Source organism: Arthrobacter luteolus NBRC 107841, from assembly GCF_001552075.1.
Classification (GTDB): domain Bacteria; phylum Actinomycetota; class Actinomycetes; order Actinomycetales; family Micrococcaceae; genus Arthrobacter_B; species Arthrobacter_B luteolus.
Window position 1 is genome coordinate 1 of sequence record NZ_BCQM01000002.1, and the last position, 56,971, is coordinate 56,971.

At 65.3% G+C, this 56,971-nt stretch carries 50 protein-coding genes, 3 tRNA genes and 1 pseudogene (1 of these 54 cut by a window edge); 32 read left to right on the top strand and 22 right to left on the bottom strand.

The window, feature by feature from the left end; genetic code table 11:
* Positions 1–203: 203 nt before the first annotated feature.
* A complete protein-coding gene (gene orn / locus AL3_RS04035) occupies positions 204–812 on the bottom strand; it encodes an oligoribonuclease (RefSeq protein ID WP_083521428.1) in 609 nt (202 codons plus the stop codon).
* A 52-nt stretch (positions 813–864) separates the two neighbouring features.
* A complete protein-coding gene (locus AL3_RS04040; RefSeq protein WP_151723953.1) occupies positions 865–1,353 on the bottom strand; it encodes a hypothetical protein in 489 nt (162 codons plus the stop codon).
* A gap of 414 nt (positions 1,354–1,767) precedes the next feature.
* Here AL3_RS04040 and mptB point away from each other — a divergent pair, with 414 nt between their 5' ends.
* Positions 1,768–3,306, top strand: a complete 1,539-nt coding sequence (mptB, locus tag AL3_RS04045) for a polyprenol phosphomannose-dependent alpha 1,6 mannosyltransferase MptB (protein ID WP_066297142.1) — start codon at positions 1,768–1,770, stop codon at positions 3,304–3,306.
* Here the strand turns inward: mptB and AL3_RS04050 are convergent.
* The gene (locus AL3_RS04050; RefSeq protein ID WP_066297144.1) at positions 3,269–4,531 is read right to left on the bottom strand and encodes a glycosyltransferase 87 family protein; all 1,263 of its coding nucleotides are present in this window, start codon (positions 4,529–4,531) and stop codon (positions 3,269–3,271) included. The two genes, mptB and AL3_RS04050, sit on opposite strands and share 38 nt — an antisense overlap.
* A 120-nt stretch (positions 4,532–4,651) precedes the next feature.
* Here AL3_RS04050 and AL3_RS04055 point away from each other — a divergent pair, with 120 nt between their 5' ends.
* Complete coding sequence (locus AL3_RS04055; protein WP_083521430.1) at positions 4,652–5,140, top strand: DUF3224 domain-containing protein; 489 nt, start codon at positions 4,652–4,654, stop codon at positions 5,138–5,140.
* 12 nt (positions 5,141–5,152) lie between these two features.
* Here AL3_RS04055 and AL3_RS04060 read toward each other — a convergent pair whose 3' ends face one another.
* The 5 genes from AL3_RS04060 to AL3_RS04080 all read right to left on the bottom strand — a co-directional run bounded on the left by AL3_RS04060 (position 5,153) and on the right by AL3_RS04080 (position 9,067).
* On the bottom strand, positions 5,153–5,932 hold the full coding sequence (locus AL3_RS04060; protein ID WP_246168602.1) for a M50 family metallopeptidase: 780 nt from the start codon (positions 5,930–5,932) through the stop codon (positions 5,153–5,155).
* Between the two features lie 45 nt (positions 5,933–5,977).
* Positions 5,978–6,688: an anti-sigma factor gene (locus AL3_RS04065; protein ID WP_066297146.1), complete on the bottom strand. Its 711-nt coding sequence runs from the start codon at positions 6,686–6,688 to the stop codon at positions 5,978–5,980.
* Positions 6,672–7,238, bottom strand: a complete 567-nt coding sequence (locus tag AL3_RS04070) for an RNA polymerase sigma factor (protein ID WP_066297148.1) — start codon at positions 7,236–7,238, stop codon at positions 6,672–6,674. Before AL3_RS04070 ends, AL3_RS04065 begins: the two co-directional genes overlap by 17 nt.
* 71 nt (positions 7,239–7,309) lie before the next feature.
* The gene (locus AL3_RS04075) at positions 7,310–8,020 is read right to left on the bottom strand and encodes a class F sortase (RefSeq protein ID WP_066297151.1); all 711 of its coding nucleotides are present in this window, start codon (positions 8,018–8,020) and stop codon (positions 7,310–7,312) included.
* A gap of 207 nt (positions 8,021–8,227) precedes the next feature.
* On the bottom strand, positions 8,228–9,067 hold the full coding sequence (locus AL3_RS04080) for a DUF4397 domain-containing protein (protein WP_066297154.1): 840 nt from the start codon (positions 9,065–9,067) through the stop codon (positions 8,228–8,230).
* Positions 9,068–9,360: 293 nt separating this feature from the next.
* On the opposite strand from AL3_RS04080, the gene AL3_RS04085 reads away from it, so the two are divergent.
* From AL3_RS04085 to ettA, 4 genes are all read left to right on the top strand, one after another.
* Positions 9,361–9,433 (top strand) — tRNA-Arg (locus AL3_RS04085).
* 277 nt (positions 9,434–9,710) lie between these two features.
* Positions 9,711–10,256 (top strand): single-stranded DNA-binding protein, encoded by a 546-nt coding sequence (locus AL3_RS04090; RefSeq protein WP_083521431.1) that lies wholly within the window; start codon positions 9,711–9,713, stop codon positions 10,254–10,256.
* Positions 10,257–10,590: 334 nt separating this feature from the next.
* Positions 10,591–11,007, top strand: coding sequence for a DUF6993 domain-containing protein (locus AL3_RS04095; RefSeq protein ID WP_246168601.1), 417 nt, complete (start codon positions 10,591–10,593; stop codon positions 11,005–11,007).
* Positions 11,008–11,260: 253 nt separating this feature from the next.
* A complete protein-coding gene (gene ettA / locus AL3_RS04100; RefSeq protein WP_066297162.1) occupies positions 11,261–12,943 on the top strand; it encodes an energy-dependent translational throttle protein EttA in 1,683 nt (560 codons plus the stop codon).
* Between the two features lie 97 nt (positions 12,944–13,040).
* Here the strand turns inward: ettA and AL3_RS04105 are convergent, their stop codons facing one another.
* Positions 13,041–13,937, bottom strand: a complete 897-nt coding sequence (locus tag AL3_RS04105) for an acyl-CoA thioesterase (protein ID WP_066297166.1) — start codon at positions 13,935–13,937, stop codon at positions 13,041–13,043.
* A gap of 188 nt (positions 13,938–14,125) precedes the next feature.
* Here AL3_RS04105 and AL3_RS04110 point away from each other — a divergent pair, with 188 nt between their 5' ends.
* Positions 14,126–14,617 carry an acyl-CoA thioesterase gene (locus AL3_RS04110; protein ID WP_066298353.1) on the top strand — a complete coding sequence of 164 codons (492 nt, stop codon included), beginning with the start codon at positions 14,126–14,128 and terminating at the stop codon, positions 14,615–14,617.
* Positions 14,617–15,312, top strand: coding sequence for a DUF8185 domain-containing protein (locus AL3_RS04115; RefSeq protein WP_066297169.1), 696 nt, complete (start codon positions 14,617–14,619; stop codon positions 15,310–15,312). The genes AL3_RS04110 and AL3_RS04115 overlap by 1 nt, the downstream gene beginning before the upstream one ends.
* Here the strand turns inward: AL3_RS04115 and AL3_RS04120 are convergent.
* The 5 genes from AL3_RS04120 to AL3_RS04140 all read right to left on the bottom strand — a co-directional run bounded on the left by AL3_RS04120 (position 15,299) and on the right by AL3_RS04140 (position 21,870).
* The gene (locus AL3_RS04120) at positions 15,299–15,745 is read right to left on the bottom strand and encodes a globin (RefSeq protein ID WP_083521432.1); all 447 of its coding nucleotides are present in this window, start codon (positions 15,743–15,745) and stop codon (positions 15,299–15,301) included. The genes AL3_RS04115 and AL3_RS04120 overlap by 14 nt on opposite strands.
* Positions 15,745–16,377: a mechanosensitive ion channel family protein gene (locus AL3_RS04125; RefSeq protein ID WP_066298356.1), complete on the bottom strand. Its 633-nt coding sequence runs from the start codon at positions 16,375–16,377 to the stop codon at positions 15,745–15,747. Before AL3_RS04125 ends, AL3_RS04120 begins: the two co-directional genes overlap by 1 nt.
* A 97-nt stretch (positions 16,378–16,474) precedes the next feature.
* Positions 16,475–16,942, bottom strand: coding sequence for an OsmC family protein (locus tag AL3_RS04130; protein WP_066297172.1), 468 nt, complete (start codon positions 16,940–16,942; stop codon positions 16,475–16,477).
* 71 nt (positions 16,943–17,013) lie between these two features.
* Positions 17,014–19,566 carry an aminopeptidase N gene (gene pepN, locus AL3_RS04135; RefSeq protein ID WP_066297174.1) on the bottom strand — a complete coding sequence of 851 codons (2,553 nt, stop codon included), beginning with the start codon at positions 19,564–19,566 and terminating at the stop codon, positions 17,014–17,016.
* A 135-nt stretch (positions 19,567–19,701) separates the two neighbouring features.
* A complete protein-coding gene (locus AL3_RS04140; RefSeq protein ID WP_066297176.1) occupies positions 19,702–21,870 on the bottom strand; it encodes a zinc metalloprotease in 2,169 nt (722 codons plus the stop codon).
* Positions 21,871–22,091: 221 nt separating this feature from the next.
* Between AL3_RS04140 and AL3_RS04145 the strand changes: the two genes are divergently transcribed.
* Both AL3_RS04145 and AL3_RS04150 read left to right on the top strand, forming a co-directional pair.
* Positions 22,092–22,568 carry a ribose-5-phosphate isomerase gene (locus tag AL3_RS04145; RefSeq protein ID WP_066297177.1) on the top strand — a complete coding sequence of 159 codons (477 nt, stop codon included), beginning with the start codon at positions 22,092–22,094 and terminating at the stop codon, positions 22,566–22,568.
* On the top strand, positions 22,568–23,461 hold the full coding sequence (locus AL3_RS04150; protein WP_066297180.1) for an Fpg/Nei family DNA glycosylase: 894 nt from the start codon (positions 22,568–22,570) through the stop codon (positions 23,459–23,461). Before AL3_RS04145 ends, AL3_RS04150 begins: the two co-directional genes overlap by 1 nt.
* A gap of 102 nt (positions 23,462–23,563) precedes the next feature.
* Here AL3_RS04150 and AL3_RS04155 read toward each other — a convergent pair.
* Positions 23,564–23,637 (bottom strand) — tRNA-Gly (locus AL3_RS04155).
* A 150-nt stretch (positions 23,638–23,787) separates the two neighbouring features.
* On the opposite strand from AL3_RS04155, the gene AL3_RS04160 reads away from it, so the two are divergent.
* The 7 genes and pseudogenes from AL3_RS04160 to AL3_RS19035 all read left to right on the top strand — a co-directional run.
* A tRNA-Pro gene (locus AL3_RS04160) sits at positions 23,788–23,861 on the top strand.
* A 55-nt stretch (positions 23,862–23,916) separates the two neighbouring features.
* Positions 23,917–25,275: a trigger factor gene (gene tig, locus AL3_RS04165; RefSeq protein ID WP_066297182.1), complete on the top strand. Its 1,359-nt coding sequence runs from the start codon at positions 23,917–23,919 to the stop codon at positions 25,273–25,275.
* Positions 25,276–25,595: 320 nt separating this feature from the next.
* The gene (locus AL3_RS04170) at positions 25,596–26,210 is read left to right on the top strand and encodes an ATP-dependent Clp protease proteolytic subunit (RefSeq protein ID WP_066297185.1); all 615 of its coding nucleotides are present in this window, start codon (positions 25,596–25,598) and stop codon (positions 26,208–26,210) included.
* A 45-nt stretch (positions 26,211–26,255) separates the two neighbouring features.
* Positions 26,256–26,927, top strand: coding sequence for an ATP-dependent Clp protease proteolytic subunit (locus tag AL3_RS04175; protein WP_066297192.1), 672 nt, complete (start codon positions 26,256–26,258; stop codon positions 26,925–26,927).
* A gap of 233 nt (positions 26,928–27,160) precedes the next feature.
* Positions 27,161–28,453, top strand: a complete 1,293-nt coding sequence (gene clpX / locus AL3_RS04180; RefSeq protein ID WP_066297194.1) for an ATP-dependent Clp protease ATP-binding subunit ClpX — start codon at positions 27,161–27,163, stop codon at positions 28,451–28,453.
* Positions 28,454–28,481: 28 nt separating this feature from the next.
* Positions 28,482–29,111 carry a mycothiol-dependent nitroreductase Rv2466c family protein gene (locus tag AL3_RS04185; protein ID WP_066297197.1) on the top strand — a complete coding sequence of 210 codons (630 nt, stop codon included), beginning with the start codon at positions 28,482–28,484 and terminating at the stop codon, positions 29,109–29,111.
* A gap of 414 nt (positions 29,112–29,525) precedes the next feature.
* Positions 29,526–29,727: pseudogene (locus tag AL3_RS19035) on the top strand (LuxR C-terminal-related transcriptional regulator); the annotation flags it as partial.
* Positions 29,728–29,768: 41 nt separating this feature from the next.
* On the opposite strand, the gene AL3_RS04195 reads toward AL3_RS19035, so the two are convergent.
* The 4 genes from AL3_RS04195 to valS all read right to left on the bottom strand — a co-directional run bounded on the left by AL3_RS04195 (position 29,769) and on the right by valS (position 36,132).
* On the bottom strand, positions 29,769–30,683 hold the full coding sequence (locus AL3_RS04195; protein WP_066297202.1) for a ribokinase: 915 nt from the start codon (positions 30,681–30,683) through the stop codon (positions 29,769–29,771).
* A 25-nt stretch (positions 30,684–30,708) separates the two neighbouring features.
* Complete coding sequence (gene uriT / locus AL3_RS04200) at positions 30,709–32,139, bottom strand: uridine transporter UriT (RefSeq protein ID WP_246168598.1); 1,431 nt, start codon at positions 32,137–32,139, stop codon at positions 30,709–30,711.
* Positions 32,136–33,083: a uridine-preferring nucleoside hydrolase UriH gene (gene uriH, locus AL3_RS04205; RefSeq protein ID WP_066297206.1), complete on the bottom strand. Its 948-nt coding sequence runs from the start codon at positions 33,081–33,083 to the stop codon at positions 32,136–32,138. The genes uriT and uriH overlap by 4 nt, the downstream gene beginning before the upstream one ends.
* Before the next feature lie 430 nt (positions 33,084–33,513).
* Complete coding sequence (gene valS / locus AL3_RS04210; RefSeq protein ID WP_066297208.1) at positions 33,514–36,132, bottom strand: valine--tRNA ligase; 2,619 nt, start codon at positions 36,130–36,132, stop codon at positions 33,514–33,516.
* Positions 36,133–36,240: 108 nt separating this feature from the next.
* On the opposite strand from valS, the gene AL3_RS04215 reads away from it, so the two are divergent.
* Positions 36,241–36,606, top strand: coding sequence for a DUF488 domain-containing protein (locus AL3_RS04215; RefSeq protein WP_066297210.1), 366 nt, complete (start codon positions 36,241–36,243; stop codon positions 36,604–36,606).
* A gap of 468 nt (positions 36,607–37,074) precedes the next feature.
* Here the strand turns inward: AL3_RS04215 and AL3_RS04220 are convergent, their stop codons facing one another.
* Entirely contained in the window at positions 37,075–37,884 is an 810-nt protein-coding gene (locus AL3_RS04220) for an endonuclease domain-containing protein (RefSeq protein ID WP_066297213.1), read from the bottom strand.
* A gap of 296 nt (positions 37,885–38,180) precedes the next feature.
* Positions 38,181–38,963: a phosphotransferase family protein gene (locus tag AL3_RS17965; protein ID WP_205054114.1), complete on the bottom strand. Its 783-nt coding sequence runs from the start codon at positions 38,961–38,963 to the stop codon at positions 38,181–38,183.
* A 250-nt stretch (positions 38,964–39,213) separates the two neighbouring features.
* Here AL3_RS17965 and AL3_RS04225 point away from each other — a divergent pair, with 250 nt between their 5' ends.
* From AL3_RS04225 to AL3_RS04250, 6 genes are all read left to right on the top strand, one after another.
* Positions 39,214–39,957, top strand: coding sequence for an SDR family oxidoreductase (locus AL3_RS04225; RefSeq protein ID WP_066297214.1), 744 nt, complete (start codon positions 39,214–39,216; stop codon positions 39,955–39,957).
* A 342-nt stretch (positions 39,958–40,299) separates the two neighbouring features.
* On the top strand, positions 40,300–43,608 hold the full coding sequence (gene ileS / locus AL3_RS04230; protein ID WP_066297215.1) for an isoleucine--tRNA ligase: 3,309 nt from the start codon (positions 40,300–40,302) through the stop codon (positions 43,606–43,608).
* Positions 43,608–44,987, top strand: a complete 1,380-nt coding sequence (locus AL3_RS04235; protein ID WP_066297222.1) for a bifunctional folylpolyglutamate synthase/dihydrofolate synthase — start codon at positions 43,608–43,610, stop codon at positions 44,985–44,987. Before ileS ends, AL3_RS04235 begins: the two co-directional genes overlap by 1 nt.
* A gap of 4 nt (positions 44,988–44,991) precedes the next feature.
* Positions 44,992–45,459, top strand: a complete 468-nt coding sequence (locus AL3_RS04240) for a DUF4233 domain-containing protein (RefSeq protein WP_066297224.1) — start codon at positions 44,992–44,994, stop codon at positions 45,457–45,459.
* 51 nt (positions 45,460–45,510) lie between these two features.
* Positions 45,511–45,930, top strand: coding sequence for a nucleoside-diphosphate kinase (gene ndk, locus AL3_RS04245; protein ID WP_066297233.1), 420 nt, complete (start codon positions 45,511–45,513; stop codon positions 45,928–45,930).
* Between the two features lie 92 nt (positions 45,931–46,022).
* Positions 46,023–46,658: a CG0192-related protein gene (locus AL3_RS04250; protein ID WP_066297240.1), complete on the top strand. Its 636-nt coding sequence runs from the start codon at positions 46,023–46,025 to the stop codon at positions 46,656–46,658.
* Positions 46,659–46,694: 36 nt separating this feature from the next.
* Here the strand turns inward: AL3_RS04250 and AL3_RS04255 are convergent, their stop codons facing one another.
* A complete protein-coding gene (locus tag AL3_RS04255) occupies positions 46,695–47,345 on the bottom strand; it encodes a vitamin K epoxide reductase family protein (RefSeq protein ID WP_370664995.1) in 651 nt (216 codons plus the stop codon).
* A gap of 424 nt (positions 47,346–47,769) precedes the next feature.
* On the opposite strand from AL3_RS04255, the gene AL3_RS04260 reads away from it, so the two are divergent.
* From AL3_RS04260 to nadD, 8 genes are all read left to right on the top strand, one after another.
* Positions 47,770–51,147, top strand: coding sequence for an Rne/Rng family ribonuclease (locus tag AL3_RS04260; protein ID WP_066297242.1), 3,378 nt, complete (start codon positions 47,770–47,772; stop codon positions 51,145–51,147).
* Positions 51,148–51,535: 388 nt separating this feature from the next.
* The gene (gene rplU / locus AL3_RS04265; protein ID WP_066297243.1) at positions 51,536–51,847 is read left to right on the top strand and encodes a 50S ribosomal protein L21; all 312 of its coding nucleotides are present in this window, start codon (positions 51,536–51,538) and stop codon (positions 51,845–51,847) included.
* Between the two features lie 94 nt (positions 51,848–51,941).
* Entirely contained in the window at positions 51,942–52,199 is a 258-nt protein-coding gene (rpmA, locus tag AL3_RS04270; RefSeq protein WP_066297244.1) for a 50S ribosomal protein L27, read from the top strand.
* Between the two features lie 109 nt (positions 52,200–52,308).
* Positions 52,309–53,880 carry a GTPase ObgE gene (gene obgE / locus AL3_RS04275; protein ID WP_066297248.1) on the top strand — a complete coding sequence of 524 codons (1,572 nt, stop codon included), beginning with the start codon at positions 52,309–52,311 and terminating at the stop codon, positions 53,878–53,880.
* 52 nt (positions 53,881–53,932) lie between these two features.
* Complete coding sequence (gene proB, locus AL3_RS04280) at positions 53,933–55,177, top strand: glutamate 5-kinase (protein ID WP_083521433.1); 1,245 nt, start codon at positions 53,933–53,935, stop codon at positions 55,175–55,177.
* Complete coding sequence (locus AL3_RS04285; protein WP_066297251.1) at positions 55,174–56,511, top strand: glutamate-5-semialdehyde dehydrogenase; 1,338 nt, start codon at positions 55,174–55,176, stop codon at positions 56,509–56,511. The genes proB and AL3_RS04285 overlap by 4 nt, the downstream gene beginning before the upstream one ends.
* A gap of 108 nt (positions 56,512–56,619) precedes the next feature.
* A complete protein-coding gene (locus tag AL3_RS04290) occupies positions 56,620–56,856 on the top strand; it encodes a hypothetical protein (RefSeq protein WP_066297253.1) in 237 nt (78 codons plus the stop codon).
* Between the two features lie 102 nt (positions 56,857–56,958).
* A protein-coding gene (nadD, locus tag AL3_RS04295) for a nicotinate-nucleotide adenylyltransferase (protein ID WP_066298358.1) crosses the window boundary here: on the top strand, positions 56,959–56,971 show its 5' end (the start). 587 nt of this gene lie beyond the right edge of the window; 13 of the gene's 600 nt are visible here — the first part of the coding sequence; it begins with the start codon at positions 56,959–56,961; the stop codon falls past the right edge of the window.

Below are 56,971 nucleotides of genomic sequence, written 5' to 3' on the forward strand. Positions count from 1 at the left end.
CCCGCGACCTCCTGGACCACAACCAGGCGCTCTGCCAACTGAGCTATACCCACCATGTGCACTCAGATATCATTCACAAATTCCAGGCGAGTGGAGTTTGCGAACTCATTTATCTGAGGCAGCGGATACAAGCTTACACGGTTTTTTGGGTGCTCCTGACACAAGTGCCCCTCTGCGCCGCAAATGTGACGCACCTAACCCTTTTAAGCAGTTCGGGTCACTTCCGCGGCAATCTTTTTCGCGGCGGCCGAGTCCGGACCGGGGGCCGGCACAAACACTGCGGCGCGGTAGTAGCGCAGCTCGTTGATGGAATCCTTGATGTCGCCCAGTGCGCGGTGGCCTCCGTTTTTCGCCGGGGCCTGGAAATAGGCGCGTGGATACCAGCGCCGGGCCAGTTCCTTGATGGTGGAGACATCGATGATCCGGTAATGCAGGTAGTCGATGACTTCGGGCATATCGCGGGCCAGGAACATCCGGTCCGTGCCCACCGAGTTCCCGGCCAGCTGAGCCTTCTTCGGCTCCGGCACCCACTTAGTGATGTACTCGATGACCTCTGCCTCAGCTTCCGCGAGCGTCATCCCGTGGGGGAGCTCATCGAGAAGCTTGGACGTGGTGTGCATCTGGCGGACAAAGTCACCCATCTGCTCCAGCGCCGCCTCGTCGGGCTTGATGACGACGTCCACGCCGTCGCCGAGGACATTCAGTTCGGAGTCGGTCACCAGGACTGCGACCTCGATAAGGGCATCGGCGCTGATGTCCAGGCCGGTCATCTCACAGTCGATCCACACAATACGTTCATTAGTTATTGGCACGAGACAAATGTACCCCTGCCCTGCCGGGCGTCCAGTGGGCCAGGCCGGCGGACTAGTGACTGGAGTGGCTCCGCTGGCGGCGGTCCTGCCCCTCAGGGTCCGCTGTCTGGATAGTGGAACGGCGGGCGGGAACGTACGGCTGCAGGGGCAGGGAACCGGTTTCCGGCGGCCCGAACGTGCGCGTCCAGCGGCTGGTGCCCTCTGCTGCGGCAGGGACCGGCCGGGCATGGGGGATTCGCAGGAATTCCTGCACCGCTTCGGGGGCCAGGGGAATGGCCGGCGCGGCAGCGGCGGTTCTGGCATCTGCCCGGGACACGGGAGAGGGCACGGCCGGCAGGTCTGCGGACTCCCGCTTCGGGACAGGCTGAGCGGCCCCGGGAGTGGCAGTGCTGGGGGGAGTGGCAGCGCTGAGGGGGCCGGCCGTGGTCCCAGCGGCGCCGGCAGCGGCGGGTGCCGCCGTCGTGCTGCTGCCCGCGGAGAGATACCAGGCGGCAACGAAGACAGCCAGGAGCAGGACAGTTAATCCGGCCGCCAGGGCCACCGGCACCTCGGCCCACAGCAGGCAGACAGCGCTCGTTCCGGTGAGAAACAGGCCCCAGCCCAGCAGTTCAGGATTGCGGCGGGGTCTGGAACGGCCGCCCGGCGGTTTCGGGGCGCGGTGATCCCTACGCTTCCCTACAGGTTCTGCCCGGTGGCGCCCCACAGCCTTTACCGCCTTGTCTCGTCCGACTCAACGTCCCCAGTGTATGTGAGCCGCGCCCCACTACCGGCCAAGCACGCCGCAGCGTCCCAGGAGCGGCTGGGACTCGATGCTAATATTTGGCCTACTGACGAAGCCGCCGTGCACCGCTGGCGGTCCATTCCACCAAAGCGGATCTGCGGCGTCGCGTGCTCTGAACTGACGCACCTGTTCGTTGGGATAGCTGCACCAACACAGAGATTGGAATGACCCACGATGACCGCCCAGGTCCCTGCGACCGAGCCTTCGTCTCCCAAACCGGAGAACGCGAAAGCTGACCATCCCAACGTCGCGATTCTCCAAGGCTTCATTGGTTCGATGCTGATGCTCGCCGGGTCCCTCGGCGTCGGATGGCTGTCCCTCTCCTCCTACGAACTGCGCCGTGCCAGCTTCATCATGTGGCTGCGCTTCGAACCGGTGGGCGCCGTCCTGTCCGTGTTCCTGCTCGCCGTCGGCGGTATGCTCCTGGTTCGTTCCTGGCTGCGGTTCGGCCAGCGGATCGGCAACTGGGGTCCGGAGTCCAGGCCCTTCGTCTTGAAGGCGATCGTGGCGTGGGGTGCCCCCATGGCCCTGGCCCTGCCGCTGTTCAGCCGCGATGTGTTTGCCTATATTGCCCAGGGCCTGGTGATGGTCAGCGGCCTCAATCCGTACAAAGACGGCTATTCGCAGATTTCAAACTATCTGCAGCTGGGAGCGGACGATCTGTGGGCTCAGAGCCCCACCCCGTACGGCCCGATCTTCCTCTGGCTGGAGGAGATCGTTGTGCGCATTACCGGCGGACAGACGGAGTTCTCCATCCTCCTGTTCCGGCTGATCGCGCTGATCGGCGTGGCGATGTGCGTCTACTACGTGCCCAAACTCGCTGAACTGCACGGCATCAACCCCAACCGGGCGCTGTGGCTGACGGCAGCCAATCCGCTGTTCCTGACCAACTTCATTGCCAGCATCCACAACGATGCCCTGATGATCGGCCTGGCACTGGCCGGCCTGTACTACGCGGCCACGAAACGGGCCATCCGCGGCATCCTGCTGGTCACGCTCTCCATCGGTATCAAGCCGATCACCCTCATTTTCCTGCCGTTCATCGGCTTGATGTGGGCCGGCAAGGGTGCGTCCTGGCCCCGGAAGTTCCTGTTCTGGTTCCTCACGGCAGGGCTCTCGCTGGGACTGCTGGCGGTCCTGGGCGTTGTCAACGGGCTTGGGTTCGGCTGGGTGGGCGCCCTGAGCACGCCCGGCAGCGTATGGATCTGGTACGCGCCGGTCGGTTTCCTGGGGCTCGTGGTGGCCACGCTAGGCAACGCCGTCGGGCTGCCTGGATGGTCCTTCGCCGACGTTGTGCACACGCTTGGGCGCCTGGCGTCCTTCGCCGTCGTCTTCTGGCTGATGTTCGTGGGTGATTACAGCCGCCTGGTGCGCCGGCTTGCCCTGGCGTTTGCCGCGATCGTGATGCTCGCGCCGATGATCCAGTCCTGGTACGTGGTCTGGCTGATCCCGCTCTTCGCGGTGACCGGAATCCGCAATGACTGGCAGGTCAAGACGCTGTATCTCTTCGTCTCGTTCTTTATGGTTTATGCGATCAGCGACCAGCTCGACATCTGGCCGTACTTCGAATTCAGCCTCAGCGCCGCCCGCCAGATCGCAGCCGTCACGGCCGTGGCCTTCGCCCTCTACCTGATCTTCCTTGACCCGAAGACGAAGGTCCTGTTCCGCAAGAAACTTACGGAGCCTGCTCCGGGAGAGCTGCGGATTCACTGACCAGCCGCCCGTTGCGGGCCAGCTGAACGATGCGGATGACCGCCCAGACGAACAGGGCCATCACCAGCAGGTTCCGGACCGTGAGCATCGCGGCGACGCCGGCGTTCAGATCGTCATACAGTGCCGCGTAGAACATGGGGTAGACCAGGGTCGTGAGCGCGGCCACCGGAATCATCATCAGGGCCGGGAGACGCCAGGAGCGTCCTTCCCATGCAACGCCGACGGCGGTGACGGCGCCGAGCCACAGCATGAACTGCGGCGAGCCGACCTTGTTGAAGACGATAAACGCGCCGACAAGGGCCAGGGAGCCGGCGGCGAGCAGTGAACCGGCGTCGGCCCCGCGGCGAAGCGCCCAAAGCAGCAGAACGACGACGGCGACGGCCGCCACCGCGAGCAGGGGAGTCATCAGGGCAGCGACGGGTTCGCCCCAGGCCCCGCGCACCTCACGGGTGTTGATGACGGTGTCTTCGAAAATGAAGGCACCGGAACGGCCCAGGATGGCCTGCCACAGCCCGGGGGTGGTGAACGGCGCCTCGAGCTGCATGCCGCGGTCGCCCTGGGCACCGACGAAACTGAGCAGATAGCGCAGGCCGCCGGAGGCGGCCACCACAACTGCGACGGCGGCGGACACAGCGGCACCCGTCACCAGGACGGTGAGGCGCCGGCGGGAGACAGCCAGGACGGCGAGGATGACGGCGGCCGGCCACACCTTGATCCAGGTGGCGGCTGCGAGCAGTGCCGACGCGGCTGCCGGCCGCTTGGCCAGCAGCAGCATTCCAATGATCACCAGGGGCACGGTCAGGCCGTCGACCCGGCCCACCGCTACAGGGCCGAGCAGTGCCGTGATCCCCATCCACCAGTAGGCGGCCGCAAACCGCTGACGGGTGCGCTTGCCGGTCAGCACTGCGAGGGCCGCCGCATTCAGCCCGGCGAAAATCAGGAACCAGGCGAACTGATAGGCCCCGTAGCCGAAGACCGCTGCCAGGAGCATGGGAGCCAGCGCGCCAATCGGATAAACCCACGCTGTGCTGATTCCCTGCCACTGCCCGCCGTCGAGGCCCTCGAACGCCCACTGCCGGTAGAACTGGATATCGCTGAGGACTTCACCGGTGAAAATCAGGGGGCTGAGCAGGGCGAAGAAGAGCAGGTGAAGGACGCCGAAACTGATCCACAGGAAGGAGGTACGCATGTACCGGGGCTCAGCGGATACCGGTGTGGATGACATGCGTAGGGGCTCTCCTTCAGGGTAATTTCGGGGCCCCCGAACGGCGGCGCCCCAGCGACAAGGGTACCGTCGGCACGACACGGGCATGCAATTGGTGCCCGGACACGGGATACTGAAGATATGTCCGACGGAACAGAACACTCGATCACTGCCGATTTCGACGTCTCATCATGGGAGCCCACGCCCTATGTTGTGGAGGGAACCAACAGCGAACTCTCGACCGTGCGGGCGGTGAAAATCTTTGAGGGCGCCATCTCCGGCACCAGCGTTGCCGACCTGCTCCTAGCCGGCAATGCCGCCGGCGCCGGCTACGTCGGCAGTGAAGTTTTCGCCGGCAGCGTTGAAGGCCGCGAAGGCACCATGGTCATTCAGCACTGGGGCCTGGCCGAAGGGGAAGCGACAGCATCTTCCGGGCACATCATTCCTGGTTCGGGCACCGGGGGGCTGGCCGGAATCTCCGGAAAGGCCATCTTCACCCAGGCAGAGGACGGCCAGCACCGGCTGGAACTCCGCGTGACTTTCCCGGGAGCTCCGGCACCTGCGCACGGCCAGCACGACGCCGGCTTCGAAGGCACAGCCGAATCCGGTTCCGCGGCAGAATCCCGTTAGGCAGGAAAGCGCCTACAAGGACGCCAGCAGCCACAACGATCCCGCCGCGCAGGCGGCAATAACCAGTGCGAAGGCCGTGAGCCAGAGTCCGCCGGGAATACCGGTGCGCTGTGCGAGGATCCAGGCGTCCGACGAGGACAGTGCATGCCGCCGCCGGGTGTGGACGCTCAAGAGGTTTATCCAGTCCCGGACTGCGCCGGTGACCAGGGCGATGCCGAGCGTGACGACGGCGTAGGCCACCAGTCCCGCGGGGACGAACCAGACCAGCAGCACGGCGGCGGCGGCGCAGCCGCCGGCAATGGCCAGACCCTGCAGGTTGCGGATGAACAGGAGCGCCGCGGCGAGGACCAGGACGCCCAGGGACAGTGCCGCCGTCGCCCATCCCTGGCTCGCGGCCCATATCAGAGCCAGCCCCGTGAGCGCAGGAACCGGGTAGCCCCAGAAACCCGCCCACACCGCACCGAAGCCTCCCCGGCCGAGGCTGCGCATCTGCCCGGAGTGATCGAAGCGCAGTTCGATTCCGGAGATGCGGTGCCCGGCGCTGAGCGCTGCGAAGGCATGCCCAAGTTCGTGGACGAAGGTGACATACAGGCCGAACCACCGCCAGGTTGCCCGTGGGACGGCAAGGACCGCGGCTGCCGCTGCCAGGCCCAGGAGGATCCATGGGGATGCTTCCAGGCCCTCGGTCCGCATAAAGCCGCCGCTGATCCGGGACCACAATTCCGCGGGCCAGCCCGGGTCCCCGCCGGATGTGCTGGTGCCGGTCACCGCGGGAAGCAGGACCCTAGTCAAGTGCGCTCCCTGGTATTTGCCCGTGGTGTGGTTCTGGAATAACTGTCAGAGCTCCAGCTGGCCGCGAAGAATCGAATTGCCCGAATGGGCGGGATTGCCGTCAAGCGGCTCATCCGAGATGTCAACAATCGGGTAGGCAGACAGGTCCAGGCCCGCAGGGATGCGGAACCGTGCCTCGCGCCCTTCCATGGTGCCCAGGCTCACCATGGAGGTGATGTCCGGCGAGATCAGCCAGACTTCGCGGTAGCCCTCTGCCTGGCTGCTGCTTGCCGTGATCAGGAGTTCACGCTCACCGTCGGGCAGCTGATCAACCGTTGCGGTGCCTTCATCGCTGTAGGAGGGCAGCGGTTCCAGCACTGTGGAGGCCAGGACTTCCGGCTGCGGCACCTGGCTGCGGACGATTCCCCAGGTGGCCGCCCCGGCGATCAGGACGGCAGCAGCGGCTGCAGCCACCCACCGGGCAGCGCGGCTGCGGCGTTTACTGTCCAGGGAAACCGGCGGCTCCGGCTGGCTGACGGCCAGCGGGTCCCGGCGCACTTCCGGTCCGAGGCCAAGGGTGGCATGGATGTTTTCCCAGACCTCCGGGGGCGGCACCGAGCCGTCGAGTGTTTCGCTGCTGCGCCCGGCGCGGACAACCCGGCCGTAGGACCGGACCTCGGCCTGGCAGCGGGCGCAGCCGCCCAAGTGGGCGGCCTCCTCCGCCGTCGGCTCCTCACCAAGCGCGAGGAGAGCCAATGCATCATCGTGCAGGTGCATCGCTGACCTCCAATCGTTGCCGCAGCTGGATGAGTCCCCGGCGGATATGGCTCTTAACGGTTCCCAGGGGCAATTTGAGCCGCTCCGATATTTGCTGATGGGTCAGGTCTTCGTGGAAGGCCAGCCGGAGGATGGAGTGCTGCGGCTCGCCCAGCCGGGTGAGTTCGGCGTCGAGCACCACTTTGTCCGCGACGCTCTCCGGGTCCGGCACGAGGTGTGGGGCGCGCTGGTCCCGGGCGGCTGCGCCCTCCAGCACATCATCTTCCCGGATCCGCGACGCAGTCATGCTCACGGCGACATTCCGGGAAATTCCAACCAGCCAGGCCGCCAGGGTGGACCGGTCCGGCGAATAGCTCTCCCGGTAGCGCCAGGCACGGATGAAAACCTCCTGCACCGCATCGTCCGCTGCTGAGGGATCCAGCAGGCGCCGAAGCGCCATGGTGCGGATCAGCGGCGCGAAGCGGCGGTACGCTTCAGCGAGTGCTGCCTCCTCACCAGCGGCGAAAGCCCCGTCGAGGACGTCGTCCCCCTCGGTGGCACCGGATGACATCTGGGACGTTCTCCTGCCGTTGGCCAGCTTTACAGTGTGAAACGTATTGCTGAAGGTACTGCGGAATGTCCCTATGATAGCGGCGCAGCCGTGAGTACAACGTTATCTTCATAGTCGTCTTCCGTGTCGAGCCACCTGCCGCCACAGGTCACCAGCTTCAGGAGCGGGCTCCCCGTGCGGTCAAAGAGACGGTGTCCGTCGAGTGAGCGTTTGGCAATGTTCTCCACTTTTTCGGTCTGGTAGACGACGGCGGATCCGTCTTCCAGCGTCACTGTCACCTGGGTTCCCGCCGGAACATCCTTCAGCCCCGCAATGGGCAGGGCCTCTGTCCGTGAATCCACATGGGCCGCCAGGACCACGGATCCGGCCGGCGACCCGGGCCCGGGGCCGTAGCGGTACCAGCCGGCCTGGTAATGGTTATCCGGGATGGTCATGGCACCGTTGTCCTCCACTCCGGTGGGCACTACCTCGAGGTCGATTCCGGTTCCGGCAACCTGCACCCGGACCGGCTGTGCCAGGGACTCCACTGCTTCGGGAGTGGCCTGGCGGATCGGTATCTCGGCCGGCCCGGCTCCTGGCACGCTGCCCGGAGCAGCGGTGGATGCTGCTGCCGCCGGGGTGGTGGGGCCTGCGGTGGACGCCGCCGGACTGCCCGTGGAAGTTTCAGCGGGCGCCGCCGGACTGCCCGTGGCCGGTCCCGGGCCGCAGGCTCCCAATCCCACCGCCCCGGCCGCCAGCAGCGCGGCGGCGAGGTATCGGCGGGCACTTCCTGGTTGATGCATTTACCTGTCCTGTCCTGTTTGGGGTTTGGGGTTTGGGGTTTGCGGTTGCGCTGCGGATCTTCGCCGGGCGGAGCATCTTCCGAACGGAGCGCCGCAAGGTGCGGTGCAGCGGGAGGGCTGCACCGCACCTTCCGGACCTTTTATGCTCTTCAGACCCTGCATGCTTTTCAGGCTCAGCCGGCCTGAAAAGCCGGGGAGCAGCCGCTATCAGCGGGAGACGGTCCCGGTTGCCGCTGCCTTGGCTGCGTTGCGCCGGCGGACCAGCACAGCGCTTCCGGCCAATGCCATGAGGGTCAGGCCACCCGCGGCAGCGAGCACCGTTCCGTCCGGGGCAGTGTCTGCGGCCAGCGCTCCGGGCACAGCGCTGGGGGCGCTTTCCATGCCGGCAATAGTCTGCGTGGCAAGCGCCAGATTGCCTTCTTCCAAGGATCCCCACGCGTAGACGATCGTGTGGACGCCTTCGGGAAGCGTGAGATCTGCCGGGCCGATCACCGGCTCAGTGGTACCTGCGGCCGCCACGGAAGCCGAGATTGTTCCGGCCTCGACCGGGAGGGTCTTCTCCCCGGGGTTGGCCAGGTTGGTGATCACCGGGGTGCCGTTAGCCAGGACATCGACCGCCGGGGCGGCCGCGACGTGGCGGACAGTCAGGTGGGCCTTGCCCGCGGCGATGGTGGACGTGTCGTTGGTGTACACATTCGCTGTTGGGGTGCCGTCCGCACTCAGATTGGCGACGGCGGTGAAATTGCCGCCGGCTGTGAGGTTGGCGGAAACCGGGCCGATGATGGGAGCGGAGGCGTCTGTGGCATCTGCTGCGGTAATCGCCAGTTCATAGCTTCCGGCCGGCAGGGGCAGGGGCCCGGCCATGGAGCCCGGAGTGAAGTCGTCAAGGGTCAGGGCGCCGTTGACGTACACGTCCACGGTGGTGCCGGGAACCGCGTGGAAAACTGAGAGCTGGGCGTCATCCGCAGCTGACGCTGCGGGAGCCGCGGCGAGTCCTGCTCCGGCTGCCAGTCCTGCTGCGGCGAATAGTGTGGCGGTCCTGCGCATGGCTTTCTCCTCTGGTTTTGCCGGTTCGAGGACCGGCTTTGTTGTGGCCTACATCTCCTTTACTTCCGGTGGCGTGTATTTGGATGCAGCAGCATCGAAATATTTTCGGCGCGGAGTCTGCCCCGCGTGCGCGCCAGGGGATTCTGCCGGGGTTAAGCACAGTGCAGCCCCTGCTGCATCCGGATCGGGGAGAGCCTTTGGTGCCTTTCCGCGCGGCAGGGGACAGGAGGCTCCTGCCGCGCCTGAAGTGCTGCGGCCCGGGCCGGGAGACGCGTAGTATCATCGATTGGTCTGCCCTCGTAGCTCAATGGATAGAGCAACGGCCTTCTAATCCGTAGGTTGCGCGTTCGAGTCGCGCCGGGGGCACCCTCTGAAGCCTTCAGCCCGGTGACGCCGCGGCTGGAGGCTTCTGCTCTTAACCGGGGGGGGCTTATCCGGACCGGCCTTAACCGGACAGGGAATCCTTGCTGCCACCTGTCCTCCACAGCCGTGCGGTGGGGACTGGCGGCTCAGCTGCATCCACAGTCCGGCCGCTGCTTCCACTGCCGATCCCGTATCCCGGCACACTGACTGAACCGGCCAACCGCGCCGGAATCATTCCGGCGTTCGGTACCGGCGCCGACAGCAGCAGAAGGGGAAACCCATGACTGACACCATTACCCTCCGCGGTTTTGTTGCGACGGAGGTCAGGACCACCACGGCAGAAAGCGGCCTGGCGATCGCGGGCTTTCGGATGTGCACCACCGAGAGGCGATTCGACCGGGAGGCCAGCCTCTGGGTCGACGGGCACACGAACTGGTATTCGGTCTCGATGTTCCGTCAACTTGCCACCAACGCCGGCGTGAGCATCCACAAAGGGGACCGCGTCATCGTTACCGGCAGGCTCCGGGTACGGCAGTGGGCCACCGAAGGCGGACGCAGCGGTACCTCCGTCGATATCGACGCAGATTCGGTAGGGCACGACCTGATGTGGGGCACCGCGAATTTCCGCCGGAACGTCAGCGCCGCGCCGCCCCTCCGGGATACTTCCGGGGACAGTGCGGGCGACATGCCTGGCGATGTGGATCCGGAAACCGGGGAGCTGCTGGCGATGGGGACAGAGGAGTTTGGGCCGGGCCTCGACGGCAGCCTTGGGTTCAGCCCGGACACCGTCGAAACTGAGGGGAGTGAGCCGGCACCCGCCTACTAAGCCCCAGCTCCCTGGCTCCCCAGCCAGCCCAGCCGGTCTCGGCGCATCGCAGCCCCGCGCCCGCTGAGAGGCCCGAAAGGCACATCTCATGGGCCCACGTCATTAGTTCTCCTTGGCCCACGTCACTGGCATACCTCACTGGCCACACGTCATTGGCACAGAGCAACCCGGTGCATGGCAGAATGACGGGGTGAATGCACAGAAGCAGGGAGCCGAGTCCGGGCTTGCGGAAAGGAAGCCCCTGACCAGGTTTTCTTCGGAGGCCCGGATTTCTTCGGAATCCCGGCTTCCTTCGGGGAGCCGGACCTCCAGGCAGCTGCCGCTGTATGCCGGCGTGGCTACGCTGGCCTGTCTGGTGCTGGGCCTCTCCGGATGCGCGGCTGCAGGGCCGGCCGCGGAAGGCCAGCAGCAGGCACCGGCAGAATCCAGCAGCAGCGCAGGAACCGGTGCGGCTCCGGTCAGAATTGCGGAAGCCGATGCTGTGCAGTCGGAACTCGAGGCCCTCGCAGCACAGACCCCTTCTCCCTCCCGGAACGCCGTGCGGGAGGCCTACGCCGCTGCAGGGTTCAGCCTGGACGCCGTCGAAGTCTCGCAGGACATCACCCCCACCGGTCTCGCCGTGGACTCCATCGTTGCCGGGGCCCCGGTGGGCGGGGAATGCGTCCTGGGCGAAGTCCGCAGCGGAAACGTCACCGTGACGGTGGCGCCGGCGCTTTCAAGCGGTCAGTGCCTCCTTGGAGACGACCGGTAGCGAGAGACCGGGCCGGGCAAGGATACGTAGGGCCGGGCAGGGATACGTCGGGGTAGAGACAGTACCGGGCAGAGACAACGCCGGGCCGAGACAACGCCGGGCCGAGACAGTACCGGGCTGCGGCGGGTTGACACCGGGATTCCGGCCGGAAGGACACAGAAAACAGACTGCTCCACCGTTCCGGGGTTCCCAGGCACCGGCCGGGCTGTGCATCAAATGGCACTTAGTGGCACCGACACACTAGCCTGAGAGCATGGCGGAATTTATCTACACGATGACCAAGGCCCGAAAGGCCGTTGGCGACAAAGTTATTCTCGACGACGTAAGCATGTCCTTCTACCCCGGCGCCAAGATCGGTGTGGTGGGGCCTAACGGTGCCGGTAAGTCCACCATCCTCAAGATCATGGCCGGACTGGATACCCCTTCCAATGGTGAGGCCCGGCTCAGTGCTGGATACTCCGTGGGCATCCTGCTCCAGGAACCGCCGCTGAATGAGGAAAAGACCGTACTCGGCAACGTCCAGGAGGGCGTTGGCGAGATCTACGCCAAGATCCAGCGTTTCAACGAAATTTCCGAGGCAATGTCGGAGCCCGATGCGGACTTCGACAGCCTGCTGGAGGAAATGGGCAAGCTGCAGGAAGCCATTGACGCTGCCGATGCCTGGGACATTGATTCCCAGCTCGAACAGGCCATGGATGCCCTGCGGTGCCCGCCGGCCGACGCCGACGTTACCCTCCTTTCCGGTGGTGAGCGGCGCCGGGTCGCGCTCTGCAAGCTTCTGCTGCAGAAGCCTGACCTCCTGCTCCTCGATGAGCCCACCAACCACCTGGACGCGGAGAGCGTGCTTTGGCTCGAGCAGCACCTGTCCGCCTACCATGGCGCCGTCCTGGCTGTGACCCACGACCGGTACTTCCTGGACCACGTGGCCCAGTGGATCGCCGAAGTGGACCGCGGTCACCTCTACCCGTACGAGGGTAACTACTCCACCTACTTGGAGAAGAAGCGCGCGCGCCTCGAAGTGCAGGGCAAAAAAGACCAGAAGCTGGCCAAGCGCCTCACGGAGGAACTGGACTGGGTCCGCTCCAACGCCAAGGGCCGCCAGACCAAGTCCAAGGCCCGCCTGGCCCGCTACGAAGAAATGGCAGCGGAAGCCGACCGCACCCGCAAGCTGGACTTCGAGGAGATTCAGATCCCGCCGGGCCCGCGCCTGGGTTCGCTGGTGCTGGAGGCCAAAAACCTGCAAAAGGGTTTCGGCGACCGCAAGCTGATTGACGGCCTGTCCTTCTCGTTGCCGCGCAACGGCATTGTTGGCGTGATCGGCCCGAACGGTGTGGGTAAGTCCACGCTCTTCAAGACGATCGTTGGTATGGAAGAGCTCGACGGCGGTGAGCTCAAGATCGGTGACTCCGTCAAGATTTCCTATGTGGATCAGTCACGCGGCGGAATCGATCCGGAGAAGAGCCTGTGGGAGGTTGTCTCCGACGGACACGACTGGATTCAGGTCGGACAGGTCGAAATGCCGTCCCGCGCCTACGTGTCCGCCTTCGGGTTCAAAGGACCGGACCAGCAGAAGAAGGCGGGTGTGCTCTCCGGCGGTGAGCGTAACCGCCTGAACCTGGCCATGACCCTGAAGCAGGGCGGAAACCTGCTCCTGCTCGATGAGCCCACTAACGACCTCGACGTCGAAACGCTCTCCAGCCTGGAGAACGCGCTCCTGGAGTTCCCGGGCTGCGCCGTCGTCGTATCGCACGACCGCTGGTTCCTGGACCGGGTGGCAACCCACATCCTTGCCTGGGAAGGCACCGATGAGAATCCCGGCAACTGGTACTGGTTCGAAGGCAACTTTGAGTCCTACGAGGAGAACAAGGTGGAACGGCTCGGCGCCGATGCAGCCAAGCCGCACCGCGTGACGCACCGCCGCCTGACCCGCGACTGAGCCGATACGCTGCCCGCCTGAGGCACTGTTGGGCAGGCAGCCACGTAAAACGCCCCCGTCAATGACGGGGGCGTTTTACGTTTACCGGTCGAAAGGCTCAGTCTCCGGCGGGGTCCGGCAGCCGGATCATCCCTTCCTGGGCGATGGTAGCCACGAGCTGGCCTGCGCGGTTGAAGATCCTGCCCGTGGACAGCCCACGGGCGCCGGAAGCGCTGGGGGACTCCTGGACGTAGAGCATCCATTCATCAACGCGCACCGGGCGGTGCCACCACATGGCATGGTCCAGGCTTGCTACCGACATGCCGCGGGTGGCCCAGGAAACGCCGTGGCGGCGGAGGACGGGCTCAAGGATCGTGTAGTCGGTGGCATAGGCCAGGGCGGCACGGTGCAGGTTCTGGTCATCGGGCATGGGGCCAAAGGTCTTCATCCAGACCGCGTTGCGGGCCGTCCGCTCAGGGTCGGTCTCGAAGTACACGGGCTTGTCCACATGGCGGATGTCCATTGGACGGTAGTAGGACCAGGCCTTGGCTACCGGATGGTCGAAGGAGGCCAGCAGGTCCGCAGTTGTAGGCAGGCTCTCGGGATCGGGGACGCCCTCGGGCATGGGCTCCTGATGGTCGAGCCCGCCGTCCGGTACCTGGAAGGAGGCAATCAGGGAAAGGATGGGCACGCCGTTCTGGTAGGCGTGGGTGCGGCGGGCCGAGAAGGACCGGCCATCCCGGAGCCGCTCCACTCCGAAAGTGATCGGCACTTCGGTGTCCCCCGGACGGAGGAAGTAGCCGTGCATGGAATGCATGAGCCGGTCGGCCGGAACTGTCCGCGCGGCGGCCACCAGCGACTGGCCAAGGACCTGCCCGCCGAAGACCCGCTTGCGCGGCTCGTGCTGGGAGCCGCCAACGAAGATATCCTCGTCGGTTTTTGCCCCGCCCGCATTGCTCAGATCCAGAAGCTCGATCAGCGCGGCAGTCGGATCAAAATTCTCGGCTGATGCCATGGGTTATTGCTCCTTGAAGGCAGTGTTCTCAGGCGGTGAAAGTTCCGGTCCCGGCAAGGGGACCATCTTTGAGATTAGACGTACCTGCACGCAAGGCCCAACATTCGGTGCCGCGGGGACCGAATGTGCCCGCAGCCGGAGAATGGAGCTTTCGTGCTAGCCGGAACCTTCCTGACAAGATGGATGCCATGGCTATCCACCGCTTTCCCATCCAGCTGCGCTTTGGCGACGAGGACTCCAACGGTCACGTCAACAATGTCCGGTATGTTCAGTTCCTTGAGGAAGCCAGGGTCCGCCTGTCGCTTCTTCCGCTGCCGGGCACCGGGACTGGCAGCGGGACGGAGACCTTCCGGTCGCTGACGGCGGAGGCCGGGGTGACGCTGGTGGCACGGCAGGAAATCGAGTACCGCGCGCCGCTGACCTACCGGCAGGCGCCGGTCTGGATCGAGATCTGGGTGAGCAGGATCGGTGGATCAAGCCTCACCTATGGTTTCCGCCTGACCGACGCCGAAGCGGGCACCGGAACGGTCTTTGCCGTCGCCGAGGCAGCCATGGTGATGGTCAGCCGGGAAACCGGAGCCCCTTTGGCCCTGTCCGACCGGCAACGCCTGATCCTGGAAGGGTGGCGGAGTGGTCCGGTCCCGTTCCGGCGCACAGCCGCGGCTGAGGTGGCGAACTGATGCAGGCGCAGAACCTCGTGCTGGGCGACCCGCAGGTCCGGGCAGACTTGAAGAACCTTGTGTCCAGGGCACGCAGTGCCGACGACGGCGCGGTCCGGCTGCAGGCGGTGGGTAACACCCTGGCTGCGTATGTCTGCGTGCTGCGTCCGCGGATCCTGGGTGAGGACATGCCCACCATCCTTGGTATGCGTGCCATGCCACTGGCTGAACCGGCGGAGCTGGACACCACGGTGGCTCTGGCGGCCGTGGCGGATCGCTTGGCGCGGATGGAGGAAGATGATGTCCGGCTGCCTGTGCCGCCCATGACGGTTTCGGAAAGCTGGGCCGGGATCGCCGCTCCGCGGAGCGGATGGCAGCGGGAGGCAGACGTGCCCGTGGCGCTGCTGGAACAGACAGCGCACCGGGGGATCAGGGAAGTAGCCGCACGGATGCCCGGGCAGCCCGGAGCCGCCGTCGTCAGCAGTGTCCGGGGGCCGGTGTGGAACGAAACGATCCCCGGCCTCGGAGCGCCGCTGCCCGCAGGCGCGGCCTTTGCAGCACTCACCCTGGGATTCCTTCCGGATCCTGCCGGGGGTGCCGCAGCTGCCCTGTTCAGTAACGGCCGGTGGCTGCGGCTCTCCACGGACCGCGGGCACGTCCTGGTGCGGCCGCCGTCGCTCCTGTTCCAGGCAGGGAACCCGGTTACGCGGAGTTGACCATGGAGTGCGCGGCGCGGTCCAGATAGTCCCAAAGCGTCGCCTCGTGCAGGGGAGCGAGCTCCAGCGAGTCGACGGCGGCACGCATGTGCCGCAGCCACGCATCCCGGGCAGCCGGTGTTACCTGGAACGGCATGTGCCGCATCCGCAGCCGGGGATGCCCGCGCTGCTCGCCGTAGGTCTTGGGCCCGCCCCAGTACTGTTCCAGGAACATCAGCAGCCGCTCTTTCGCCGGCCCAAGATCCTCCTCGGGGTACATGGGCCGCATCAGCGGATCCTCCGCTACACCCGAGTAGAAGACGTCCACCAGTTTCACGAACGTGTCATGGCCTCCGACGGCCTCGTAGAAGTTATAGGCCGGCGTGCTGAAACCGGTGCCGGGGTTCGCTGCGGTCAAGGGCAGGGAAGCCGGGCGCTGGGGTTGTTCGGTCATTACTTCTCTTCTTCCTTGGCCATCGCGGCCGTAGCACCAGCAACGGGTTCCGCGGCAGCATCCGGTTCCACGAACCGACCCTGCGAACGGTTGCCCACCTTGGCGAACTCGCCATTGCGGATGTACCAGATGACGCCGCGCTCATCCACGATCCGGGTGATACGGATTCCCACGGACTGGACGGTTCCGGTGGTGTCCCCGACTTCGATGACATCCCCGATCCCGTACTGGTCTTCGATGGTGATGAAGAAGCCGGCAAGAGCGTCGCGGATGAGTTCACGCGCCCCGAAACCGAGGGCGATGCCGACAATACCCACGCTGGCCAGCAGCGGAGCGATGTTGATACCGACGGCATCGAGAACCATGATGATGACGACGGTCCAGATACCTACCGTGACCGAACTGCGCAGCAGGGCGCCGATGGTGTCAGCCCGCTGTACCCGCCGCTTGTTATCGAGGTTCCGCATCACCGGCTGGGCCCAGCGGAGACGGCCCGTGCGGAACAGCGCCGATCCCTTCTGCGCCCGCTCCACGACCTTGGAAATCAGGTAGCGGGCGACCAGCCAGGCCACGAGTCCGGCCAGGACGATGATCCCGGCTTCGAGGAGCCCGGAGAAATCGAATTCGGTCATCTCGATGGTTGCAGTGTCTGTAGTTGCCGGAAAGCGCACGGGTATGGGTTGTCCTTTGCAGTCGGGGAGGGGTCCACTCCCAGATTACCCGCTGGCATCAGGCCTTGATCGAGCCTTCGTGCCGGACGGGGAAGTTTACGCTGCGGGCGATGAAACACACACGGTTCGCTTCCTCGTGCAGGGTATTCGCCAGCTCCGGGTCACCCGATGCGATGCGGACCCGGGGCCGCAGCAGCACGGATGTGAACTCGCCGCTGCCGTCACGGTTCAGCCGCAGCGTCCCCTCCGCATCGTCTTCGTAGGACACAACGCTGATTCCGTGCTTCACCGCCACGTGCAGGTAGGAGAGCATATGGCACTGGGAAAGCGCCGAGAGCAGCAGCTGCTCCGGGTTCCACCGGTCCCGGTCACCGTGGAAGGTCGGGTCCGCGGTCCCGGCCAGATCGGGCAGCCCCGCAGCACGCAGCACATGGTCGCGCCCGTAGCCGCGGTAGGTCTGCGTGCCGGTGCCGCGGTTGCCGGTCCATTCCAGGGAGACACCGTAGCGGTGTTCAGAGAGATTCACAGCTCCAAACTACCGTGCGGGGCCCCTGGCCGGGACAGGCAGCCGCGGCACCAGGACAACGGACAGGGATCCTAGCGGTCTACGGCCTGCGCCTTCAACGCGCGGACAACGCCGTCGCGGCTTTCGAGCAGCAGCCTGCGAAGGGCCGGCGCGTCATCCCCGAGGGAGTCCAGGAACGCGTCGGTGCGGTCCACCGTTTCCTGGGTGGTCAGTCGGGACGGGTAGAGCCCGACGACGATCTGCTGCGCGATCTCGTGGGTGCGGGAGGCCCACACCTCGCGGAGGGCCCCGAAGTACCGGTCCGCATAGGGCTCCAGGAGGGAGGTGTCATGGACCCGGCTGAACCCGCCGATCGCTGCGCGCTGGGCTGCGTTGGGCAGATCGGAGCGGACCACGATCGTGTCCCAGGCCGCCGCCTTCGCATCAGCGCTGGGCAGGGCCGCGCGGGCACCGGCCGCTGCCAGCTGACCTGTGGCAGTGGCATCGCGTTCCAGCTCTGCGGTGATATCGGCTTCTGCCATCCGTCCTCCGGCCACCAGAGCCGTGAGCAGCTCCCAGCGCAGGTCGGAATCGACTTCCAGCCCGTCCAGGGTGAGATCGCCGGAGAGGAGCGCTGCCACCGTGTCCAGCTGTTCCGGAGATTCAGCGTGGGAGGCGAAAGCCTTGACGAACTGGAGCTGCGAATCGGATCCGGGGGCAGCTTCGCGGCTGAGCTCCCACAGGCTGTCAGCTGCGGCAGCGGTCATCGGCTGCCGGTCCTCCGGCGCCACGTAGAACGTGAGCGTGGTGGCCAGCTGCCGCAGCAGCACCTGCACCACCGAGGAATCCGATTCGGAGGCGATGTTCTGCAGCACCAGTTCCACATAGTTGCGGGCGGGGATTTCACCGTCGCGCGCAGCATCCCACGCAGAGGCCCACACGAGGGTGCGCGGCAGGGAATCCGCAATGTCGCGGAGCCTGCGGGTAGCCAGCCGCCAGGAGGCGTCATCAAGGCGGATCTTGGCGTAGGCCAGGTCGTCGTCGTTCAGCAGCAGCAGGTCCGGGCGGGCGCGTCCGGCCAGTTCCGGCACGTCGGTGAGTTCGCCGTCGACGTCCAGTTCAATGCGGTGGCTGCGGCGCAGCTTTCCATCTTCATCCGCGTCATAGAACCCAATGGCCAGGCGGTGCGGTCGCAGGGTGGGGTAATCAGCGACGGCGGTCTGGCGGACCGCGAAGGACGTGATGACGCCGTCGTCGTTTACTTCCAGCTCCGGACGCAGGGTGTTGACCCCGGCCGTTTCCAGCCACTTGGCGGACCACTCGCCCAGGTCACGGCCGCTGGCTGCCTCAAGCTCGGAGAGGAGGTCCGCGAGCTCGGTATTGGCCCAGGCATGCTTCCCGAAGTACTCCCGCACTCCCTGCATGAATTTGTCCTGGCCCACCCAGGCCACCAGCTGCTTCAGGACGGAGGCGCCCTTGGCATAGGTGATGCCGTCGAAATTAACCAGGACATCTTCCAGGTCGCGGATCTCTGCGACGATCGGATGGGTCGTGGGCAGCTGGTCCTGGCGGTAAGCCCAGGCCTTCTCCATGGACGCGAACGTGGTCCACGCCTGCTTGAACTCGGTTGCTTCGGCAGCGGCAAGGGCGGACATGAACTCGGCGAAAGATTCATTCAGCCAGAGGTCGTTCCACCAGCGCATCGTGACCAGGTCCCCGAACCACATGTGGGCCAGTTCGTGGAGGATCGTGGTGGCGCGCCGTTCCACCGTGGCATCCGGTACGCGGGAGCGGAAGACGTAGCTTTCCAGGAAGGTGACAGCCCCGGCGTTCTCCATGGCTCCGGCGTTGAACTCCGGCACAAACAGCTGGTCGTACTTCTCGAAGGGGTACGGCGTGCCGAACTGCGCCTCGTAGAATGCAAAGCCCTGCCGGGTGAGTTCGAAGATGTTCTCCGCGTCGAGGTATTCCATCAGGGAACGGCGGGCGAACACACCCAGCGCGATGGTGCGGCCGTCGGAGCTGGTGAGCTCGGACCGGACGGACTGGTACGGGCCGGCGATCAGCGCGGTGATGTAGGAAGAAATCCGCGGAGTCGGCTCGAAGGACCAGGTGGCACGCGGGTGCTCGGTGTCGGTGGCGTCGGCGGCAACCGGTTCCGGCGTGGGGGAGTTGGAGATGACATCCCAGTGCGCGGGGGCGGTGACAGTGAACCGGAAGCTGGCCTTGAGGTCGGGCTGCTCGAAGACGGCGAAGACGCGCCGCGAATCCGGGACCTCGAACTGTGAATAGAGGTAAACCTCGTTATCCACCGGGTCCACGAAGCGGTGCAGCCCTTCGCCGGTGTTCATGTAGGACGCGTCGGCTTCCACCACGAGCTCGTTGGCAGCGGCCAGGTTGGGCAGCTGGATCCGCACGCCGTCGGACACCGTTTCCGGATCCAGGCCGACGCCGTTGAGCGTGATCCGGTGGACGTTAGCCGTGACAGCGTCGATAAAAGTGGAGGCGCCCTGGGCCGCCGAGAACCGCACCACGGTGGTGCTTCCGAAGACTTCGTCGCCGCGGGTCAGATCGAGGTTGATGTCGTATGACTCGACATCGATCAGTTCTGCCCGTTCACGCGCTTCAGTGCGGGTGAGATTCATACCTGGCAAGGTAGAGCCTTTCGAAGTGGAGAGTGCAGCCGGCGGTCCGTTCAGAACCGCACGGCGTCAAGTGAATAACTGCAACATTCTCGCACTTTGCGCCATTCTGCCAAGTAGGAGCGGATGTTGGAACCTCTATCGGGCCACACCTACACCCGTTCCGCCATTCCGAGCCCATCGCCCTGTCAACGGCTTGTCGCCGAGATCTCCGAACATGAAGGATTGATGTGCTATTACGCGAATGTTGCTGTTACTCAAATGCCAGTAATTTCCGCGCTGGACCCCAACGGTGCTGTAACCATCCCTGTCCCAGTCTCCAGCGACCGGGGTGTCAGAAGCATTGCCGTACAGGAAAGTGCCTTCAGCCACCGGTCGAATATTGCTGTTTGTTAGGAAGAAGCGCTTCGCGATGCCCTCTCCGCGAGCAACCCCGAGAGTGTCGTAGCCGTCTCCGTTCCAGTCTCCGATGACGGCTGTATCACCGCGGTTACCAAAGGGAACGATGCCGTCAGCCATACCCGAGCTGTTCGTGTTTTTGAGATACGCCGTCCCGTTGCGGTAGACGCCAATGGTGTCTTTGCCGTCCCCATCCCAATCACCGCAGATCGGCTGGTCACCGGGGTCGCCGAAGACGATGCGCGTGGTCGACGTTCCGGAGGCGTTGTTACTGATTGTCCAGATTCCGCGGAAGAAAGTCGCGGGTGTCGCCTGGCCATCTCCGTCCCAGTCGCAAGTCAGAAACTGATCCGTCGGTACACCGAAGGTCGTCCCTGTGACAGGATTTCCGTTGAAATACAAGGATCCGCGTTTTGCGCCGGCAGAAATGGTGATCGACGCTGAGGTGGAGCTGACCGAGTTGATTTTTACGCTCACCCCGGTATGGGTACTGAAGGTCTGGCCTGCCTGCCATGCATGGTTGGTGTTGTAGTAGCCGGCGAACGGTTTGGTAGAGGGCGGAATGATGAGTGAATTTACAGCCCAGGAGTTGGCTGCATCTGCCTTGACGATCTTGATTCCGCGATTGCCCGCGGAGCCCCACTGAAGATGCTCGTCGTAGCCGACAGGCTGACGCAGCTCAATATAGTAGGTCTCACCGGATTGAGGGTCTCTGAATTTCACGGCCCGGTTTGCTGCAGTGCCACCCCAGGGCGTCAAAGTGTAGGTCTTGGAGCCGTCGGCATTGCCGGCGTTCAGAATTTCGTTGCCCCTGCCAAATCCGCCGGCGTCCCAGAAATAGGCGTTTATAACCGGGTGGTAGTACTGGGCTGAACCCATCAGGTCGGTGGTGTCGCCGTACTCACGACTGCTGCAGGCGCCGTCAGTCCATCGGCCGTTCGCCGCACTGACATCCGACCGGCCGTTGGTGCATTGCAGGCTGTTGGCGTGCAGCAGCCCCAAAACGTGCCCGACCTCGTGCGTGACTACGTTGTTAGTGAACGAGGAAGGCGCGGGCATCAGGATCCGGCCCGCAGTACCACCTGTCGTCCACCCACCGCCGAGGATGCCGCCGTAGCCGCCGGATTTAAGATCTGCGGTTGGCACAAACACGACGAGGGCGGTGTAGGGGCTATCCACCCACTTCAGCTCGCGTGCGATTTTGTTCATCATCGTGGCGTAGTCGTCGTTTGCATGTGCGGAGGCGCTGTAGTGCACCTTTTCGGAGACGATCGACATGGAGAGCCGGTTGTTGGACATGGCCTTCCAGTAGGAGTTGGCACTGGACACGGAGTTTCGAGCCGCAGCCAGATTCACCAGGTTGCCGTTGCCCTGCACCGTCGCCCGCACCAAGGTGACCTTGATGTTCCCGGCGCGGGCAGCGGCGGACAGCATGCTCGCGGCACCACCCCTGGCTTGAGTGGAAGCTGCCTGCTCGTGTTCTTCGGTCTCCACGGCGGACCGGACGCTTCCATCTGCTTCGGTAATCAAAGGAGTGTCCGGCCCGGGAACGACGTGGCCTTCGCCAACAGGCACGTAAACGAAGCCGTCGTCGTCCGGTTCGCTGGTTTCTTCGTCTGCTGGTGGCTGGGTGGTGGCTGCAGCCACGTCGGAGGTCGGGGCTGCCGCAGGCGGGACCGGCACCTCCGGCGACGGAACGATCGTTTCAGCAGACCCGCCGTCCGGCTCGCCTTCGCCCGCGGCTGGCGGCGACGGAGCCGGGAATGCAGGATCCACGGCTATTTCAGAGCCGTCAGCCGGGTCCGTCGCCTGAACTGTGGGTGCCAGCGCGGCAGCAGGCGCGGCCAGGCCGCCCAGCGTCAGCGCGGACATCAGTGCCGCAAGAAGGGCGAGTTTTCCGGTTTTCATGGCGGTCCTTGCATAGCGTGTCGACTCCGGTTCCGGGGCTGCGGTCCTGCCGGGACTCTCCGTTGACCGGAGCTGCCGGGTGGATTTCCGGTCCCAGCGAAACCGCCTGCACTCTCTGCTATCGGCCGCCATCGCGTCAGCGTTACCGGTTTGGAAGTGGCAGCGCCAAAAAAGTTAGGCTTGACGTGGCAGTCCTTCCACCTTCCAATGAACGGAAACCAATGCGCGTCCACATCGCAACCGACCATGCCGGGCTCGAGCTTTCAGCACATCTGCAGGAACACCTCGCCGCGAAGGGCTACGACGTCGTAGACCACGGGCCGCAGGAATACGATGCCGAGGACGATTACCCGGCATTCTGCATCAATGCCGCTGCAGCCGTCATCGTGGACCAGGAATCGGGGCTCAGCGCGCTGGGTATCGTCCTGGGCGGTTCGGGCAACGGCGAGCAGATCGCCGCGAACAAGGTCCGCGGCGTCCGTGCGGCGCTGGCATGGAACCTGGACACAGCCCGCCTGGCACGCCAGCATAACGATGCCAACGTCGTGGCGGTGGGCGGCCGCCAGCATTCCCTGGCGGAGGCAACGGAGATCATTGACGCGTTCCTGGAAGAGCCTTTCAGCGATGCTGAGCGGCACATCCGCCGCATCGCGCAGATTGCCGAGTATGAAGTCACCGGAAGCATCGCCGCCAGCTGATGCCTGAAGGCCACTCCATCCACCGCCTCGCCCGGCAATTCACCTCGGTGTTTGCCGGGCAGCGGCTTTCTGTCTCCAGCCCCCAGGGCAGGTTCGCCGCGGGCGCCGCCCGGCTGGATGGGCAGACCCTGGTGGCAGCCGCAGCCCACGGCAAGCAGCTGTTCCTGGAATTCGACAATGAACTGTTCCTGCGGATCCATCTGGGGCTCTACGGAGCGTTCGACTTCGGCGGGGACGAGACTTTCCGCGGTGCCTCCAGCATCGGTGCCCCGCGCAGGGTGGGGGAGCGGGAGCTGGCTGACGACGACGGCGGCAGCGGCGGCACTTACGCCGGCCCGCCGCCGCCCAAGGGCGCGGTCCGGGTGCGACTGGTCTCCGAACACGGGTGGGCCGATCTCCGCGGTCCGACGGCGTGCGAGGTCATTACACCCGGGGAGCAGCGGGCTGCGCTGGCGAAGCTGGGGCCGGATCCGCTGCAGCCGAACGCCGATCCGGAGGAATTCGTGCGGCGTCTGACCACGCGGGCCTCACCCGTTGGCCTGCTGCTTATGAACCAGGAAGTGCTGGCCGGGGTTGGAAATGTCTACCGTGCGGAAGTTCTTTTCCGCCAGCGGCTTTCCCCCTGGCGGACGGGGAAAGCGCTGTGCAGCGAACAGGCGCTGGAACTCTGGAACGACGTCGTGTCTGTCATGGGTGACGGCGTGGCCGCAGGTCGAATTGTTACGACGCGCCAGGAACACCGCGGCGACCGTGCCGTGCCCGTTCCCACGGGGGAGGCGCACTACGTCTACAAACGCCAGGGTCTTCCGTGCCGGATCTGCGGCTGCGAGATAGCCATGACGGAGATGGCTGCCCGGAAACTCTACTGGTGTCCGGCCTGCCAGCAGGATTAGGCGTCAAAGACGCACAAAAACGACGCACAAAAAAGTCCCTGTTCCTCCTGCGGGCAGTTGCTCGCGGGGAGGGACAGGGACCACTTTGAAAGGATTTTCTGATGGAGGGGATGACGGGAATCGAACCCGCGTAATCAGTTTGGAAGACTGAGGCTCTACCATTGAGCTACATCCCCGGCGCCGTAAGGCAGAATTTACCTTAGCACGGCTTTTCGGCGGATGAATAATCGGTGGTGTCCCCACCGGGATCAGGCGTTCAACAGGGGTTCGGCATCCCGGAATTGTGCATCGGACTTGCAATGCCGGTAGGCTGTCAGGTGCACTGACGGGGTGTAGCTCAGCTTGGAAGAGCGCCTGCTTTGGGAGCAGGAAGTCGCAGGTTCAAATCCTGTCACCCCGACTCTGTATAAACGACGGTGCAGATCAACCCCAGACCCCTCAGGAGAACTAACGCTGTGAAGAGCGCTGTAGAAAACCTCACACCCACGCGGGTAAAGCTCAACGTCGAAGTTCCGCTTGAGGAACTGAAGCCGAGCATCGACGAGGCCTACAAGACCATCGCCACCCAGGTGCAGGTCCCGGGCTTCCGCAAGGGCAAGGTCCCCAACCAGCTCATCGATCAGCGCGTTGGCCGTGGCTATGTCCTGGAAACCGCCATCAATGAGGGCCTCAACGGCTTCTACCAGGCAGCGGTCCAGGAAACGGGCATCCGCCCGCTCAGCCGCCCTGAGGTGGAAATCAGCGAAGTGCCGGATCCGACCTCCAACGAAGGCCAGCTGGTCTTCAACGTCGAGCTGGATATCCGCCCCGAAATCGAGCTCCCGGATTACGCCGGCATTGAGGTCACCGTCGAGGCTGCAGAAGCCGGCGACGCGGACATCGAGAAGGCACTGGACGAGCTGCGTGGCCGCTTCGGCACACTGAAGTCCGTCGACCGCCCGGCCGCAGACAACGATTTCCTCACCATGGACCTGGTCGCCAAGGTTGACGGTGAAGAGGTCGATTCGGCCGCAGACCTGTCCTACCAGGTTGGCGCCGGCACCATGCTTGAAGGCATGGACGAAGCAGTTACCGGCCTGTCCACGGACGAGTCCGCAACGTTCAACACCAAGCTTGCCGGCGGCGAGCACGCAGGATCCGACGCCGAGGTGACCGTTACGGTCAAGGCCGTCAAGGAGCGCGAGCTGCCCGAGGCCAATGACGATTTCGCCCAGCTTGCCAGCGAATTCGACACCATCGCTGAACTCCGCGAAGACCTGGCCAAGCGCGCTGCCGAGTCTAAGGTCATGGAGCAGGGCGTAGAAGCCCGCGACAAGGTCCTGGAGAAGCTCCTGGAAATGGTCGAGGTTCCGGTTCCGGAATCCGTCATCGAAGAGCAGCTGGAGCAGCACTTCAACTCTGACACCGAGCACGCTGCAGGCGAGGATCACGACACGGAAGAACACCGTGCCGAGATCCGCACCAACACCGAGCAGGCGTTCAAGAACGAAATCATCCTTGACGCCGTGGCGGACAAGGAAGAGGTCGGGGTCAACCAGAACGAGCTCATCGACTACATCGTCTCCATGGCCGGCCAGTACGGCATGGACCCGAACCAGTTCGCCCAGCTGATCGACCAGGGTGGACAGGTACCGATGATGGTTGGCGAAGTCCGCCGCCGCAAGGCCCTCGCAAAGGTCCTGGAACTAGCCAAGGTCACCGACACCACCGGTGCCGAGGTTGACCTCAGCGCATTCGTCCGCCCGGAAGGCGAAGAAGCAGCTGCCGAGTCCAGCGACGAAGCAGCAGAAGAGACCACCGGGGATAAGGCCTAGCCTTTTCCCGCCCGGCTTGTCCGGACACGAAGCGCCGCAGCCTTTTGGGCTGCGGCGCTTCCTGCTTTTAACCGGGTCCGTGCTTTACCCCCTCCGGCTGCTTAACCCGCAGGCCGGAGCCGTGCCGTTGCGGTCCACCAGCCGCACCGCCCACCGTGCGCCGTCAGCGAACAGCGCACGTAACGGGAGCAAAAGCCGCGTTGGAGAGGTTAGTGTCCAAGGAGAGATAAACGGCGGAGGCCGGTCCGGTGCAAAGCGGACCCGTTTACCGCCAGAGCGAGAGGTCACTCAGTATGGCAAATGCACCCAGCACACCCACTATGGCTACTGTGGACCCGGCCAGCCGGGATGACTACATCTACAACCGGCTGCTGAAGGAACGGATCATCTGGCTCGGCTCGGAAGTCCGGGACGACAACGCCAACGCGATCTGCTCCCAGCTCCTGCTCCTCTCCGCGGAGGATCCCGAGAAGGATATCTACCTCTACATCAACTCTCCCGGCGGCTCCGTGACCGCCGGTATGGCCATCTACGACACGATGCAGTTCATTCCGAACGACGTCGTGACCGTTGCCACCGGCCTGGCCGCCTCGATGGGACAGTTCCTGCTGTCCTCCGGCACCAAGGGCAAGCGTTACGCCACCCCGCACGCCCGCATCCTGATGCACCAGCCGTCCGGCGGCATCGGCGGCACCGCTTCTGACATCCGCATCCAGGCCGAGCTGATCCTGCACATGAAGCAGGTTATGGCCGAGCTGACTGCAGAGCAGACCGGACAGAGCGTCGAGACGATCCTGAAGGACAACGACCGCGACAAGTGGTTCACCGCTGAAGAGGGCCTCGCCTACGGCTTCTTCGACAAGATCTCTGCCCACGCCGGCGGCGTCACCGGCGGCGGCGGAACCAACCAGGACCTGGATGGCGAGCAGGAATAACCACCCGCGGCCGGCCAGCGCACCACAGACTTCAGGAGTAAAGCAATGAACCACAATTTCGGAACCCCGGGCAGCATGGCACCGCAGATGCCGTCCAGCCGCTATGTCCTGCCTCAGTTCGAAGAGCGCACGCCTTACGGCTTCAAGCGCCAGGACCCTTACACCAAGCTCTTTGAGGACCGCATCATCTTCCTCGGCGTCCAGGTTGACGACGCGTCGGCAGATGACGTTATGGCCCAGCTCCTGGTCCTGGAATCCACGGATCCGGACCGGGACATCACCCTGTACATCAACTCTCCCGGCGGATCGTTCACGGCCATGACGGCCATCTACGACACCATGCAGTACATCCGCCCGGAGATCCAGACGGTCTGCCTCGGCCAGGCAGCCAGCGCTGCCGCCGTGCTGCTCGCTGCCGGCACCCCCGGCAAGCGGCTCGCCCTTCCCAACGCCCGTGTGCTCATCCACCAGCCGGCGCTTGGCGGCGGCGAACGCGGGCAGGCATCGGACCTGGAAATCCAGGCCGCAGAAGTCATGCGGATGCGTACCTGGCTGGAGGATACCCTGGCACTGCACTCCAACAAGTCCTCTGAGGAAGTGAACCGGGACATTGAGCGCGACAAGATCCTCACCGCGGCGGGTGCCCTGGAGTACGGCCTGATCGACCAGGTCCTCGACTCCCGCAAGATCAAGACCCCCGCAATCAACAAGGCCTGATGGGGTTTGCTGCCGCACCGCCTGCCGGCTGAGCCGACGGAGGTGCGGCACCGGCCCCGTCGGCGCCAGGAAGCCCGTGGAGCGGAAAATCCGCACCACGGGCTTCTGGTTGCTGATTACCGCACCCAAGTGTCCTAGAGTGGATCATGGTGACTGGCACGCTTTTCCTTCCGGCACGTATTTGCACCGATACCTAAACCGCTGACGAAGGACCATCTAAAGGGGACAGAATTATGGCTCGCATTGGTGAGAGCGCAGATCTGCTCAAGTGCTCTTTCTGCGGAAAGAGCCAGAAGCAGGTGCGCAAGCTCATAGCCGGCCCCGGCGTCTACATCTGCGATGAGTGCATCGAACTTTGCAATGAGATCATCGAGGAAGAGCTCTCTGAAGTAGCCGAGGGCGATTCGTTTGTCCTGCCCAAGCCCCGCGAGATCTTTGACTCGCTGCAGGAGTACGTTATTGGCCAGGAACCGGCCAAGCGTTCCCTCGCCGTCGCCGTGTACAACCACTACAAGCGCATTCAGTCTGGCCATGCCAGCCGCGGTCCAGGCAGCCTGGCGGATACCGTCGGCACCGAAGACGTCGAAATTGGCAAGTCCAACATCCTGCTGATTGGTCCGACCGGCTGCGGCAAGACGTACCTGGCCCAGACTCTGGCACGCCGCCTGAATGTGCCGTTTGCCGTCGCCGATGCGACCGCCCTGACCGAAGCCGGTTATGTTGGCGAGGACGTCGAGAACATCCTGCTCAAGCTCATTCAGGCCGCCGACTACGACGTCAAGAAGGCCGAGCAGGGGATCATCTACATCGACGAGATCGACAAGATCTCGCGGAAGAGCGAAAACCCCTCCATCACGCGGGATGTCTCCGGTGAAGGCGTGCAGCAGGCGCTGCTGAAAATCCTGGAAGGCACCGTGGCCTCCGTTCCGCCGCAGGGCGGCCGGAAGCATCCGCACCAGGAATTCATCCAGATTGACACCACCAACGTGCTCTTCATCGTCGCCGGAGCCTTTGCGGGACTGGAAGAGATCATTGGCTCGCGCTCCGGACGGAAGGGGATCGGCTTCGGCGCACCCCTGAACGAGACCAGCAAGGGTACCGATTCCTACGCGGATGTTATGCCCGAGGACCTGCTGAAATTTGGGCTGATTCCTGAATTCATCGGCCGGCTGCCGGTGATCACCACCGTGTCCAACCTGGACCGCACCGCGCTGATCCAAATCCTTACGGAACCCAAAAACTCCCTGGTCAAGCAGTTCCAGAAGATGTTCCAGCTGGACGGTATCGAACTTGCCTTCGACACCGAAGCGCTGGAAGCCATCGCGGACCAGGCGCTGGAGCGGGGCACCGGTGCCCGCGGCCTGCGGGCGATCCTCGAAGAGGTGCTCCTGCCGGTTATGTTCGACCTCCCGAGCCGCGAGGACATCGCCCGCGTGGTGATCAGCCGCGAAGCCGTGACGGAGAAAGCCGATCCCACCCTGATTTCGCACGATGTCATCGCCAAGCGGCGCAACAAGTCCGCCTAGCGATCACAGCACCAACCCCAGTACGACCATGCCTAGGAGTGTCCACGTGCCCGAAAATACCGCGACAGCCGACTTTTGGTTCGACCCGACCTGTCCCTTCGCCTGGATCACGTCCCGCTGGATGGGCGAGGTGGAGAAGGTCCGGGATGTGCAGACCGAATGGCACGTGATGAGCCTGTCGGTCCTCAACGAGGGCCGCGAGCTTCCGGAAGCCTACCGGGAACGCATCGACCGGGCCTGGGGTCCGGTGCGCGTGATCATCGCGGCCGCTGAGCTGCACGGATCGGAATACATCAAGAAGCTCTACGATGCCATGGGTACCCGGATCCACGACCAGGGCATCAAAGACTTCGACGAAGTGATCTCCAAGTCCCTGGCTGAAGTGGAACTTCCCGCGGACCTGGCCCGCTTTGCTGCCAGCGATACGTACGATACCCAGCTTCGCGCTTCCCACCAGGAAGCCATCGACAAGGTGGGCGACGACGTCGGAACGCCCGTGGTGGCGTTCAACGGCACCGCGTTCTTCGGCCCGGTCCTCACCCGCATCCCGCGCGGGGAAGAGGCAGGCAAGATGTTCGACGGCGCCCTGCTGCTGGCTTCCAACCCGCATTTCTTCGAAATCAAGCGCAGCCGCACCGAGGACCCCGCCTTCAACTAGTCACTGGGCCGGGCGGGTTTCCGCCCGGATGATCTCCGCCAGCTGAGTGAATCCCAGCCGTTCCGCGTTCTCCAGCGCCGTCCGGCCTTGGGGATCACGGATACCTGGATCGGCTCCGGCTGCCAGGAGCTGGCTGAGGATGTCCTGCAGGGCGGGGACCGCCGCTGTTGAGCAGCACGGCTTCCTGCAGTGCTGTCCAGCCCAGGTTGTTGACGTGGCTCACCGGCACACACGGCGTTGATGAGGATCCGCGGTGAACCGCGGGAAATTGGTGCCGTCGTCCGGCATGCCCTGCTGCGGATGGTCCAGAGTGCTGCCGCCAATACGCCGCTGCACACCTCTGCGGCCAGCGCCACCGTCACCCGGGGTTTCCTGCCGGAAACTTTCACGCTGGATTTCCATGACGACGGCGCTGCCGGACCCATGGGATACCTGCTCAAGGTCGCGTCTCCGGAAGAGATCTTTGCGGCGGTGCGGGGGCGCGGTGCAGGGCCGGCGTCTGTCTATCTCAGAGGCCACGGTGAAGACCCACCTGGCGCACATTTACGTGAAGCTGGGAGTGGAGAGCCGGGCAGCCGCGATCTCCACTGCCATCCGCCGGGAGGGTATGCGCTGACATCCCTCCCGGCGTAGAGCCTGCGCTGTCCGCCGGCGGGGCTAGCCGGCGAGGGCAGCCAGTGCCGGGTAGGAGGACTGCGCGCCCGGAAGCGTCGCTGCCAGCGCACCGGCCTTGGCGGCAAACCCGGCAGCCGCGGGCAGCGTCTCGCCGGCCGCGAGCCGGGCGGCGGTGGCCGCCGTGAACGCGTCGCCGCAGCCTGTGGTGTCCACCGCGCTCACCCGGACGGGAGCTATCTGCACAATGCGGTCTTCACCGGCAGCGGTGCCGTCCAGAACGACGGCGCCGTCCCCGCCCAGTGTGATGACGGCGCGGTTAACGCCCAGGCCGGCGAAGGCCTCGATGACGGCTTCCCAATCCGCTGCAGGATCAGCCACGCCGGAGACCTGGGCGGCCTCATGCGCGTTGACCAGCAGCACATCGGTGAGCGCCAGCAACTCGGCGGGAACCTCACGGTACGGCGAGAGGTTCAGCAGGACGGCGGCGCCCGCCTGGTGCCCGGCCTTCGCTGCGGCGGCCACCGTTTCCAGCGGCACCTCCAGGCTTAGGCAGAGCACGGCCGCGTCGTCGAACAAGCCGGCCGGCAGATCGGCTCCGCTGAGTGTGCCGTTGGCGCCGGGGGAAACAATGATGGTGTTTTCCCCGGCGGCGTCCACCACGATCATGGCTGTGCCCGTGGCTGTGTCCGGGCGCCGCAGGACCCGAGAGGCATCAACACCGGCCTCGGCAGCCGCCTTCAGCAGCAGGTCGCCGTGCCCGTCGGCCCCGACCGCACCGAAAAGCCGGACCTTGGCGCCCAGGATGGCCGCTGCGGCCGCCTGATTGGCGCTCTTGCCGCCAGGGACAATAACCAGCTCCGAGCCGCCCAGCGTTTCGCCCGGGGAGGGGAAACGCTCAGTGCGGACAGTGAGGTCAGCGTTCAGCGAGCCAACAACTACAACTTTTCCGGCGGACATGCGCAGGACTCTCCTTTGAGGGGGATCAGCGGGTGGCGGTGGCGGTCTCGGCGTGAACTTCAGCGTCGACCGGTTTCGGAATCAGGAAGGACGCGGCCAGGGCCAGCACCAGAATCACCAGACCGGTAATAATACCGCCGTAGTAGCCTTCGGTGCCGGAGCCGTCCGCAGCGGTGGTTGCCGTCTTGACCGCGTAGATCACCGCGAAGCTCAGTCCTGCACCCAGGTTGAAGGCGCCGGCGTTCAGGCCCGGCAGGAAGCCGGGGTTCTCCTTGGGGGAGAGCACAATGCCCAGGCCGTTGAGCATGATGTTGCCAATGCCGGCGTAGGTGATGCCGACCAGCAGGGACACACCCAGCAGCCCGAGCTTCGAGTCGCTGCCGACTACCAGGAGCATCAGCGCCAGGGCGATCACGGATCCGATCATGCCGATCCGGAGTACCTTGCCGTAGCCCCACGTAGCGGCGAGGCGGCCGGCGATCGGACCCATCACCAGTCCGGCGATGGCGTACGGGGTCAGTGTCCACCACGCGGACTCTTCGGCGCCCATGCCGAAGCCCACGGCGCCGTCCTGTGCGAGTGCAGGAATGATGCCGTTCATCACGGCAAACACGCCGGTCATGGTCAGCAGCGTCGTCAGCAGCAGCGACCAGGTGGAGCGCTGCTTGAGCAGATGGGTGGCCACCAGCGGATGGTCGCTGCGGTTTTCCACCTTCCAGAAGACCGCAAAGGCGATGACGGCGATAACGATGAGCCCGGTGACGAGCGGCCAGTTGGCCGCTGCGAGCTTGCCGGCCTCGTTGAAGGCGGTGAGCAGGGTGCCAACAGAGATGACCAGGGGAACCACACCCACCCAGTCCATCTTTTCCTTCTTCTCTGCGGTGGACTCCGGAGCCAGCGCCAGCAGCAGTACCGATGCGATGGCACCGACCGCTGCCATGGCCCAGAAGACCGAGGCGAAGCCGTGGTTCTGCGCCAGGTAGCCGCCGGCCAGGGCGTCAACTCCGGCGATGCCGCCGTTGACGGCGGTGATAACGCCCATGAGGGTGCCGTAGAGCTTCGGTTCGCGGATTTCCACCCGGAGCATGATCAGTGCCAGTGGAACCACCGGACCGGACACGCCCTGGATCAGGCGGGCGATGAACAGGACTTCGATGCTCGGTGCCAGGGCGGCAACCACTGAGCCGATGGTCAGGATCACCAGCATCCCGCCGAGGACCTTCTTGCGGCCGATGATGTCACCGAGCCGGGGGAGGAACAGGGAGAACAATGCTGCGGAGGTGAAGAACGCCGTCTGGCTCAGGCCAACTGCCGCCGAGGTGGTGTTCAGCTCTTCCTCGATGGTGACCAGGGCGGGGGACAGCATGGAAGCGTTCAGCTGGAAGGCTACGCAGGCGGCCAGCAGTGCTGTCATCAGCACGGCCACGTTTACGCGGCGCTGGGATGTTTTGCTCACAGGTCTACCTCGCCAATCCGCTCCAGCGCGTCCACAATCAGGTCCCAGAACTTCTGGTGGTCCAGGTCGACGGCGACGGAGGTGGTGCAGTCATCGGGCGCAGGGGCACGGAAGTCCGCTACCGTCATGCCCAGTGTCAGCGTGCCGGTCAGCTCCACATCCAGGGGAACGCGCCGGGTGGTCATAACGGAGGGGTCAATCACGTAGGCAACGGCGCACGGGTCATGGACCGGCGGGAAGTCGAAGCCCTGCGCGTCCTTGTAGGTCTTGCCGAAGAACTCCAGGAGCTCACCGACGAACTTCGCGGGCTTGGTGCCAACGGCGGCGATGCGGCCGGCTACCTCGTCCGTGGCCAGCGCCTGGTGGGTCAGGTCCAGGCCGACCATGGTCAGCGGCCACTTTTCGTTGAAAACGATGTGCGCGGCCTCGGGGTCGATGATGATGTTGAATTCGGCCACCGCGGACCAGTTGCCCACGTGGTAGCCGCCGCCCATGAGGACAACTTCCTTCACGCGTTCGGCGATGCGCGGTTCCTTGCGCACGGCCAGGGCGATGTTGGTCAGCCCGCCGGTGGGCACCAGCGTGACGGTGCCGGGTTCGTGGGCCATCACGGTGTCGATGATCAGGTCGACGGCGTGCCGCGGATCCAGCTCGATGGCCGGTTCGGGCAGTTCGGGGCCGTCCATGCCGGATTCGCCGTGGATGTCCGGAGCGTTTTCGATCGTCCGCACCAGCGGACGCGGGCTGCCTGCAGCGAAGGGGACACCTGTGATATTTGCGACACGGGCAATTGCCAGCGCGTTGCGGGTCACCTTTTCCAGGGTCTGGTTTCCGACGACGGTGGTCACCGCCAGGAGCTCGATCTCCGGGCTGCCGTGTGCCAGCAGCAGGGCGACCGCATCATCATGACCGGGGTCGCAGTCCAGGATGATTTTGGTGGGCATAACTTCTCCGCTTCGTTGAGGTTCCAGCTGGGGGACCGTGGGTCCCGTGGTGCAGTGCCCCGTCCTGGCTGTCCGGTCCGTGGTTCGCAGCGGTGCGGATACGGGCCGGGCCACGGCGGAGTGCAGCACAAGCGGAACGGGATCAGGCGGGGCCGGAAGACGGTTCGAAGGGCGGCACTGGCCCCTGAAGGGGCGGGCACTGTCTTAAAGATAGCGACGTTTCCTGTGCCGTATTTCGCGGTGCTTCTCCGGGGCGAGCGCCGATTTGCCTCCGGGCCGGAGGATGCTTAACCTGTGCGCTGCAGGCGGTGTGAACCGGTTCTTCAGGCCCGGTCCCGGCTGCGTTTGCGGCCGGTGAACCGCGGGCCGGAGCGCAAAAACACCCGGCCGGATTTCTCCGGCCGGGTGTTTTTGCGTTCGGGCGCTGGTGTTATTCCGCGGGAGCCAGCTCGACGCCGCTAACGGTAAGTTCGCCGTCGCCGGCCACCAGGTCCAGGTTGCGGACATTGCCCGCAGCCAGGAGGTCCGGCAGGCCTGCCCGGAGGCGTTCCACCTGCGGTGCGGATGCCGTCACCGTGGCGGTCAGCACCTCGGTGCGCTGTTTGACCTTGGCTTCGGACTTCGCCTTCCGGATGCCGCCCAGGGCCTGGGCAACGGTTCCGAGGATAGCTGCGTCCGCGCCGGCTGCCCCACCGGCCAGGCCGTCAGCAGACGGCCAGGCAGCGCGGTGCACGGAACCGGCACGCCACCAGCTCCAGACCTCTTCGGTTGCGAAGGGCAGGAAGGGGGCAAACAGGCGCAGCAGGGAGTCCAGCGTCGTCGCGAGCGTCGCGAGGACGGAAGTCTGCTCGGCTTCCCCGGCGGCCCCGTAGGCGCGGTCCTTGATCAGCTCCACGTAGTCGTCCGTGAAGGACCAGAAGAAGGACTCGGTGATCTGCAGGGCCCGCGCGTAGTCGTAGCTCTCGAACGCCTTGGTGGCGTTGTTGATGACGTCCACCAGCTGGATGAGCAGCGACTTGTCCAGCGGGTTCGTGATCACGGAGGTGTCACCTGTGACCACGTTGGCCTCGGTGGCACCCAGGTTCAGCACGAACTTGGAGGCGTTCAGCAGCTTGATGGCCAGACGGCGGCCAATCTTCATCTGGGCAATCTCATACGCGGTGTCCGCACCGAGCTTGGCTGAGGCAGCCCAGTACCGGACGGCGTCGGACCCGTAGTCGTTGAGCACATCGGTGGGGACCACCACGTTGCCCTTGGACTTGGACATTTTCTTGCGGTCCGGGTCCAGGATCCAGCCGGAGATTGCAGCGTGCTTCCAGGGCGCGGCGTGCTGCAGCGCATCGGCGCGGACCACGGAGGAGAACAGCCAGGTCCGGATGATGTCGTGGCCCTGCGGGCGCAGATCGAACGGGAAGACCTTGGCGAAGAGATCCTCATCAACACCCCAGCCGCCCACGATCTGCGGGGTCAGGGAGGAGGTGGCCCAGGTGTCCAGCACATCGGCGTCGCCGATGAATCCGCCGGGCTGATTGCGCTGGGACTCCTCGTAGCCCGGTGCCGGGTCCGCGGCCGGATCGGCCGGCAGGGACTCGAACGCCGGAAGGATCGGGTTGTCGTAGTCCGGGTTGCCGGAGGCATCCAGCGGGTACCAGACCGGGACCGGAACGCCGAAGAACCGCTGGCGGGAGACCAGCCAGTCACCGTTCAGGCCTTCAATCCAGTTTTCGTAGCGGGAGCGCATAAAGGCCGGGTGGAAGTCGATTTCCTTGCCGCGGGCAATCAGCCGTTCCCGGCGGTCGGCGTCGCGGCCGCCGTTGCGGATGTACCACTGGCGGCTTGTGACGACCTCAAGCGGCTTGTCGCCCTTTTCAAAGAAGTTCACCGGGTGGGTGATCTTTTTCGGCTCGCCGTCCAGGTCGCCGCTGGCGCGCAGCAGCTCAACCGCGGTTTCCTTGGCGCTGAAGACGGTCTTGCCGGCGAGGGCAGCGTAGTTCTCCTTGGCGGACGGCGTCTTGATCCATTCCGGGGTGTCGGCCAGGATCCGGCCGTCACGGCCGATCACGGCGCGGGTGGGAAGGTTCAGCTCGCGCCACCAGGTCACGTCGGTCAGGTCGCCGAAAGTACAGATCATGGCGATGCCCGAGCCCTTGTCCGGCTTCGCCAGGGGGTGGGCCTTAACCTCAACCTCAACGTCGAAGAGCGGGGACTTCACCGTGGTGCCGAACAGGCGCTGGTACCGCTCGTCGTCGGGGTGTGCCACCAGCGCCACGCAGGCGGGCAGCAGTTCCGGGCGGGTGGTTTCGATCAGAATCTTCTCGCCGTCCGGGGCGTGGAAGCTGATCCGGTGGTACGCACCGGGCTGCTCGCGGTCCTCGAGCTCAGCCTGCGCGACGGCGGTGCGGAAGGTAACGTCCCAGAGCGTCGGGGCTTCGGCCATGTAGGCGTCGCCGGCCTTCAGATTCTCAAGGAAGGCACGCTGGCTGACGGCGCGGGAATGGTCATCAATGGTCCGGTAGGTCCGGTTCCAGTCCACGGAGAGGCCCAGCGTACTGAAGAGGTTCTCGAAGACCTTTTCATCTTCGACTGCCAGCTCTTCGCAGAGTTCGATGAAGTTGCGGCGGGAGACGACGTCGAAGTCGCGCTGGTTCTTCGGCGCGGTGGCCGGCGGCTGGTAGGCCGGATCGTACGGCTTGGTCGGGTCGCAGCGGACACCGTAGTAGTTCTGCACGCGGCGCTCGGTGGGCAGGCCGTTGTCATCCCAGCCCATCGGATAGAAGACGTTCTTGCCCTTCATCCGCTGGTAGCGGGCCAGCACATCGGTCTGCGTGTAGGAGAACATGTGTCCCACGTGCAGCGAGCCGGACGCCGTCGGCGGGGGAGTGTCGATCGAGTAGACCTCGTCCCGGACCGTGTCCGGGTTGAAGGCATAGGTTCCCTCTTCCCGCCAGCGGCGGCTCAGGGACTCTTCCAGCCCCTCCAGGGCGGGCTTGTCAGGAACGGAAACGGTGACGGGTGCGGGCGTGTCTGTGCCCGGGGTATTTTCAGCCATGCTCCCTATTGTCCCATGTGCGGCCTTTGGTTCAGCATCTGTGTCGGCCGTTGTGGACGCTGCTGGGCGGGCTTCCTTTGCGGCTGAGCGGGGGTTAGCATCCGGCGTATGGCGGCAGAATCTCCCACCGTGCGGATCCGGCGGATCTATGCGGAGCCCGACGGCGGTTTCCGGGTCCTGGTGGACCGGCTCTGGCCGCGCGGGGTATCGAAGGAACGTGCCCAGCTGGACGACTGGCTGAAGGACGTGGCACCCAGCACCGGTCTGCGCCAGTGGTTTGGGCACCGGCCGGAACGCTGGCAAGGGTTTACCGGGCGCTATCTGCAGGAGCTGTCGGACAATCCGGCGGCTGCTTCTTTCGCTGAGCAGTGCCGGTCCCGGCCGGACACCGTCCTGCTCTTCGCTGCCCGGAATGAGCAGCAGAACGAGGCCGTGGTGATTCGGGACTATGTGCTGGGGAGGTTGGGGGAGTAGCGGGCTGGGGCTTGTGCTGGGGCCGGCGTGTAGCTGGAAACAACCAGTGCGATCGCTATGCCGCCGGAGAGGATGAGTGCGCCCCGGCGATCCATCCACGCGGGAGCCACCAGTTGTCCGCTAAGGCCCACCAGGCAGGAATTCTGTCGATGCGTGCCACGGAACTACCTCCGCATAGCGCCCCGCCCGGTCCGACACCGGCGGTCTGGTCCGTGCCGAGGTTCGCATCGTTTCCCCTGCCGTGGCGTTTCTTGGAACCACCGCTGCCGCAGCCGGCCCGTAGGGTGAACCGGCGACCGGCGACCGGTAACTGCGATGCGATGGCCCAGAGTTCCCACCTGATGTGACAGGTGGGACCAATGTGATCACATCGCTGAACATCAGTCACAGAGTGTGGGAAGGCCGGTACACAGGACATGCACACGGTCTATGGTTCCAGCCAAAAGTCGGCTTAGGATGAACTGCTGGTCAGGGCCTGGGGTCCGCCAGGGCGTTCCGAACCAGCTGGATGAACCCTTCAGGGTCGCCGAGGACAAGCTCAGCCGTGATGCGCAGGGTGTGGTAACCCTGTGCGGTTGCGGCGTTCCACCGGGCCCGGTCCTGGCGGTACTGCTTCCGGTTGCTGTGGAACTCGAAGCCGTCAATCTCAATGATGAGCCGTCCCGCAACCAGAAAGTCCACCCGGCCGACGCCCGGCACCAGGACTTCCTCCTGGACCGCCAGCCCGGCGGCCAACAGATGGTAACGGGCACAGACCTCCAGCGGGGATGCCTTGGGCCGGCCCATACCAGCCAGCAGTCCTTGGGCTTGCCAATCCCGTGTTCGTCCCAGGGTCCGCTGGAGCGTCGGCAGGGAAACGGCATTGCGCGCCACTGCGGATTCTGCGAGGACCAGGGCCTGCAGCGGCGGCAGGCACCGGAATGCGTCCCGAATAATCTCGACCGGGGACGCAATGAGCCGGCCCCTTGTCCTCCTGCCCCGGTGCAGGCAGATGCCGGGATGCTGGATTGACCTGTCCGCACGGACGTGCGCATGCTCTGGTTTTTCCAGGAGCCACCACCCCTTTACCTCCGCTGACGAGGCACAGGTCAGCGACGAGGACAGGGACGCGGCGAGCAGCAGTTCTTCGGGACAGTCAGGCAGGCCGTAGTAGCCCGGGAGTTTGTGCTGCAGCACCCCGCGGCGTTCGGCCGCCCGGAGCTGTGACCGGCTGAACCCGTTCGCCTCCCAGGCACCGCGGCTGAGCAGCCCGTGATGAGCTCTGCAGAAGGCCTCCATAGGTTCCACCCGGCCAGTCTGACCGGGTTCCCAGGGATCGGGGCCATATTGGTCCCGACCAGGGGACAGCCGGCCCTCCTGTTCCGCCTGTGGAGGGCCCGTGCGACTTCCGGTCGGAGCCGAAAGAAGCCAGTGGCATGCTCAACGTATCCCTGCGGGCTCCAGCCGCTCGCGGAGCCATGCCAGACATGCAATTCCTTCTGCCCGCTGGAAAGCACGCAGCGTGGGCAGCCCAGGCGGCGGGGGTCGGCGTGCACTGTCGACGAAGTATCCGGCCAGACCTGCGAGCACGGCGTTCACCTTCTCCGGGTCGGAAGCGGCGAAGACTGCATGTTCCCGGAGCGCTGTCTCCGTATTGCATGACGGGTCCGCGCATCGATGAGCACCGACAGGGCATCGAACCAGGGAGCACCGTGAGCTGCCCACGGCCAGTCCACCAGGACCACTTTTCCATCGCTGCCGATGAGAAGGTTGTCGGACCGGAGGTCGCCGTGCACGAGCCGGTTCCCGCTGAGAGCATCTGCGGCGGCAGCAGAAAGAGACTCAAAACGTGCCTGGTTCCTCGCTGCCCATGGGTCAAGTCCTGGGTATGGCGCACTGCGCAGCCTCTCCCAGCCCTGGAAATCCTGACGCAGCTCGTCAGCCAGCGGCGGAAGCACTGCAAGAGTCTGTGCCGGCAGGGGCCGGGCCGACATTGAGTCCAGTGCTGTGAGGACGGCGGCACGATCGGTGCCTGAAAGCCGAGGATGACGACCGTCGACATCGTCGAAGACCAAGGCGACCCACCCGCCGTCGTCATGCATACCCAGGAAGCGGGGGATAGGCAGATCGTCCGGGAGCACGCTCACGATCCGCGCTTCCCTGCGGTGCAGGTGTGGAGATTCAGGGTTTAGTGAGCTGCTGACAGCCTTCACGAAGGCCCGGCGGCCGCTGGCTGTGACGATGCGGTCCGCGCTTCCCGGCGAGTACCCTCCCGCCTCGGAGCTGGTCACGACGACTGGACCGCCGACTATGGACTCAACGGCCGAACGGACCGGCAGGGGCAGGTCCGCCCACTCAATCCGAATACCGTCGTTCATGGAGCAACACTAAGCGGTGCCGGACGTGAAACAACCTGCCCGCCCCTCCCACGGTTTGTGACGGATGGCTACCTATGGGACCTCATCATTCACTCCTGACGCAGAACGTGGGAAGGGCGGGCAGCCGAAAGGCAGGAAGTTCGGCCTGCCCACCCCCACCGCCCCCCAGTCACCCAGCCCAGCCCCCACCCACCCCGCACAGCACGACTCCTGATTCAGGCCACGAAAGGGGAGCCGATAGGGTGGCGCCATGACGAAAAAGCGCGTGGTCGTAACCGGAGCCAGCTCGGGAATTGGTGCAGCGGCAGTGCGCGCGCTGCGGAACACCGGATGGGACGTCGTCGCCGTGGCCCGGCGGGAGGACCGGCTCCGGGAGCTGGCGGAAGAGACCGGCGCGCAGACGGTTACCTGCGACATCACGGACAAAGCATCCGTGGACGCGATGGCCCGGACAGTCCTTGCCGGCGGAGGAGTGGATGCCCTGGTCAACAACGCCGGAGGCGCTTTCGGCATGGACTCCGTCGCTGACGGCAATCCCGAAGACTGGACCCGCATGTACAACGTTAATGTTCTGGGCACGCTGTACGTGACCCAGGCGTTCCTGCCCTCACTCCGGGACAACGGCCGCGGTTCGATCCTGATGCTGACCTCCACTGCGGCACTCGCAGCTTATGAAGGCGGAGCCGGGTACTGCGCCGCAAAGGCGGGCGAAGAGGCCATGGCCCAGGCGCTGCGGCTCGAGGAAGCGGAACACAACGTGCGGGTGATCGAGATCCTGCCGGGAATGGTGAAGACCGAGGAATTCGCTGTGAACCGCCTCGGTGACGCAGCGGCCGCTGCAAAGATCTACGCCGGGGTCAGCAAGCCGCTCACGGCCGAGGACGTCGCGGACGTGATGGCGTACGCCCTCAATGCTCCGCACCACGTCAACCTGGACCAGGTCGTCATCCGTCCCGTCGCCCAGGCCGCTCAGCACAAGGTGATCCGCCGCTAGCGGAAGTCCCGCGCCATCCCGCCCGGGGTGGCTTCGACATCCGCCCCGGGGGTGGCCTAAACTGGCCCAAGCAGCTTAGACCCGGCTATCACCGGTGAGCTTCCGGAAGAAAAGCGCCACCTCCGTCTCACGGACGGGGCGGCGCCCAGTAGAACCGGACGGGTAAGCCCGTCACAGCAGTCAACGAGCGGCAGCCGGCGCGCACCAGGAACACACCAGATCCACAGGCGCACGACGGCGGCAAGCGAGGTGGTACCGCGGTTTCCTCCGGCGTCAGCCAAAGACGGAGACTCGCCCTCGCATCCTGTTTTACACGAGCCAGATTTACTTGCCGCTACCAGGATGACGAATATGCCACAGATCTACCCCAAGGCCTCCACCGGCGATGCCGCCGAAGCTGCAGCGTCCTCACCGAAGTTTCCGGAACTCGAAGAACGGGTTCTGAAGTACTGGGATAAGGACGGCACGTTCCAGGCCTCCATTGACGCCCGGCCCGCCGGGAAGGACGGCTCCAACGAGTTCGTCTTCTACGACGGTCCGCCCTTCGCCAACGGCCTGCCGCACTACGGACACCTGCTCACCGGCTACGTCAAGGACCTGGTGGCCCGCTACCAGACCCAGCGCGGACACCGCGTGGAGCGCCGCTTCGGCTGGGACACGCACGGCCTGCCGGCCGAGCTGGAAGCCATGAAGCAGCTGGGCATGAGCGACAAGGTCCAGATCGAGAAGATGGGCATCGACAAGTTCAACGATGCCTGCCGCGCCTCGGTCATGAAGTACGCCGGCGAGTGGCAGGACTACGTCACCCGCCAGGCCCGCTGGGTGGACTTCAACAACGACTACAAGACGCTCAACGTCGAGTACATGGAGTCGGTCATCTGGGCCTTCAAGACCCTGCATGAAAAGGGCCTGACCTACAGCGGTTTCCGGGTGCTCCCGTACTGCTGGAAGGACGAGACCCCGCTCTCCAACCACGAGCTGCGCATGGACGACGACGTCTACAAGATGCGCCAGGACCAGACGGTCACGGTCACCTTCCCGCTGCTCGCCGGAGACAACGTGCTCTCCGCCGAGCTTGAGGGCGTCAACGCCGTCGCCTGGACCACCACGCCGTGGACGCTGCCCACCAACATGGCCCTCGCCGTCGGACCGGACGTCCGCTACGCCGTCGTCCCCGCCGGTCCCAACGGCACGATGCTGGATCAGGAAGCGGCAGGCGAGGCCCGCTTCCTCCTCGCCGAGGACCTGGTCGGTTCCTACGCCAAGGACCTGGGGTACGACGACGCCGATTCCGCCCGCGCCGCCGTCACCTCCGTGCACACCGGCAAGGAACTCGAAGGGCTGCGCTACCAGCCGCTGTGGGACTACTACACCGATGCTGAGAAGTGGGGCACCGCCAGCGCCTGGCGTGTGGTGGTGGCCGACTACGTCACTACCACCGACGGCACCGGCATCGTCCACCAGGCTCCGGCCTACGGTGAAGATGACCAGAAGATCTGCGAAGCCAACGGCATCCCGGTGATCCTCTCCGTGGACGAGGGCGGCAAGTTCCTGCCCATGTTCGGCGAAGGCCCGCTGGCCGAAATCGCCGGTCTGCAGGTCTTTGAGGCCAACAAGCCGATCACCCGCGAACTCAAGGCCGAAGGCCGGCTGCTGCGCCAGGCCAGCTACGAGCACAGCTACCCGCACTGCTGGCGCTGCCGGAACCCGCTGATCTACAAGGCGGTCTCCTCCTGGTTCGTGGAGGTCACCAAGATCAAGGACCGTATGGTCGAGCTGAACCAGGAGATCAACTGGATCCCGGAGAACGTCAAGGACGGGCAGTTCGGCAAGTGGCTGGAAAACGCCCGCGACTGGTCGATCAGCCGCAACCGCTACTGGGGCAGCCCTATCCCGGTGTGGGTTTCGGATGACCCCAACTACCCGCGCACCGACGTCTACGGCTCCCTGGCGGAGATGGAGGCGGACTTCGGCCGGCTGCCCCTGAACAAGGAAGGCCAGCCGGACCTGCACCGCCCGTTCATCGACGAGCTGACCCGGCCCAACCCGGACGATCCCCGCACCCCGGAAGAGGGCCAGTCCATCATGCGCCGTGTCGAGGACGTCCTGGACGTCTGGTTCGACTCCGGCTCCATGCCCTACGCCCAGGTGCACTACCCGCATGAGAACGCGGACTGGTTCGAGCACCACAACCCAGGCGACTTCATTGTGGAGTACATCGGCCAGACCCGCGGCTGGTTCTACACGCTGCATGTGCTGGCCACGGCGCTCTTTGACCGGCCGGCGTTCCGCAACGTCATCAGCCACGGCATCGTCCTCGGCTCCGACGGGCAGAAAATGTCCAAGTCGCTGCAGAACTACCCGGATGTCTCCGAGGTGCTGGACCGCGACGGCTCCGACGCCATGCGCTGGTTCCTGATGGCTTCCCCGATCCTGCGCGGCGGCAACCTGGTCGTCACGGAGCAGGGGATCCGCGACGGCGTCCGGCAGGTCATCCTCCCGCTCTGGAACGTCTGGCACTTCTTCACCCTCTACACCAACGCTGCCAACAACGGCGCCGGTTACGAGGCGACGCTGCGCCACGAGTCCACCGAACCCCTTGACCAGTACATGCTGGCCGCCACCGGTGACCTCATCCGGAATATGACGACGGCGCTGGACACCTATGACGTGTCCGTCGCCTGCGAGATGCTGCGCGCTTACATGGACACCCTGACCAACTGGTACGTCCGCCGCAGCCGCAGCCGGTTCTTTGACGAGGACACCCAGGCCTTCGACGTGCTCTACACCTGCCTCGAAAGCGTCTGCCGGGTGGCTGCGCCGCTGCTGCCGCTGGTCTCGGAGGAGATCTGGCGCGGCCTGACCGGCGGGCGTTCCGTGCACCTGACCGACTGGCCCGAAGCCGGAGCGTTCCCGCGGGATGCGGACCTGGTGGCCCGCATGGACCTCACCCGCAAGATCGCTTCCGTTGGCTCGTCGCTGCGCAAGGGCGCCAACCTCCGGGTCCGCCTGCCGCTCTCCGGTATGACGGTTGTGGCGCCGGACGCTGAAAAGCTGGAAGGCCACTTTGCGGCCATCATCGCCGACGAGCTCAACCTGAAGTCGGTCCGGCTGATCGACGCCGGCGCCGCAGACCCGTCCGAGTTCGGCATCACGCAGAAACTGGTGGTCAACGCCCGGGCCGCCGGTCCGCGCCTGGGCAAGAACGTGCAGACCGCCATCAAGGCGGCCAAGTCCGGCGACTGGTCGGTGGCCGACGACGGCGCTGTCACCGCCGGGGGACTGGCCCTGGAACCGCACGAATACACCCTGGAAACCGTGGTGGAGTCCGGCGACGGTGAATCCTCCAAGGCTGTGGCGGTCCTGCCCGGCGGCGGCTTCCTGGTACTGAACACCGAGGTGACTCCCGAGCTCGCTGCCGAAGGCACCGCCCGGGACGCAATCCGCGCGATCCAGCAGGCCCGCCGCGATGCAGGCCTGCACATCAGCGACCGGATCCGCGCCACGGTGTCCACCGGCGCCGGAGAGGCCGCAGCACTGGAAGCCAACGCGGACCTCATCAAGGCCGAAACCCTGACCGATGACCTGGTGCTCACCGCCGCAAGCCGCGGCGGCGACGAATCCTTCGATGTAACCGTGGAGAAAATCTAATGAACAACGCGGACAGCCCCTCGGGGTCCATCGACGGGTTCTCCGTCGAGAGCGTTTATGCGGAACTGCTCAGCCGGGCACCGGAGAACAGGATGGAGCCGCGCATGGCTCCCCTGTTCCGTGCCATGGAGCTCCTGGGCGAGCCGAACAAGGCTTTCCCGATCATCCACATCACCGGCACCAACGGCAAAACGTCGACGGCGCGGCTGATCGAGGGCGGGCTGCAGGCCTATGGGCTGCGCACAGGGCGCTATACGAGCCCGCATCTGAGCAAAGTCACCGAACGCATCAGCATTGACGGTGAACCCGTCTCGGATGAGACCTTCGTGCGGATCTGGGACGAAATCCACCCGTATCTGCAGATGGTCGACGCCGAGCTGGACGCCGCCGGGGAACCCCGGCTGACGTACTTCGAGTGCGTGACCATTCTGGCGTTCGCCGTTTTTGCCGACGAACCCGTTGACGTGGCCGTGATCGAAGTGGGGCTGGGCGGTATTACCGACGCGACCAACGTCGGCGACGGCCAGGTCTCAGTGGTTACGCCGATTTCCCTCGACCACACCGAGCTGCTCGGTGACGACGTCGCGGACATCGCACTGGAAAAAGCCGGCATCATCAAGGAGAATGGCTTCCTGATCAGCGCGGCTCAGCCGGTGGAGGCCGCCCAGGTCCTGCTGGAGAAGGCCAACGAGGTTGGCGTGCCGTTCCGCTTTGAGGGCGTGGAGTTCGGCGTCGAGTCCCGGACTATGGCCGTAGGCGGTCAGATGGTGACCATCAACGGACTGGCGGGCCGTTACGAGGAACTGCTGGTCCCGCTGCACGGGGCGCACCAGGCGGAGAACGCCGCCCTCGCCGTCGCCGCTTTGGAAGCCTTCATTGGCGGCGGAACCAAGGAACTCGATGTTGAACTCCTGCGCACGGGCTTCCAGACGGTGACGTCTCCCGGGCGCCTGGAAGTGGTGCGCACTGCGCCGACCATCATTGTGGACGCCGCACACAATCCTGCCGGGGCAAAAGCCAGCGCCCAGGCGGTGCTGGAGTCCTTCAACCTCTCCTCACTGGTCATTGTTGCCGGCGTTCTGGCGGAGAAAGATTCCGTGGGAATCCTCACCGAGCTCAGGGAAACGCTGGGGGACATTGTCACAGGCATCTGCCTGACGCAGTCCAGCTCGCCCCGGGCCATCCCTGCGGAGGAACTCGTCCAGGACGCAGTTGACGCCGGTTTCGCCGACGCGGATATCCAGGTGGAACCCGCCCTCGACAACGCGATCGAGTGGGCTGTTGCCAAGGCGGAGGAGAACAACGACCTCGCCGGCGGCGTGCTCATCATCGGTTCCATCACGGTGGTCGCGGAAGCGCGCACCCTTCTCGGAAAGTAAGCACATGGCACGAATGACCAAGGCCCAGCGCGAATGGCGTCCCGGCATGCCCAAAAAGCGCCGGTCCATCCGCGTGATGTTTGCGTCCACCGTCCTGAGCCTGGAAGCCTTTGTGGTGCTCTTTGGCACCCTGGCGGTTTTCGGACTGCAGCGGGACCGGGTGGCGCCCGTGGCCATCCTGGCCGGGGGCATCCTGCTGGCCGCCGCACTGGTGGCGGCATGTGCATTCCTGTCCAAGCCCGCAGGCCCGTGGATCGGCTGGATCCTGCAGCTGGCCATCATTGCCACCGGGTTCCTGGAACCGATGATGTTCCTGGTCGGTGCGCTCTTTGCCGGCACCTGGTGGTACGCGCTGCGTACCGGAGCGCGTCTGGACCGGGAAAACCGGCAGCGTGACCGGGAGCAGGCCGAGTGGGATGCCAGCCACGGCGGAGAAACCGGCGGGCAGGAACCCGGCGAAGCCAGCAGTTAGGCTTATGAGCAGGCAACACCGACCAACCCCAACTTCAAGGAGATACCAAGCGTGAGCACCGAGCGCACACTCGTCCTGATCAAGCCCGACGGCGTTAAGCGGAACCTGACCGGCGCCATCCTGGCCCGCGTCGAGGCCAAGGGCTACACCTTGGCCGAGTTGAAGAAGATGGACGCCACCCGGGAACTGCTCGAGGCACACTACGAAGAGCACGTCGGGAAGCCGTTCTACGAACCGCTGGTGGAGTTTATGCTCAGTGGTCCGATCGTGGCTGCGGTCTTCGAAGGCCAGCGGGTCATCGAGGGCTTCCGCTCCCTGGCCGGCACCACCGAACCGACCACTGCCGCTCCGGGAACCATCCGCGGCGACTTCGGCCGGGACTGGGGCACGAAGGTCCAGCAGAACCTGGTCCACGGTTCTGACTCGGCAGAGTCCGCAGAACGCGAGATTGGTATCTGGTTCGGCAACTAGTCCGGATCCGCGTAAGACGGCAGGAAGCCGGCACCCGCAAAGGGTGCCGGCTTCCTGTGTCTTTGCCGCACCCGTGGCCTAGGCTGTGCTTCATGGCACGTATCTACAGCGCCGAGCTGCGCCCCGGAAAAATGGAACTCATCTCCCAATGGCTGCCGAAAGCCTCCTGGTTTCCGGAGGACGGTCCGGTGGAAGCCGAGCCTCTGGGGGCATACCGTTTCGACGACCCGGCGGGCCAGGTAGGCATCGAAACGCATCTGGTGCGGGCAGGTTCCCACACTGTCCAGGTCCCCCTGACCTACCGGGGAGCGCCGCTGGCCGGTGCCGACGACTTCCTGATCGGGACCATGGAACATTCAGTCCTCGGCCGGCGCTGGGTCTACGACGCCTGCGGAGATCCTGTCTATACCCAGGAATTCGCAGCTGCTGTCATTGACGGCAGGGACCAGGCTCCGCTGTACGTCGAGGAAGACGGGGTGCGCAGGGAACTGGAACCCACCGTGGAACTGGTGGGCAGCGGAATGCCGGACGGCGAAGAACTGGTGGAAGCACCCGACCATGAACCCGGGGGCTGGGTAACGTCCACGCTTCGTCAGGGGGACTGGGAACTCTCCGTGGTGCGTCTCCTTGACCTTGGGGGACGGGCAGCGCCGCCGCCCTCCCTGGCCGCTCTCTGGAAGGGGCAGCGGGAACCCGTGGTGCTGGGCTGGGCACTGCCCCTCGGATAGGGCAGGAAGCTGCTTCAGCTGCCGAGCTGAAGCAGCTTAGCCGCCCAGGAACGCATTCATAAAGCGGAAGAAGATCGAGGCCGCCACGGAAACCCAGAACAGGGCAGTGATGGCCCACGCCCACTCCGAAACAAAGTTGACCAAGCTCTTGGGTGCCGGAATGACGCCGTGGGCGAGGTTCCGCACCGTCGTAAAGACGAACAGCGGGATCATCGCCGTCCACACGACAATGCAGTAGAGGCACAGGACGTAGATATCGAAGAGGGCCTGGCTCCAGAGCCAGACCACGAAGCCCATCCCTACGGTGACGCCGGCTTGGACTGCCACCCAGTACCAGCGGGAGAACTGCGCGCCGGCCAGCATTGACATGGCCACCGTGATAGTCACCGCAAAGGCAACGATGCCGATCAGCGGGTTGGGGAAGCCGAAGAGAGCGGCCTGCCAGGTCTGAAAAACGGTCCCGCAGGAGACCCAGGGGCTGATGTCGCAGCTCGTGACATAGTTGGAGTCGGCGTAGACCCGCAGCCGTTCAAGCACCAGGATGCCCGAGGCCGCCCAGCCCACCAGGGATGTGATGAGGAGCAGCAGCGCGTACGGGCGCTGGCGGACGGAACGGGCCAGGCCGGACTCATCGCCGCGGTAGGCGGCCTGGTCTCGGGCGGGCGGGCGAGTGGCGCTGGAAGGCACGCGTTGCTCCTTTGGACAGGTGTCGGTGGTCCGATTCTATGCCGTGTAAAGGTCCGGATTTGACCTCCGTGTGAGATAATGGCTGTGGCTGGTGGCGGAACCACATTCCGTCAACGGTCCAGCGACAGGCTTCCGGTGCTGTCGGCGACGCTTCCCAGGTAGGAAATACCCATCAATCCGGATGGGGCAGGGGAATCCGCCGATCAGCCCTACCACAGCCCAAACGTATAGCCGTTCCGAGCAGGTAGCAGGAAAAGCGCCGCTGGTCTTGCGAGTGATGCCGTGCCCTCACGATGGTGCGACCTCGAATGACATTTAGACGACTTCCGGCTGGCGCAGGCTGCGATGCCCCCGCACAGCCGATACATTGCCCTCCGGGCATTGGAATGTGGCCAGTGCCGCGGGGGCCGGAGCATAGCTTTATATGAATACTGAACGCACAACAGAAGAAGCAGTAGAAGCCGCCCCGGCGGCCGAAGCGGTGCCGGAAACGGTTGCTGCAGCTCCCGGCGCAGCAGGGGAGCCTGCTGCGAAAGCGCCCGTCAAGCGGGCCACCCGGACCAGGCGGAAGCCCGCCGCGGCTTCCGTGACCGAGCCGGAGACCCCCACTGATCCTCCCGCTGCGGATACTTCCTCGCCGGAACCGGTGGAAAAACCCAAACGGACCCGCGCACCCCGGCGCAAGCCGGCTGCGGAAACTTCGCCGGCCGCTGCAGACACCGGTGCCACCGGTGCCGAAGCACCAGCCGCCACAGCTGAAGCAGTGGAAGCCGTACCGGTTGAAGCAGCCGCAGCTGACGCGGCTGAAGCCGCACCGGCCCCCGCAAAGGCCGTCCGGCGCCGTCGCACACCCGTCAAGAAGGCCGCGGCCACTGCTGACGCCGATGCCCCCGCTGCCGCAGCGCCGGATGCACCTGCCCAGGACGCAGCACCTGCAGCCGGCGAAGCACCTGCCGCTGCAACCCCGGCCCCTGAGGCAGCAGATCCGGCGGAAGTCCCGGCCAAGGCCGCCCCGCGCACCCGCCGCCGTTCCACGGCCAAAGCGGGCCAGCCGGGCAAGGCGGAGACTCCCGCCGCAGCAGCTCCGACCGAGGAAACTCCGGCACCGGCTGAAGCACCCGAGGATGGCGAAACAGCGGCAGCGCCGGCTGGGGCCACCGCCGGCGAACCCGCCCCTGCGGTGGAGGAAACTCCCTCAGCGCTGAATCCCTTCGCAATCCCCGAATCCGCGACGTCGGTGCTCTTTCACGCCCCGGACCTCACTGCCGTCAAGCCCGTGGTGGAGGCCAGGACGGACCCGGATACCGAGGACTCCTCCGACGAAACCGACGAAAGCCGGGATGGTGGGCGCTCCCGCCGGAGCCGGCGCCGCAGCCGGGGACGCTCAAAGCCCGAAAACGAAGCCGGCACCGAGGGCGAAGAAGGCAGCGAGACTGCGCCGGCCGATGAGAATGCCGAGGGAGTTACCTCCCGCCGCCGGCGCCGCCGCCGCCGCGGAGACGCCGATCTTGAACTGACCGGCGGCTCGGATGATGATCCGCCCAACACCGTGACCCGTGTCCGCGCGCCGCGCGCCCACGCTGAACCGCCGGTGAACGACCGCGTCACCAGCGTTAAGGGCTCCACCCGTCTCGAGGCAAAGAAGCAGCGGCGCCGCGAATCACGCGAGTCCGGACGCCGCCGCCATGTGATCACCGAGGCCGAGTTCCTGGCCCGCCGTGAATCAGTCGACCGTCAGATGATCGTGCGCCAGCGTGATGACAGGATCCAGATCGGTGTGCTTGAGGACGGCGTCCTGGCCGAGCACTTCGTCTCCAACACGCAGCAGGACTCGCTGATCGGCAACGTGTACGTCGGCAAGGTCCAGAACGTGCTCCCGAGCATGGAAGCTGCCTTCGTTGACATCGGACGCGGCCGCAACGCGGTCCTGTACGCCGGTGAAGTCAACTGGGATGCCGCCGGCCTGGATGGACAGCCGCGCCGCATCGAGCTGGCCCTGAAATCCGGCGACTCTGTCCTGGTTCAGGTCACCAAGGATCCGGTGGGCCATAAGGGTGCACGCCTGACCAGCCAGATCTCCCTGCCGGGCCGTTACCTGGTCTACGTCCCGGGCGGGTCGATGACCGGTATCTCCCGCAAGCTCCCCGATGTGGAGCGGAACCGCCTCAAGAAGATCCTCAAGGACCACCTGCCGCAGAACGCAGGCGTCATTGTCCGCACGGCCGCCGAAGGCGCGTCCGAAGAAGAGCTGATGAACGACATCAACCGGCTCCGGGCGCAGTGGGAGAACATCGAGGCCAAGGCCAAGTCCACCAAAACGCTCCCGCCGGAACTGCTCTACGGTGAGCCGGACCTGACCATCAAGGTGGTCCGCGACGTCTTCAATGAGGACTTCTCCAAGCTGATCGTCTCCGGCGAGGAGGCATGGGACACCATCGAGGCCTACGTAACCTACGTGGCTCCGGACCTGGTGGGCCGCCTGGAAAAGTGGACCAAGGACGAGGACATCTTCGCCGCCAGCCGCATCGACGAGCAGATCGCCAAGGCACTGGACCGCAAGGTCTTCCTGCCCTCCGGCGGCTCCCTGGTCATCGACCGCACCGAAGCCATGACCGTGGTGGACGTCAACACCGGCAAATTCACCGGCAGCGGCGGCAACCTGGAAGAAACCGTTACCAAGAACAACCTGGAAGCGGCGGAGGAAGTCGTCCGCCAGCTGCGCCTGCGGGACATTGGCGGCATCATCGTCATCGACTTCATCGACATGGTGCTCGAAGCCAACCGTGACCTCGTGCTCCGGCGCCTGGTCGAGTGCCTGGGGCGCGACCGCACCAAGCACCAGGTTGCCGAGGTGACGTCGCTGGGCCTGGTCCAGATGACCCGTAAGCGGATGGGCACCGGCCTGCTCGAGGTCTTCGGCGAGAACTGTGAACACTGCGACGGCCGCGGCGTCATCACCCATGACATCCCCGTGGAACACCGCCGCAGCACCAGCCACTCCGGGCATGCCGTCTCTGACGACAACCACCAGCAGCACCTCAAGCAGGAGAAGCAGTCCCGCGGGGAGCGCAAGCGCCGCAACCGGAACCAGAACCAGGCACCGCAGCCGCAGGCAGCTGCACCGGCTGAGCCGGCCAAGGTTGACGAACCACAGCCGGAGGACGCTGAGCGCGCCGCGAAGGCGGAGGCAGCCCGGGCAGCACTGGCCACCATCGCCGCGGCCACGGCCGCAGCGCACGACGCCGAAGGAACTCCGGAAGCCGGGGCTGCTCCTGCTGCTGCCAAGGACGCTCCCGCTGCGCCGGAAGAGAAGCCCCTCATCAAGGAGCCTCACGACGACGTACCCGAAGAGGCCGGTGCCATCCTCCGGATCCAGGGCGAGACGGTAGTTGTTCCCCGCAGGGAGCGCCGCCGCCCGGTCCGCCAGGAGGTCCAGCTGACCCTGGAAAGCCTGACGGAGGCCTTCAACGATGTTTCTCCGGTGGCGTCCGGCGAAACGGATGCCGGGAAGCAGGCTGCAGCCGGTTCAGCGCCGCAGGACAGTGCCAGGACGACATCCGCTGCAGGTCCGGCCGCTGCGGCCGCTCCCAGCGGCGGAGAGGCCCCGCAGCGTCCGCGGCGGCGCCGCGCCGCGCGCAGCCCGCAGGGCTCCGCTGACGCACAGATCATCAAGGCAGAGGCCGCGGAACCCGCTGCCCAGGGGAGCACGACGGCGGTCTCCGCCCAGGTGCCCGCCAAACCGCGCACCGAAGCTGCCGCCCCGGTGATCCTCGGCGTCGGGGTTCCGGCTTCCGACCTGTAAGGCAGCCTCCGGGCCGGCCTTGGGCCCGGAACTGAAGACCAGTGCAGCAGGCTGCCGTCCGGACCGGACGGCAGCCTGCTGCCGTCTCCGGGCATCTCCGGGCAGCTCTGTCCGGCAGATGGGCGCTGGTGCAGCGCAACAGCGCGGAAGTGTTATAAAGTAGTTCCAGCGCAGTGACGTCCGATGATTCCCGAGGTTGGATGGCACGCTGGAGACTACCGTGCATTTGCAGCGAATGGGTCCCTTAGCGTAGCCTTGAACTTCGGTGCGGACGCCTTCGAAGCCATTCTTCGGTAAAGGGCGTGACTGCATGGCGCAAGCCGGACACATATCTGGTCCGGGGTAGTGCGCATCCAAGTATTAAACGTCGAGAGAAGTGAGTTCCCAAGTGGTGTACGCGATTGTCCGCGCTGGCGGCCGCCAAGAAAAGGTTTCCGTTGGAGACCTCGTAACCCTGGACCGCGTCCCCGGTGGAGCCGGCAGCACTTTTGAGCTGCCTGCCCTGCTATTGGTTGATGGCGACAAGGTCACCTCTGCCGCTGCGGACCTGGCAAAGGTTACGGTTACGGCAGAAGTTATCGAGAACTTCCGGGGTCCGAAGATTGTTATCCAGAAGTTCAAGAACAAGACCGGTTACAAGAAGCGTCAGGGCTACCGCTCCTCGCTGACCAAGGTCAAGGTCACCTCCATCAACTCCTGATTCCTACGTGCCGGTTCCATTACTGGAGCCGGAACCGCGGGATTGCCCGCACCTTAGGCATCAAGATCAGTCAGAGCAAAGGCAGGATTAGAAAATGGCACATAAGAAAGGTGCGAGCTCTACTCGCAACGGCCGCGACTCCAACGCACAGTACCTCGGCGTGAAGCGCTTCGGCGGCCAGGTTGTCAAGGCAGGCGAAATCATCGTCCGCCAGCGTGGCACCCACTTCCACCCCGGCGCAGGCGTTGGCCGCGGCGGAGACGACACTCTGTTCGCCCTTGAGGCTGGAGCTGTCGAGTTCGGCAGCCGTCGTGGACGCCGCGTTGTGAACATCGTCGCAGCAGCCGAGTAATTTCCGGCTAAACAGCTTTTCCGGTGGGGCGGGCCATGATGGCCCGCCCCACCGTCTTTTTTAAGCCGAGTAGACTTGGCTTGATCCAAATTTTTCAACAAGGAGAACCATGGCCAGCTTTATAGACCGTGTTGTACTGCATGTTTCGGGCGGTGCCGGCGGCCATGGGTGTGTGTCCGTAAAGCGCGAGAAGTTCAAACCGCTGGGTGGTCCCGACGGCGGGAACGGCGGGGACGGCGGCGACGTCATCCTGCGCGTGGACGGACAGACTACAACCCTTCTGGACTACCACCACGCCCCGCACCGCCACGCCGGCAACGGTGGCCCCGGTATGGGTGACTGGCGCGCAGGCAAGACGGGGGAGACCCTCGTCCTCTCGGTTCCGGAAGGGACCGTGGTCAAGTCCAAGGACGGCGAAGTCCTGGCCGACCTTGTGGGCATGGGCGCCGAATACGTGGCGGCCGCCGGTGGCCAGGGCGGGCTGGGCAACTCCTCGCTCTCCTCGCAGAAGCGCAAGGCCCCCGGCTTTGCGCTGCTCGGCACCCCGGGAGACGAGCGGGACATTGTCCTGGAGCTCAAGTCCATTGCCGACATTGCGCTCGTCGGGTTCCCCTCCGCCGGCAAGTCTTCCCTGATCGCGGCCATGTCAGCTGCCCGGCCGAAGATTGCCGACTACCCCTTCACCACCCTCATCCCCAACCTCGGCGTGGTGCAGGCGGGCGATGTCCGTTTCACCGTGGCCGACGTTCCGGGGCTCATCGAAGGCGCTTCGGAGGGCAAGGGCCTCGGCCACCACTTCCTGCGCCACGTCGAGCGCTGCGCCGCCCTGGTCCATGTCCTGGACTGCGCGGCCCTGGAAACTGACCGTGATCCGCTCAGCGACCTCGACATCATTGAGGCCGAGCTGGAAAAGTACGAAGTTGACATGAGCTACGCGGGCGCCGACGGCGACGTGGTACCCCTGAACCAGCGTCCGCGCCTGGTGGCCCTGAACAAGGTTGACGTCCCCGACGGGCGCGACATGGCCGAATTCGTCCGGCCGGAACTTGAGAAGCGCGGCTATCGGGTCTTCGAGGTCTCGGCCTCCAGCCATGAGGGTCTGCGCGAACTTGGATTCGCCATGGCGGCCATTGTTTCCGAGGCCCGCAAGGCCGTGGAGACCGCTCCGCCGCGGATCGCACCTCCGGTTGTGCGGCCCCGGTCCGTCAACGGCAAGGGTGGATTCACCATCCGCCGCGAAGAGCGCAACCTGGAACCGCTGTTCCGCGTCATCGGTGACAAGCCGGTGCGCTGGGTCCAGCAGACGGACTTCACCAACGACGAGGCCGTGGGCTACCTGGCCGACCGCCTGGCGAAGCTGGGAATCGAGGACCAGCTGTTCAAAGCCGGTGCCAAGCCCGGCGACGCAGTGGTCATCGGCGAAGGCGACGGTGTGGTGTTCGATTGGGAACCGACGATGATCGGCGGCGCTGAACTGCTTGCTGCCTCGCCGCGCGGTTCCGACATCCGCATCGAAGAGTTCGCCCGGCCGACCCGCAACGAAAAGCGGGAAGACCACCAGAAGCGCAAGGACGCCCGTGCAGCGGCCCGCGCAGAGCTGGAAGCTGAGCGCAAGGCCGGAATCTGGACCGAGTCGGTGAACTACAAGCACTCGGCTCCGCCGGCAGCCGAAGAGGACTAATCCCTTAACGGAAGCGGGGCGGGAGTGGACTTGGACATAGGGTAGATCCGTCATGAGTGAAGAAACCGAAGCACAGATCCCTCCCGCCCCCAAACGGCCGCTGAAGTCGCGGGCGGGCCTCGCCCGCGCCCGCCGCATCGTCGTGAAGGTTGGCTCCTCATCGCTGACGTCCGTTGCCGGCGGCATCTCGGATGAGGCCCTGAATTCCCTTGCCGACGTCCTGGCCGCGCGGCGCCGGCAGGGAACCGAAGTCATCCTGGTGTCCTCCGGCGCCATCTCTGCAGGCCTCGCGCCGCTGGGCCTGTCCAAGCGGCCGGCCCAGCTGTCGACCCAGCAGGCCGCCGCCAGCGTGGGCCAGGGGCTGCTGATGGCCCGGTACACCCAGGCGTTCGGAGCCCACGGTGTGACGGTGAGCCAGGTCCTGCTCACTGTGGAAGACCTGATGCGCCGGACCCACCACGCCAACGCACACCGGGCCATGGAGCGGCTGCTGAACTTCGGCGTGGTTCCCATCGTCAACGAAAATGACACCGTCGCCAGCCACGAAATCCGCTTCGGCGACAATGACCGGCTGGCAGCCCTCGTTGCCCACCTGGTCAAAGCCGACGCCCTGATCCTGCTTTCCGACGTCGATGCGCTCTACGACGGCCCGCCGGCTGCCGGCGCGCGGCGCATTCCGGAAGTGACCGGTCTGAAGGATCTTGAAGACGTCCGGATCGGCAAGGTCGGCAAAGCCGGGGTCGGCACCGGCGGCATGGTCACCAAGGTCGAGGCGGCCACCATTGCCGCGCAGTCGGGCATCCCGGCCCTGGTCACCTCCACCGAAAATGCCGCCGCGGCACTGGCCGGAGAGGACGTCGGCACCTGGTTCGCCACGCGCGGCGTCCGCCAGCCGATCCGCCTGCTCTGGCTGGCCCACCTCGCCAGGATCCAGGGCAGCCTGGTGCTCGACGACGGCGCGGCCCGGGCCGTGGGGGAGCGGCGCCGGTCGCTGCTGCCCGCTGGCATTGTTGCTGTGGAAGGGCACTTTGAGCCCGGGGACCCGGTGGCGCTGCGCGATACCTCCGGACGCGTCCTCGCCCACGGGCTGACCAACTATGCCTCCGATGAACTGCCCCAGATGCTGGGACGCTCCACCCGTGAGCTGGCCCGCGAACTGGGCCACGGATATGAACGTTCAGTGGTGCACGTTAATGACCTGGTCATCCTGCAGCCCCGCTCCGCCGGAGCAGGGACGGCACCCGCAGCGTCACGGACCGGGCAGGCCCGCGGGGCCGCCGCTACACTGGGAGCATGACCGCTGTGAACACCACTTCCGTGAGCACGTCCGCCACATCCGCCGGCCGCAACGGGAGCGGTACGCCAACCCCGGAGGAAGTCGAAGCCGGAGTGCACCGCATTGCCGACCGGGCCAGGACTGCCGCCCGGCGGATGGCCCGTGCCAACCGCGCCTGGAAGGATCTTGCCCTGGAGCAGATCGCCCAGGACGTCGTCGCCAAGCGCGACGTCGTACTGGCCGCGAACGCGGAGGATGTTCAGCGGGGCCGGGACAACGGCACATCTGAAGCGCTGCTGGACCGGCTGACACTGACCCCGGAACGCATTGAGGGGCTGGCCGACGCGCTGCGGAACCTGGCCGGCCTGCCGGATCCCGTGGGTTCGGTAGCCCGCGGACAGACCCTGCCCAACGGGCTGCGCCTGCGGCAGGTCCATGTTCCCCTGGGCGTGGTGGGTGCCATCTATGAGGCCCGGCCCAACGTGACCGTGGATATCGCGGGACTGGCGCTCAAGAGCGGAAACGCGGTGATCCTCCGCGGCGGCAGCGCCGCCGCTTCGACCAACACCGTTCTGGTCGATCTGATCCGGGATGCCCTGGAAACTGTGGGGCTGCCTTCGGACGCTGTCCAGACCATCGACGGTTACGGCCGGGCGGGCGCCAACGTCCTCATGAAGGCCCGCGGGCGCGTGGACGTCCTGATTCCCCGTGGCGGCCGGGCACTGATCCAGAACGTGGTAACCAACGCCGCCGTACCGGTCATTGAGACCGGCGAGGGCAACGTCCATATTTTCCTGGACGAGACCGCGCCCGAAGAGATGGCCATCGACATCCTGCTGAATGCCAAGACGCAGCGGCCGAGTGTCTGCAACACCGTGGAAACCCTGCTGGTGCACAGCGGCGGCAAGGCAGCCCGCGAAGTCCTGGCCGCCCTGGCGGCTTCCGGGGTGCGGCTGCACGCCGACGAACGGATCCGGGAAATTCTGCCTGACGGCGTAACAGCCACGGCTGCCACGGACGAGGACTGGGGCCGCGAGTACATGGATCTGGACCTGGCCGTGGCGATGGTGGATTCCATGGATGAAGCGCTGGAGCACATCCGCCGCTGGACCACCGGGCACACCGAGGCCATCATCACCAACGACCTCGCCAACGCAGAGCGCTTCATTGCCGAAATCGACTCCGCTGCCGTGATCGTCAATGCCTCCACCCGTTTTACCGACGGCGGTGAACTCGGCCTCGGCGCAGAGGTAGGCATCTCCACCCAGAAGATGCATGCGCGGGGTCCGATGGGCCTGAAGGAATTGACGACCACCAAATGGATCATCCAGGGCGAGGGGCAGGTGCGGGGCTAACCCCCTTCACCCCCGGGCCCGAACTGCGTTGTTCGGGCCACAGACGCGTACCATTGATCTAGAAACGTTGCTCTGCCGGGTTCTCCGGCGGTTGATTTAGGGAGATTCATGCTGATCCAGCTTTCCAGTGCTGCAATGATGGCGGCCGAAGTTGCTGAAGAACACGCCGAGGGCACTCCTGCGCTCGTTTACGGTGCCGTCATTTTTGGCATTTTCATGGTCCTGATGTTCGCCACCATGGCGTTCACCAGCCTGGGGCACCGTCACGAAGCAGCCCCCGAGCACGTGGATCCGCAGCGTCAGCACCCTAACAAGCACGATCACGGCCAGGGTATCGCCGAGTAGGCTTCCGCCTCAGGTGGAGCCGCTGGAACCGCACGCATGAACGCACGCATCGACACCGCAGACGGCACAGCGAACGGGAACCGCCCTTATCGCCTTGGCGTTATGGGCGGCACGT

Excerpts from the sequence above, each read along its gene's own strand:
- AL3_RS04195 (WP_066297202.1), bottom strand. The coding sequence starts at position 30,683 with ATGTCCGCCGGAAAAGTTGTAGTTGTTGGCTCGCTGAACGCTGACCTC.
- AL3_RS04070 (WP_066297148.1), bottom strand. The coding sequence starts at position 7,238 with ATGTCATCCGGTGCCACCGAGGGGGACGACGTCCTCGACGGGGCTTTC.
- clpX (WP_066297194.1), top strand. The coding sequence starts at position 27,161 with ATGGCTCGCATTGGTGAGAGCGCAGATCTGCTCAAGTGCTCTTTCTGC.
- AL3_RS04215 (WP_066297210.1), top strand. The coding sequence starts at position 36,241 with ATGGCGGCAGAATCTCCCACCGTGCGGATCCGGCGGATCTATGCGGAG.
- AL3_RS04050 (WP_066297144.1), bottom strand. The coding sequence starts at position 4,531 with ATGTCATCCACACCGGTATCCGCTGAGCCCCGGTACATGCGTACCTCC.
- AL3_RS04055 (WP_083521430.1), top strand. The coding sequence starts at position 4,652 with ATGTCCGACGGAACAGAACACTCGATCACTGCCGATTTCGACGTCTCA.
- AL3_RS04240 (WP_066297224.1), top strand. The coding sequence starts at position 44,992 with ATGGCACGAATGACCAAGGCCCAGCGCGAATGGCGTCCCGGCATGCCC.
- AL3_RS04170 (WP_066297185.1), top strand. The coding sequence starts at position 25,596 with ATGGCTACTGTGGACCCGGCCAGCCGGGATGACTACATCTACAACCGG.
- AL3_RS04175 (WP_066297192.1), top strand. The coding sequence starts at position 26,256 with ATGAACCACAATTTCGGAACCCCGGGCAGCATGGCACCGCAGATGCCG.
- ettA (WP_066297162.1), top strand. The coding sequence starts at position 11,261 with ATGGCGGAATTTATCTACACGATGACCAAGGCCCGAAAGGCCGTTGGC.
- AL3_RS04285 (WP_066297251.1), top strand. The coding sequence starts at position 55,174 with ATGACCGCTGTGAACACCACTTCCGTGAGCACGTCCGCCACATCCGCC.
- AL3_RS04145 (WP_066297177.1), top strand. The coding sequence starts at position 22,092 with ATGCGCGTCCACATCGCAACCGACCATGCCGGGCTCGAGCTTTCAGCA.
- AL3_RS04290 (WP_066297253.1), top strand. The coding sequence starts at position 56,620 with ATGCTGATCCAGCTTTCCAGTGCTGCAATGATGGCGGCCGAAGTTGCT.
- AL3_RS04185 (WP_066297197.1), top strand. The coding sequence starts at position 28,482 with ATGCCTAGGAGTGTCCACGTGCCCGAAAATACCGCGACAGCCGACTTT.
- AL3_RS04075 (WP_066297151.1), bottom strand. The coding sequence starts at position 8,020 with ATGCATCAACCAGGAAGTGCCCGCCGATACCTCGCCGCCGCGCTGCTG.
- AL3_RS04090 (WP_083521431.1), top strand. The coding sequence starts at position 9,711 with ATGACTGACACCATTACCCTCCGCGGTTTTGTTGCGACGGAGGTCAGG.
- mptB (WP_066297142.1), top strand. The coding sequence starts at position 1,768 with ATGACCGCCCAGGTCCCTGCGACCGAGCCTTCGTCTCCCAAACCGGAG.
- AL3_RS17965 (WP_205054114.1), bottom strand. The coding sequence starts at position 38,963 with ATGAACGACGGTATTCGGATTGAGTGGGCGGACCTGCCCCTGCCGGTC.
- AL3_RS04150 (WP_066297180.1), top strand. The coding sequence starts at position 22,568 with ATGCCTGAAGGCCACTCCATCCACCGCCTCGCCCGGCAATTCACCTCG.
- AL3_RS04125 (WP_066298356.1), bottom strand. The coding sequence starts at position 16,377 with ATGACCGAATTCGATTTCTCCGGGCTCCTCGAAGCCGGGATCATCGTC.
- AL3_RS04065 (WP_066297146.1), bottom strand. The coding sequence starts at position 6,688 with ATGCACCTGCACGATGATGCATTGGCTCTCCTCGCGCTTGGTGAGGAG.
- AL3_RS04140 (WP_066297176.1), bottom strand. The coding sequence starts at position 21,870 with ATGAAAACCGGAAAACTCGCCCTTCTTGCGGCACTGATGTCCGCGCTG.
- rpmA (WP_066297244.1), top strand. The coding sequence starts at position 51,942 with ATGGCACATAAGAAAGGTGCGAGCTCTACTCGCAACGGCCGCGACTCC.
- AL3_RS04115 (WP_066297169.1), top strand. The coding sequence starts at position 14,617 with ATGCAGGCGCAGAACCTCGTGCTGGGCGACCCGCAGGTCCGGGCAGAC.
- AL3_RS04235 (WP_066297222.1), top strand. The coding sequence starts at position 43,608 with ATGAACAACGCGGACAGCCCCTCGGGGTCCATCGACGGGTTCTCCGTC.
- ileS (WP_066297215.1), top strand. The coding sequence starts at position 40,300 with ATGACGAATATGCCACAGATCTACCCCAAGGCCTCCACCGGCGATGCC.
- AL3_RS04225 (WP_066297214.1), top strand. The coding sequence starts at position 39,214 with ATGACGAAAAAGCGCGTGGTCGTAACCGGAGCCAGCTCGGGAATTGGT.
- proB (WP_083521433.1), top strand. The coding sequence starts at position 53,933 with ATGAGTGAAGAAACCGAAGCACAGATCCCTCCCGCCCCCAAACGGCCG.
- AL3_RS04110 (WP_066298353.1), top strand. The coding sequence starts at position 14,126 with ATGGCTATCCACCGCTTTCCCATCCAGCTGCGCTTTGGCGACGAGGAC.
- AL3_RS04250 (WP_066297240.1), top strand. The coding sequence starts at position 46,023 with ATGGCACGTATCTACAGCGCCGAGCTGCGCCCCGGAAAAATGGAACTC.
- AL3_RS04105 (WP_066297166.1), bottom strand. The coding sequence starts at position 13,937 with ATGGCATCAGCCGAGAATTTTGATCCGACTGCCGCGCTGATCGAGCTT.
- AL3_RS04120 (WP_083521432.1), bottom strand. The coding sequence starts at position 15,745 with ATGACCGAACAACCCCAGCGCCCGGCTTCCCTGCCCTTGACCGCAGCG.
- obgE (WP_066297248.1), top strand. The coding sequence starts at position 52,309 with ATGGCCAGCTTTATAGACCGTGTTGTACTGCATGTTTCGGGCGGTGCC.
- pepN (WP_066297174.1), bottom strand. The coding sequence starts at position 19,566 with ATGAATCTCACCCGCACTGAAGCGCGTGAACGGGCAGAACTGATCGAT.
- AL3_RS04260 (WP_066297242.1), top strand. The coding sequence starts at position 47,770 with ATGAATACTGAACGCACAACAGAAGAAGCAGTAGAAGCCGCCCCGGCG.
- uriH (WP_066297206.1), bottom strand. The coding sequence starts at position 33,083 with ATGCCCACCAAAATCATCCTGGACTGCGACCCCGGTCATGATGATGCG.
- valS (WP_066297208.1), bottom strand. The coding sequence starts at position 36,132 with ATGGCTGAAAATACCCCGGGCACAGACACGCCCGCACCCGTCACCGTT.
- AL3_RS04080 (WP_066297154.1), bottom strand. The coding sequence starts at position 9,067 with ATGCGCAGGACCGCCACACTATTCGCCGCAGCAGGACTGGCAGCCGGA.
- AL3_RS04220 (WP_066297213.1), bottom strand. The coding sequence starts at position 37,884 with ATGGAGGCCTTCTGCAGAGCTCATCACGGGCTGCTCAGCCGCGGTGCC.